The sequence below is a fragment of the Kitasatospora phosalacinea genome, from assembly GCF_000717185.1.
GTDB classification, from domain to species: Bacteria; Actinomycetota; Actinomycetes; order Streptomycetales; family Streptomycetaceae; genus Kitasatospora; species Kitasatospora phosalacinea_A.
This window is the reverse complement of the sequence record NZ_JNYE01000050.1, coordinates 56,862-110,759: the sequence shown is the minus strand read 5'-3', so window position 1 is coordinate 110,759 and position 53,898 is coordinate 56,862. Positions and strand designations below refer to the sequence as shown.

Sequence of the window (53,898 nt, the reverse complement as noted above, 5' to 3'; positions counted from 1 at the left end):
TACGCCCAGAAGAGCATCGACCTGTCGGCCTACGCGGGCCAGAGCGTCACGGTGAAGTTCAACGCGGTCGAGGACTCCTCGCTGCAGACCTCCTTCGTGGTCGACGACACCGCGCTCAGCGTGTCCTGACCCCGTGTCGACGCCGGTGCCGGGGGCCCTCCGCGGGTCTCCCGGCACCTGTGTGTCGGCAGTGTTGCCGGTTCGGTCCGCTTGCGAAATGCTTGTCGTGACCACTGTCATATGTCCTGATTAATGACGTAGCCTCTCAACCCTCATAGGGTTCCCACACGCTCGGCGGCGGACCACCGACGCACCGACCGAGCACCGTGGAGCCGGGGGTGATCCCGCCGAACCCGCCGGGTGGGGAAGGTGTCGCATGGGCTCGCAACAACCGCAGCAGGCCGGCCGGCTCCGACTGGTCGCCCAGCGCGACCACAGCGGTGAGCAGCCGCCACCGCCGACCGGCCCCCCGACGCCGCCGGGCGGCTTCGCCGAGGTGCTCAACGCCGCCATCGAGAGCAGCGGCCTGAGCCTGGACCGGATCCGCGCCGCGCTCGCCAAACAGGGCGTCAGGATCAGCGTCACCACCCTCAGTTACTGGCGGCGCGGCCGCAGCCAGCCCGAGCGCGCCACCTCGCTGCGCGCCGTCCACCTGCTGGAGGAGCTCCTCGGCCTGCGCCACACCTCGCTCACCGCCCTGCTCGGCCCGCCCCGCCCGCGCGGCCGCTGGGTCGCCCAGGGCCCGGCCCCCGACGGCCTGCGGCTGGAGCAGGTCTGGCCCGGCCAGGCCGAGCTGGTCGAGGTGTTCGCCGAACTGGACGCCCCGCCGGCCGGCCAGCTGGAGCGCCAGTCCATCCACGACGCCTACTACGTCGACGCCTCCCGCCGCGGCCACCTGCTGCGGATGCGCCAGGTGGTGCGCGCCACCGTCGACGGGGTCACCCGGCACGTGGTCGTCCACAAGGCCGACGAGGGCGTGGAGAGCTGTCCGGAGATCACCTCCGTCCGGCACGCCCGCCTCGGCCGGGTCCGCCGCCGCCCGCTCAGCGGACTGCTGGTCGCCGAGCTGCTGCTCGACCGGCCGCTGGCCCTCGGCGACTCCACCGTCCTGGAGTACGAGGTGCAGATCCCCGACTCCGGCCCGACCACCGACTACGGGCGGTTCTTCCCCGCACCGGTGCGCGAGTACGTGCTGCAGGTGCACTTCGACCCCGCCACCGTGCCGGTGCAGTGCGAGCGCTTCGACCGCACCCCCGGCACCGAGGTCGACCGCCACCGCGAACCGCTGTGGATCGGCGCCTCCGCCAGCGCCCACGTGCTCACCGCGGACCAGCAGCCCGGCCAGGTCGGCATCCGCTGGCAGTGGGAGTAGCTCCCCGCGCCTCCCGCCCTCCCCTTCCCTCCCGAATCTTCCCTATCCTTCCCTTTCCCTCCCATTCGTTCCTCTTTATCACCTTTTCTTCCATTTCGTGCACTTTCGCCCCTTTCACCCCTTTGGCCCCGTTTCGCCCCTCGCCACGCCCGACCCCGCGGTGCGCGCGTTCACCCGAACCGCCCTGTCCCACGCCCCATCAGGTGGTCCGCACCACCGCCCGCGGGGAACGTGAGTCCCACTCAGCGAGCTCACCGAGGAAAGGCGGGACCCCCGTGCTGATGGAGTTCAGCGATGTCGAGCCGGACGACTCCTGCACCTGCGGCGGCTGCACCGACCGCCGCCGGGCCCGGCTGCACGCCGTCCGCTCCCCCCGCCACCGCCCCCGCCGGGCCCGCCGGGCGGCCGTCCTGCTCGCCGTCGGCGGCGTGCTGGGCGGCCCCGCCGCCTCCCTCGCCGCGGCCGCGCCGCGCACCGACAGCAGCCCGCTGATACCCGACTCGCCGCAGGGCCAGGTCGCCGGCCCGTACGGCGCGGACACCCCGGCCCACCGCTCGATAGCCGCCCGGCCCGCCACCACGCGGGCGGAGATCCTGCGCCGGGCGCAGACCTGGGTCGACCAGAAGGTGCCGTACAGCATGGCCAAGTACTGGTCGGACGGCTACCGCCAGGACTGCTCGGGCTTCGTCTCGATGGCCTGGGGCCTGGGCAGCAGCCAGACCACCTGGACGCTGCCGGACTTCGCCGACCGGATCACCAAGGACGAGCTGCAGCCCGGCGACGCGCTGGTCTACAACAACCCCGAGGACCCCGAGGGCGGCTCGCACACCGTCCTGTTCGGCGGCTGGGTCGACGCGGCGCGCACCAAGTACACGGCCCTGGAGCAGACCCGCCCGGGCACCACCAAGCGCAGCACCCCGTACGCGTACTGGAGCAACGCGAGCGGCTACCTCCCGTACCGCTACAAGGGGCTGAGCCAGCCGATGCCCGCGCCGGACGACCCGGACGCCTTCCCCGGGGCGGACAAGTTCGGGCCGGGCAAGGTCAACGCGTACGTGACCAGGCTGGGGAAGATGCTGGTCGAGCGGGGCGGCGGGCGGTTCTACCGGGAGGGGCCCAGCCCGGACTGGGGCGAGGCGGACCGGAAGGCCACCGAGGCGTTCCAGCTGGCGCAGGGCTGGCGCGGCGCCGAGGCCGACGGCTACCCCGGCAAGGACACCTGGGACTACCTGGTGCACCACAAGGGCAAGGACATCCCGCCCGCGGCCGCCACCACCCCGCCGGCCCCGACCACACCGACCGCCCCGACCACGCCCGCCACCCCGGCCCCCGGCACCCCGAAGCCCCCGCCGCCCGCGCAGCCCCCGACTCCGGCCTTCCCCGGTGCCGACCGCTTCGGACCGGGCAAGGTCAACGACGACGTGCTGCGGCTCGGACGGCAGCTGGTCGCCAAGGGCTTCGGCGCCGCCTACCGGGAGGGCCCGAGCCGGGACTGGGGCGAGGCCGACCGCCTCAACGTGGCCGCCTTCCAGCGCGCCCGGGGCTGGAGCGGCGCCGAGGCCGACGGCTACCCCGGCCCGCACACCTGGAAGCTGCTGTTCTCCTGACGGACGGCGGTCGGCGGACGGCGGTCGGCGGTCGGCGGACGACGGCCCGCGGGAGCGCGCTCAGGACGCGGCGTGCTCCCGCACCCAGGCGTGCATGGCGATCGCGGCGGCCGCGCCCGCGTTGATCGAGCGGGTGGAGCCGAACTGGGCGATCGAGCAGACCGCCGCCGCGTGCTCCCACGCCTCCGCGGTCAGCCCCGGCCCCTCCTGCCCGAACAGCAGCACGCAGCGCTCCGGCAGCCGGAAGGTCTCCAGCGGCACCGCACCCGGCAGGTTGTCGATCCCGATCACCGGCAGCCCGCGCTCCGCCGCGTACGCGGCCAGCGAGGCCACCGAGCCGTGGTGGCGCACGTGCTGGTAGCGGTCGGTGACCATGGCGCCGCGCCGGTTCCAGCGCCGCCGCCCGACGATGTGCACCTCCTCGGCCAGGAAGGCGTTGGCGGTGCGCACCACCGAGCCGATGTTGAAGTCGTGCTGCCAGTTCTCCACCGCGACGTGGAAGCCGTGCCGCCGGGTGTCCAGGTCCGCGACGATCGCCTCGTGCCGCCAGTAGCGGTAGCCGTCGACCACGTTGCGGCGGTCCCCGGCGGCCAGCAGCTCCCGGTCCAGCCGGGGGTCGTCGGGCCACGGCTCGGGGTGCGGGCCGACGCCGATCTCCCGGTCGTCGCCAAGGTCGTCGTACTGCTCGCCCAGCTGGGGCACCGAGGTGTCGCTCACGCCCCCAACGGTACGGGCTCGGCCCGCACCGGCTGCGTCCGCGTCCGCACCGAGCGCTCCAGCTCGGTGAGGGCCTGCATGACCAGCCGGGCCCCGGCCCGGGTGACGTCGATCCGGTCGTCCCGGGGCAGGGCGGCCAGCTGGTGGTCCCAGGTGCGGTGGGCGTCGCGCAGCAGGGTGAAGTCGACGTCCTGGCCGAGCAGGACCGCGGCGGCGGCCAGCGCGGTGGCGTCCCGCAGCTCCTCGCCGAACGCGGCGGCGCCCGGCACCGGCGGGGCGTCCTCGCCCGGCAGGTGGGCCTCCAGCAGGACGGTCGAGCGGTCCAGCATGCCGACCGCGGAGCGGGCCTTGTCGAACTGCTTGCGGGTCAGCTCCCGCAGCACCTGCTCGTCGTGCCGCACCGGCTCCACCTCGGCCCGGTCCAGCGCCGCCAGCATCTCGCTGCGCGCCTCCCGCACGTCCAGCAGCGCGGGCCGCACGTCCTGCTCCGCGTGCCCGCCCGCCGGGTCCCCGTACGCGGTGAACACCGCCGCCGCGTACCGCCCCGCCGAGGCCAGCCACTCGGCCAGCCGCTCCGGCAGCCGGGCGGTCTGCCAGGTCGGGAACAGCGCGTACGCGGCGAGCGCGACGAACCCGCCCAGCAGCGTCATCGACACCCGGTCCACCGCCAGCTGCACCGGGTCGCCCGGCTGCAGGCCGAGCAGGAACACCACGTACGAGGAGATCGCCACCGTGGTCACCGCGTACCCGGTGCGCATCGTCAGGTACGCCAGCCCCATGCAGCACACCGCCAGCACCGCCAGCACCCGGTCCCCCGGGTCGAACAGCTGCACCACGGTGGTGGACAGCAGCACCCCGGCGGCGGTCCCGGCCACCCGGGCGACGCCGCGGCTGAAGGTCTGCGCGAAGTCCGGGCGCATCACCATCGCCGTGGTCATCGGCGCCCAGTAGCCGTGCTCGATCCGCAGCAGCCGGGACGCCAGGTAGGCGGAGGTGACCACGACCGCCATCCGCACCGCGTGGTGGAAGATCGCCGAGTGCCGGTGCAGCTGCCGCCCGACGGTGGCCAGCGCGGCGGGCGCGACCTTGGCCAGCGGCGGGCGGCGCAGGCCGGTGGCGGGCGCGGTGCGGGTCTGGACGGTGCTGCGGTCCTGCCGGTCGAGCCGGTCCGCGGCCCGGCCCAGCAGGCCGGAGAGCCGGCGGGCCGAGCGGCGGGCGCCGCCGCGCAGCAGGTCCTCGCCGCTGCCGCTGCCGGGGCGGGCCAGCGTCAGGCCCGGGGTGTCCTTGGGCAGCCGGAGCGGGTCGCCGCTGCGAATCGCCCGGGTCAGCGCGTCCAGCACCTCGGCGGCGGCGGCCAGCACCTCCCGGGCCCGGTCCCGCTCCGGGCCCTCCTCGGCGGCCCCGACCCGCGGATCGGCCAGCGCGGCCAGCGCGGGGCGGATCCGCTCGGCGATGGTGCGCAGCCCGCGCAGCTCGGGCGGGCGCCGCCGGGCCTGCCGGGCGGTCAGCCGGGCGGCCTGCCGGCCGACGATGAACGGCTCCGGGTCGACCTGCGCCACCGGGTCGTGCCGCAGGCGGCGGGCGTAGTCGCCGAGCCCGGCGTAGATGTCGGCGAGCGCGTCGCGCTGGGCCCGCCAGCTGTCGATCGGCCAGAGCGTGACCACCAGGGCCTGGACGGCACCGCCGACCGAGCAGAGCAGCCCGTGCTCGACCGCGGTGGGCACCGACACCGGTAGCTGCACCACCACCATCATCACGGCCAGCGTGTTCGCGGCCACCACGCCCGCGGTCGGCCCGATCGCCCAGGCCAGCCCGGCGCCGAACGCCCACAGCGCCAGCAGCACCGGGTACGCGCCCGGGATGCCGACCGCGACGTAGCCCAGGAAGGTCGACAGGCCCAGCCCGGCCGCCGCCACCAGCGCCAGCGAGGCGCGCGGGCGGAACGAGCGCTGGAAGGTCGCGGTGCCCGCGATGAACGCGCCCATCGCGGCCGAGGTGGCCTGCGCGGGCCCGAACAGCAGCAGCGTCGGGAAGACCACCAGCGCCGCGGCCACCGCCCCGCGCAGCGCCCGCCTGGGGTTGGTCAGCGAGCGGTCCACGGTCAGCCCGGCCTTCGCGGTGTCGCGCAGGGCCGTGAACCAGGACATACCGCGAGCTTATCGACTTTTCGCCCACCGGCCCGTCGGTCGTCCGGCCCGGGTCAGCCGTCCGCCCCGCCCACCGGCTCGCCCGCCGCCTCCACCGGCCCGCCCGCCACCGCCTCCACCGGCTCCCCCGCCGCCGCCCCGCCCGTCCGGCCGGACCGCCGGGCCACCCACCACCCCGCCGCCCGCCCCTGCACCGCCAGCAGGCCCCCCAACCTCAGCAAAAGGGCCGTCGGCAGGAACACCGCGTCCGCCGACACCATCGCCAGCGAGAAGAACGGCAGCCCGAGCAGCAGCGCGATCGCCAGGTGCTCGACCACCATCACCGCCAGCAGCACGTTCTTCAGCCGCCGGGCGGCCAGCGAGAACGGGAAGCCGACCTGCATGGCCACCGTGCCGTAGGTCAGCGCGAAGGTCACCAGCAGGCTGCCGCCGAGCAGCCCGGACAGCTCCGGCCAGGGCGTGAAGTAGTCCAGCTCCAGCGGGTAGAAGACCGCGGTGCCGTCCTGCCAGCGGGCGCCCTGCACCTTGTACCAGCCGGCCGTGGCGTACACCAGCACCACCTGGACGGCGATCACCAGCATCGCGCAGTTGTGCAGCATCGCGGCCAGCGCGTCGGCCAGCGCCCGCGGCTCGCCCCACTCGGCCGGGTCCCTGCCCGGCCGGCGGGCCCGGCGGCGGGCGTCCAGCGACCAGACCGCGCCGCAGCGGGTGAACACCAGGTAGATCGCCATCAGGTGGACCAGGTTGTCGCCGCCGTCGCCGAGGAACACGTTCCGGTTCTGCAGCGACAGCACCGTCAGCGCGAACAGCACCGTGGACGCCCGGGTGCGCCAGCCCAGCGCCACCGCCCCGGCCGAGAGCAGCGCCAGCAGGTACACCGCCTCGAACCACCAGCGGCCGTCGCTCCAGGACAGCGCGGTGAACGCGTGGGTGTCGGCCAGCAGCCGGTCGTTCAGCTCCGCCGACCAGGGCGAGCGGTCCCCGTACAGCACCCGCCGGTTGCCCCACTCGCGCAGCAGGTAGGCGCCCCACGTCCCGGCGGTGCCGATCCGCACCACGGCGGCCTGGTACGGGGCGAGGGTGGTCAGCAGGCGCGGCAGCGCGGCCCGGACGGCGGCGGGGGTCGTCACGACAGGCCCTCCCGGTCCGCGTCCTGGACGGGCCACCAGGGCAGCTCGCGCACGTGCGGGGCGGTGTCGACCTGCTCCCGGCTCCAGGCGGGCGGGGCGACGGCGGTGACGGTGGCCCGCAGCTGGACCTGGATCACCCGCCCCCCGCCGGTGCCGGTCCGCTGCAGGGCGATCCGCTCCAGGTACCGCTCGGCCAGCTGCCCGCGCGAGCCAGGCGCCGCCTGCGCGTCGCCCTCGCCGTGGGTGGACTCGTAGAAGTCCCAGGCCCGGCGCAGCAGGTTCTGGTCCAGGTGGCTGGGCGCCGGGTCGTGCCGGATCGCCGCCCAGTCCTCGGCGGACAGGCCGCGCCACTCGCCGGTGACGACCGTCCCGTCCGGGCCGACGGTCTGCACCCGGGCGTCCACCGCGACGTTGCGCTGCAGCGGGTCCGGCGCGAACAGCTTCCAGTTCTGCTCGAACTCCGGGTACACCACCCAGTCGACCTGGGCCCGGTACTGCTTCGACACCGAGTTCGCGGGCGCCACGTGCAGGAAGAGCGCGCCGAGGAACGCCAGGACGCAGGCCCCCAGGCCCACCCCGGCGACCACCAGCACCACCCGGGCGGGCTTGGACCAGACGCGCACGGCGGACATCCTGCCGCACCGCCCACGCGTTCGAACAGGGGCCGGAGCCCTTGCGGCCGCTACAGGACGAACGGCTCCCCGCCGGTGCCGCTCACCATCGGGCGGCCCGCGGCCTCCCAGGCGAACATCCCGCCGTGCACGTTGACCGCGTCCCGACCGCCCGCCACCAGGTACTGCACGACCTGCGCGGAGCGGCCGCCGACCCGGCACATCACGTACAGCCGGCCCTCGGGCAGCTCGTCCAGGCGGGCCACCACCTCGCCGATCGGGACGTGCAGCGCCCCCTCCACGTGCCCGGCGTCCCACTCGTCCTGCTCGCGGACGTCGAGCAGGACGGCGTCGTCGGGCACCGAGGCGGCGTCGGCGGTGGGCAGCTGAGCGAACATCGGGGGAGTCTCCTGGGGGGTGTCGGACGGTTCGTTCCCGCCATTGTCGGGCAGCAGCGCGGCCAGCCTCGCCTGCCGGTCGGCGGCGGTGGCCAGCAGCTGCTCGGCGAGGTCCTCCAGCAGCCGCTCCGGCTCCTCGGGGCGCAGCAGCAGCAGCTCGCCCATCGGGGTGCGCTCCAGCCGGACGCGCTCCACCGCCAGCGCGGTGATCCGGCCGGTCAGCCACTCCAGGCGCTGGCGCAGCCAGGCCAGCCGGTCCGGGGAGTCGGCGGCGGGCGCCGAGTCCGGGGAGGAGGACCACTCCTCGGCCAGCCGCTCCAGCCCTTCGGTGTCGGCCAGCGCGTACGCCTCGTTGACCCGGGCGATGAACGCCGAGCGGCGCTCCTGCTCGGCCGGGTCGGTGGTCAGGTCGGGGTGCGCCCGGCGGGCCAGCTCGCGGTAGGTGCGCTGGGCGTCCTTGTCGGGGCGCACCCGGCGGGCCTCCGGCTCGCCCTCGCGCGGGCCGCGCTCCTGCGGCGGCTCGACCCGCTCCCGGGCCTCCCTGGCCCGCCGCAGGTCCTCCGGGTCGCCGCTGAGCGCCGCCACCGACTCGGCGATCAGCGCGTCCAGCTCGTCCAGCTCGGCGTAGAGCGGGCCCAGCAGCTGGTGGTGGGCCAGCGCGAAGTTGTCGATCTCCACCCGCAGGGTGGCCACGTCCACGTCCAGGGTCAGCCAGGCCAGCTCGGCCGCCGCGACCCGCTCCTCCAGGTCCTGCCGCTCCGGGTCCGCCCACACCTCGACGCTCGGTACGCTCACCCTGGCCACCCTACCGGGGACCGCCGCGCACCCGATCGGGTGACGCCGTAGCACCCCGGGGGCGTACGGCGGGCGACACGCAACTGATACTGACGAATCTGCCCGATTAACTACCTCCCCCCGGCATCTCCGTGCTTCATTGGAGGGCGCGCGCAAGGACGCACGCATCCGGCCAGGAGGAGCAGCAAGCACAACAAAGGGGCAGACCGATACCCATGGTGGACCAGCCCGACTCCACACCCCCCTCCGGAGTGGTCGCCCTGCTCCGGGTCGCCGCCGTGCTGGTCGACCCGGACGGCCGGATCGCCCTGTGGAACCGCACCGCGGAGGAGCTGTTCGGCCACCGCGCCGAAGTCGCCCTCGGCCGCACCGCGCACGGCCTGCTGCCCGCCGTCGAGCCCCGCCCGGACGGCTCCGGCCCGGCCCAGCGCCACGACGCCCTCGACACCCTCGACGACCTCGTGCTGGACGGCCCGTGGGCCGGCCCGATGGCCGTGCACGACCGCGAGGAGCGGCTGCGCGACGTCCTGTGGTGGGCCTACCCGCTGGTCGAGCCGGTCGGCCGCTCGCTGCTCGCGCTGGCCGCCGACGCCCGCCCGCTGCGCACCGCCGGGCCGCGGATCGCCCTCGGCGAACGCCTCGTCCCGTACGCCGCCGCCCCCGCCGCGGCCCGCCCGCAGCAGGTCACCGCCGCGTTCGCCCCGCCCGGCCCGGGCGCCGCCGAGGCGCTCGCCGCGCTGCTCCCGTCGGGCTCCGAGGAGCGCCGCCGCCGCCTGCTGGACGCCCTCGCCCTGGCCGGCCCGCCCGCCCTGCGGGTGGACGGCGCGACCCGGCTGCCGGTGGTCCCCTACCAGTCCTCCCCCGAGGGCACCGGCACCGCCCGGGTCGCCGCCGGGATCGGCCGCCGCTACCCGACCCCGCAGCAGCGCGCCGCCGCCCGCCGCACCGACGCCCCCGCGCCGGGCCCGGGTGCCCAGGGCGGCTCCGGGGTACGGACAGCGCCTGCCGGGTCCGCCGCCGCCCCGCAGGGCGCGCCGCGGCCCGGCCGCGCCGTCCCCGGGCAGCGCGAAGCCGCCGCCCACCGCCCGCAGCCGGGAGGCCCCGCCATCGACCCCGCAGCCGCCGCCCCCGAACCGACCGCCGCCCCCGCCGCCGTCCCGCCCAGCCGGACGGCCGACCCCGGCACCGGCGTGGAGGTGGTCCGCGGGCTGCCCGACGACGGCGACCTCGCGCTGCTCGCCTCGGTCGGCAGCCAGGTCGGCACCACCCTCGACCTGGACACCACCGCCCGCGAGCTGTGCGAGGTGCTGGTCCCCCGGGTCGCCGACTTCGCCTGCGTCGACCTGCTCGACGGCCTGATCTCGGACGGCGAGCTGCCCGCCGCCTCCCCCGACGACGCGGCCGTGCTGCGCCGGGTCGCCCGCACCTTCAACCCGTCCTCGCAGCGCTGGAGCCACGTCCTGGACGAGGGCGCGCTGCTGACCATGCCGCGCTCCACCCCGCCCGGCCTGGCCCTGCAGGAGAACCAGCCGGTCCTGGTGCCGCTGATCTCGCCGGACGTCGCGGTCGACTACGCCGCCTCGCTCGGCGGCCCCGAGCTGGAGCCGACCGTGGTGGGCCGCTCGATGCTGGTGCTGCCGCTGTCCGCCCGCGGCGCCGTGCTGGGCATCCTCAAGCTGCTGCGGCTCTCCGACCGGGCCCCGTTCGGCCGCTCGGACGCCGACACCCTCAAGGAGATCGCCGCCCGCGCCGCGCTCTCGCTGGACAACGCCCGGCTGCACCGGGCCGAGTCCAAGGTCGCCACCACCCTGCAGCGCTCGATGATCCCGACCCGCCCGCCGAAGATCCCCGGCGTGCAGATCGCCCACCGCTACATGCCGGGCGACCGCAAGGCCGAGGTCGGCGGCGACTGGTTCGACGCCATCCAGCTGCCCGGCAGCCGGGTCGCCCTGGTGGTCGGCGACGTGATGGGCCACGGCCTGCACTCGGCCGCCGCGATGGGCCGCTTCCGCACCGCCATGCAGACCCTGGCCGCCCTCGACCTGCCGCCCGGCCAGCTGCTGCGCCACCTCGACAACCTGGCCCACAAGCTCGGCGACGACCACCTGGCGACCTGCCTGTACGCCGTCTACGACCCGATCAACCGCACCTGCGAACTCGCCTCCGCGGGCCACGTCCCGCCGGTCCTGGTGCACCCCGACGGCCGCGGCGAACTGCTGGAACTGCCCTCCGGCGCGCCGATCGGCGTCGGCGGGGTGCCGTTCCAGACCAAGAAGATCGACGTCTCGGACGGCTCGATGCTGGTGCTGTGCACCGACGGCCTGGTCGAGGTCCGGGGCGGCGACATAGGGGAGGGCCTGGCGGCGCTCTGCGGCAACCTGATCGACCCCAAGCAGACCCCCGACGAAGCCTGCGACACCGTCCTGAACACCCTGCACTCCGACGACCGGCAGGACGACATCGCCCTGCTGGTGGCCCGCTTCGACGGCGTCCCGCCGACCGAGGTCGCCACCTGGCAGCTCGGCGTCACCGAGCTGGAGGTCGGCCGGGCCCGCGGCCTGGTGCGCGACCAGCTCGCCGCCTGGCAGCTGGCCGCGCTCACCGAGACCGTCGAACTGCTGGTCTCCGAACTGGTCACCAACGCGGTGCGGGTGGCCCGGGCCGAGGTGCAGCTGCAGCTGATCCGGGTCGACAAGCTGCTGGTGGAGGTCAGCGACGACAACCACAACCTGCCGTCGCTGGAACCCGCCGAGTCGCTGTCCGAGCACGGCCGCGGCCTCAACCTGGTCAGCAAGCTGGCCGAGAAGTGGGGCACCTCCCGCAAGGCCGTCGGCAAGGTCGTCTACTTCGAGATGCCGCTGCCGCGCGGCAGCTGACCGCCCGGCCGGCGACCGCCCGGCCGACCGCCGGATCAGGGGGTGATGACCGCCCTGGTCCGGCGCTGCGCGGCCACCGACGCGGCCGCCCCGACCCCGGTCAGCACCCGCGGCCAGTAGTCGCCGAACACCTCGACCCACACCGCGATCAGCACCGCCGCGCTGATCGCCACCAGGTGCTCCAGGCCCGCCAGGTTCGGCAGCACCAGCGCCTCCAGCGCCATCGCCAGCACCACCGCCCCGCCCGTCCACCACGCCCGGCAGCGGAACGCCACCACCACGGCCAGCGCCACCACCGCCGCCGACGGCCCGGTGTCCCGCACGTGCGCCACCCAGCGCGGGAAGCCCAGCGCGTGCTGCGGGCCCAGCGCCACCCCGACCCGGGCGAACAGCGTGCCCGCCACCGTGCAGACGTACGCCACCACCAGGGTCAGCCGGCGGCCCAGCACGATCTCCGCCACGCCGAACACCAGGAACACCTGCGCCAGCGCCCCCCACACCGGCAGGTCCAGCGCCGGGACGTACAGCGACAGCGGCGTCCGCAGCAGCGACACGTCCAGCGGCAGCGCCGCCTTCACCACGCCGATGTCGGACACCAGCCGGTCCCCGCCCGGCAGGTGCTGCAGCACCGAGAAGAGCAGCACCAGCGCGGTCGCCGCGGTCGCCAGCGGAACGGCGGCGAATTTCCGCCGCACCAGCCTCTCCCGCACGGAAGCGAAGAGCTCCCCCCACTCCGCGACCGCGGCGCGGCGGAATACCGCCCACCACTCCGGTCGCCCGCCCCCCGCGCGGGTGATCACCTTCACGAGCCCTTTTCTCCCGTCCGCTTTCCGCGCCTGTCCGAGCCACCGCCCCTGCTGCGCCCCCCTACCGAGGCTACGCACCGGACCGACCGGCGGCATCAGCTTCGATGACCATTCCCCCCCTCCTTCCGGAGGGGTGCTCCCGGCCCGCTCCGCCCCCCGGCGGAGGGGCCGCCCCCCGTCCCGCGCCGTGCCCGGCCGGGAAGCTCCTCACCCGTGGCGGCGGCGGAACAGCACCGGCATGCTCGGCGCCGTGATGAAGCCCTCCGCGCGGGCCGAGGCGATGCCGATCCGGGGAATCTCGCCGCTCTTCTCGAAGAGCAGGTAACGCGGTTCCCAGATCGGCCGGTACTTCGCGTTCGCCCGGTACAGCGACTCGATCTGCCACCAGCGGGAGAAGAAACCCAGCACCGAGCGCCACAGCCGCAGCACCGGGCCCGCGCCCAACTTCGAACCGCGCTCGAAAACCGACCGGAACATCGCGAAATTCAGCGAGACGCGTTCCAGTTCGACCTCCCCGGCCCGCTGCAGGAGTTCGATCACCATGAACTCCATCAGGCCGTTCTCGCTGTCCCGGTCGCGCCGCATCAGGTCCAGCGACAGGCCGTGCCCGCCCCACGGGACGAAGCTCAGCAGCGCCCGCAGTTCGCCGTCCCCGTCGAAGCACTCCAGCATCACGCAGCGCCCGTCGCCCGCGTCCCCGAGCCGGCCCAGCGCCATCGAGAAGCCGCGCTCGGTCGCGCCGTCCCGCCAGTGGTCGGCCCTGGCCACCAGCTCGGCCATCTCGCACTCGGGGATGTCGCCGTGGCGGCGGATCCGCACCGTGTACCCGGCCCGCTTGACCCGGTTGTACGCCTGCCGGACCACCCGCATCGCCCGGCCGTCCAGCGAGAACTCGTCCAGCTCGACGATCGCCTCGTCACCCAGCTCCAGCGCGTCCATCCCGTGCCGGGCGTAGATCACCCCGGCCTCCTCGGAGGCGCCCATCACGGCCGGCACCCAGGCGTGCTCCCGGGCCTCCGCCAGCCAGGCGTCGATCGCCCCCGGCCAGGCCTCCGGGTCGCCGATCGGGTCGCCGGAGGCCAGCGTGACGCCGCCGACCACCCGGTAGGCGATCGCCGCCTTCCCGGACGGCGAGAACACCACCGCCTTGTCCCGGCGCAGCGCGAAGTAGCCCAGCGAGTCCCGCTCGCCCTGCTTCTCCAGCAGCTCGCGCAGCCGGCTCTGGTCCTCGTCGCTCTGCAGCTCCTCGCCGCGCGGCGAGCGGAACGCCACCCACAGCACGAACAGGAACAGCACCGCGCTCATCGCGTTGATCGCCGCGTTCACCCAGGTCGGCACCGAGACCACGTCCTGGACCCGCTCCGACGGGGTCAGCGTGATCATGCGGTGCACCGCGTAGCTGAAGCGCATGCCGAAGCCGGCGCCGGAGGCCTCGTTGGTCAGCTGCACCAGCACCGAACCGACCAGCCCCCCGACCACCAGCCCGCCCACCGCGGCGGCCGCCGCGGTCTTCGGGTTGGAGCGGTCGCCCTTGGAGGTGAACTCCCGGCGGGAGGCCAGCAGCGCCACCAGGAACAGGCCGGTCAGCACGATCGAGAAGTAGTTCCAGACGTGGTCCCGGTACCGGTCGCCCCAGGCCAGCAGCGCCAGGAACCCGAAGAACGTCAGCCCGGCCAAGCCGGTGTTGAAGATCCAGGCCGCCCGCTTGCGGCGGCGCATCGCCACCGCGAGGAACAGCGCCAGCAGCATCGAGGTCAGGCCGGCGGTCATCAGGTAGGGGGTGAAGTACTCCCCCTCGTTGTGGCGCTGGACCTCGTCCCGGAACGGCACCGACAGCACCGCCACCAGGTTCAGCAGGGCCATCAGGCGCAGGTACCAGACGGTCGACGCGGCGGCCCGCGGCCGCCACCGTGCCAGCGGACCGGGGCCCTCGCCGTTCGTGGGGGACACGGCCGGGGAAGCCGTCTTCACAGTGGACACAGCAACCATTCCAGACGATCGATCAACGGGGCGCATCCGCTCGCGGTTCCGCGCACTCCACCCCGATTTCCATGGTTGCCCGGCGGAGATGAGAATTGCGTGAATCCGGTAGCGGATTCCCACCCCCGCCGATCGGCGGGGGTGCCGGAGCGCCGCCGGGACCGAACCCGCCCCCACCAGGGAGAGACATGCCGCCGACCCGGGTCCTGATCGTGGACGACGAGGTGCTGGTCCGCTCCGGGCTCGGCCTGATCGTCGGCACCGCACCCGACCTGGAGGTGGTCGGCGGCTGCTCCGGCGGCCAGGCCGAGCAGCTCGTCCGCGAACTCGCCCCGCAGGTCGTCCTGCTCGACGTCCGGATGCCCGACCTGGACGGGATCAGCGTGCTGCGCCGACTGCGCGCCCTGCCCGAGCCGCCCGCCGTCGCGATGCTCACCACCTTCGACACCGAGGAGCACATCGGCACCGCGCTGCGGGCCGGGGCCGCCGGGTTCCTGCTCAAGGACACCGCCCCCGAGCAGCTGGTGCACGCCGTCCGGGTGCTCGCGGCCGGCGGCAGCGTGCTCTCCCCGACCGTGGCCAGCACCGTGATCAGCGGCTACGTCGAGGGCGGCGCCACCGACACCGCCGCCGCCTCGCTCACCGGCCGGCTCACCGGCCGCGAGCTCGACGTCCTGGCGCTGCTCGGCGAGGGCCTGTCCAACGCCGAGATAGCCGACCGGCTGTTCCTCGGCACCGGCACCGTCAAGGACCACATCAGCGCCATCCTGTCCAAGCTCGGCGCCGCCAACCGCGTCCAGGCCGCCGTCCTCGCCCACCGCGCCGGGCTGGTCCGCGACCGGCGGGACGGCGCGTGACCCCCGAGGAGCCCGCCGCCCCGCGCCGCCGGGCCCCGGCCTGGCTGCGCTCCCCGCGCACCGCCCTGCTGGTGCCGGTGCTGCTCGCCGCGATGGACTCCGCCCTGGTCGCCAAGGACTCCGCGCCCTGGCAGCTGGCCCTGTCCGCGCTCTCCGTCCCCGTCCTGCTGTGGCGCCGCCGCCACCCCCTGCCGGTGGCCCTGCTCACCCTGCCCGGCGCGTTCTTCAACGAGATCTGGCTCTCCCCCATCACCGGCGTCTACTCGGTCGCCGCCGCCTGGCCCCGGCCCCGCGTCCCGGTCGCCTGCGCCACCGCCTTCGCCCTGGTCGAGTTCTTCCACTGGCCGCTGGACCCCGGCCTGTTCGAACTCAGCCGGGACAACGCCCTGTACGCCATCCAGTCGGTGATGCTCGGCGCCGGACCGGCCGCCCTCGGCATGCTCGCCCGCACCCGCGGCGAACTCGCCGAACGGGTCACCGAGCTCACCGCGGGACGGCAGCGCGAGAGCCGGCTGCTCGCCGAGAAGGTGCTGGCCGCCGAACGGGCCCGGCTAGCCCGCGAGATGCACGACGTGGTCTCGCACCAGGTCAGCCTGATCTCGATCCAGGCCGGGGCCGTGCAGGTCTCCAGCACCGACCCCGCCGCCCGCGAGGGCGCCCGCACCATCCGCGAGCTCTCCGTCCGCACCCTGGACGAACTCCGGCAGATGGTCGGCGTGCTGCGCGCCGCGGGCGTCCCCGGCACCCCGCTCACCCCCCAGCCCACCCTCGCCGACCTGCCCCGGCTGATCGACGGCAGCGGCCTGGCCGTCACCAGCCGCCTCGACCCCGGCCGCCGCCCCTGGCCCGAGGCGGTCGAACGGGCCGCCTACCGCACCGTCCAGGAGGGCCTGACCAACATCAGCAAGCACGCCCCCGGCGCCCCCGTCGCCGTCCGGGTCACCGCCCGCGGCGGCAAGCTGCACGTCGAGGTCCGCAACGGCCCCCCGCCGGCCCGCACCCCGCACCCCGACCGGGACGACGCCCCCCTCCCCGGCGGCGGCCACGGCCTGATCGGCCTGCGCGAACGCGCCGCCCTCCTCGGCGGCACCTTCACCGCCCGCCCCGCCCCCGACGGCGGCTTCGTCCTGCACGCGGTGCTGCCCGCCGCCTGAAACGGCCGTCCGCGGTGAACTCGACCTCCGCGCCGGAGGACTCCAGCACCCTCCCCCCGTACGGGAACCACGCCTCGTAGACGCTCTGCTTGGCGCTGAACAGCAGTCGGCCCCACGGCACCCCGCACGGGAAGCTCGACCGCACCGCGCTCGCCTCCCGGGAGGGGACAAAACAACGAGGCCGACCAGTTCGACTTTCGTCGACCTGATCGGCCTCGTAAGGTCTTGCGACCTTGGTGCGCGAGGGGGGAGTTGAACCCCCACGCCCTTTCGGGCACTGGAACCTGAATCCAGCGCGTCTGCCTATTCCGCCACCCGCGCATGGGTGTTGTCTTCAGTTGCTTACCGCTTCTTCCGACCTGTCGAGAAGCTTACCGCATCTCTCGGGGTCTTCCGTTCGGCTCCCTCTCGGGCGCCCCTTCCGACATGGAAAACATTAGCACGCCCCGAGCCGCACCTGCGAATCCATTCCCCGCGGCCCCCCTGCACGGCCTCCGGCGGCCCGCAACCGGAGGCCGGGCGAACGAGTGAGCGGGCCGCCCGGCGGGTACCCCTCCGGGCGCGACCTAGGCGGGGAACCGTACGGAAGGGCCGGGCGTGGATACGATCAGTACGGAAGTACCGCTTTCCAGCCGACGAGCCGGCCCGTCCGACGCCCTGAGAGGGGGTGCCCCGTGGGAGTCCTGAAGAAGTTCGAGCAGCGACTCGAAGGTCTCGTGAACGGCACCTTCGCGAAGGTGTTCAAGTCCGAGGTCCAACCGGTGGAGATCGCCGGCGCCCTGCAGCGCGAGTGCGACAACAACGCCACCATCTGGAACCGGGACCGCACGGTCGTCCCGAACGACTTCATCGTCGAGCTCAGCCCGCACGACCACGAGCGGCTCAGCCCCTACGCCACCCAGCTCGGCAACGAGCTCGCCGGCATGGTCCGCGAGTACGCGGAGGCGCAGCGGTACAGCTTCATGGGCCCGCTGCAGGTCGCCCTGGAGAAGGCCGACGACCTGGACACCGGCCTGTACCGGGTGCGCAGCCGCACGCTGGCCGCCGAGGACCCGCAGCGGGCCCAGGCCGCCCAGCCGCCCGCCGCGCAGCCCGGGTACGGGCGCCCGCCGACGCCCCCCGCGCCCGGCGCGCCCTGGCACCAGGGGGCGGCCGCCGCCCCGTACGGCGCCCCGCCGCCGCCCGCCGCCCCGCCCGCGATGCCGTCCGCCCCGCCGCCGGGCAACGTCCGGCCCTTCCCCGGCGCGGGCCACGGCGGCGCCGGCACCCGGCGCTGGGTCGAGGTGAACGGCGCCCGGCACCAGATCAGCCAGAACGCGGTGGTGCTGGGCCGCTCCACCGAGGCGGACATCCGGATCGACGACCCCGGGGTGTCCCGCAAGCACGCGGAGATCCGCCCCGGTACGCCCGCGATGGTCCTGGACCTCGGCTCCACCAACGGCATCGTGGTGGACGGGCAGCACACCCAGCGCGCTACGCTCCGCGACGGCTCCCGGATCGTCCTGGGGTCGACCACCATCGTCTACCGACAGGTCGAAGGGTAGAAGCGGGCCGGTATGTCTGATCTGACCCTGACGGTCATGCGGCTGGGCTTCCTGGCCGTCCTCTGGCTGTTCGTCATCGTCGCGGTGCAGGTGATCCGCAGCGACCTGTTCAACACCAAGGGCGCGGCGCGCACCGCCCCGCGGTCCACCGCCCCCGCCCCGGCCGGGGCGGGCCGTCCGCCGCAGGGCCAGGGCGCCCCCGCGGCGGCCGCCCAGCAGGCCCAGGCCCGGCAGCGCCGCGGCCAGCCCACCCACCTGGTGGTGACCCAGGGCTCGCTGGCGGGAACCACCGTCGCGCTGCAGGGCCAGACCATCACACTGGGCCGGGCGCACGACTCCACGATCGTGCTGGACGACGACTACGCGTCCTCGCGTCATGCCAGGATCTACCCCGATCAGGCTGGGCAGTGGACGGTGGAGGATCTAGGCTCCACCAACGGCACCTATCTCGACCGGCAGCGGCTCACCTCGCCGATGCCGCTCCAGACCGGCGTGCCGATCCGAATCGGCAGGACCGTCATCGAGCTGCGGAAGTAGTCAGCGCATGAGGACCAGCTCCACCCGAAGGAGGGCCCGGACAGCATGAGTCTCGTGCTGCGCTTCGCCGCCGGCTCGCACAAGGGCCTGATCCGCGAGGGGAACGAGGACTCCGGCTACGCCGGGCCCCGGCTGCTCGCGGTGGCCGACGGCATGGGCGGGGCGGCGGCCGGTGAGGTCGCCTCCTCCGAGGTCCTCGGATCGATCGTCCGGCTCGACGAGCCGCACCCCGGCGCCGACCTGCTGAGCCTGCTCAACGAGGCGGTGCAGACCGCCAACGAGCGGCTGCGGCAGATGGTCGAGCAGGACCCGCAGCTGGAGGGCATGGGCTGCACCCTGACCGCGCTGCTCTGGGACGGCCAGCGGATGGGCCAGGTGCACATCGGCGACTCCCGGGCGTACCTGCTGCGCGACGGGCGGCTCGACCAGATCACCCAGGACCACACCTGGGTGCAGCGGCTGGTCGACGAGGGCCGGATCACCGCCGAGGAGGCCGAGACCCACCCGCAGCGCTCGCTGCTGATGCGCGCCCTGGACGGCCGCGGCCAGGTCGAGCCCGACCTGTCGATCCGCGAGGTCCGGGCCGGTGACCGCTACCTGATCTGCTCCGACGGCCTGTCCGGCCCGGTCAGCCACCAGACCCTGGAGGAGACGCTCGGCAGCTACTACGCGCCCGAGCAGACCGTCCAGGAGCTGATCCAGCTGGCGCTGCGCGGCGGCGGCCCGGACAACATCACCTGCATCGTCGCCGACGTGATCGACGTCGGCGCCACCGACCCGCTCAGCGGCCAGGCCGCCGAGGCGCCGGTCGTGGTCGGCGCGGTCGCCGACAGCCAGCCGCTCCCCTTCCACGACCCGCAGCTGCTGGACACCCCGGCCGGCCGGGCCGCCGGGCTCGGCCGCGGCCCGGCGCCGCAGGCCCCGCAGGGCGCCTTCGGGCCCGCCCGGGGCTACGAGGACGGCTACGAGCAGCAGCCCGGCTACGGCGCCCCCGGGGGCGGCTTCGGCCCGGCCGAGGGCTACGGCGCCCCCGCCGGCGACTTCGGCCCCGCCGAGGGCGGCTACGGCGGCGAGGCGGAGTACGGCGCGCCCGGCGAGGAGTTCGACCCGGACGCCCCGGTCGACCGCCGGAAGAAGAAGCGCGGCCTGAAGCTGACCCTGATCGGGGTACTGGTGCTCGCGGTGCTCGGCGGCGCCGGGTTCTTCGCCTGGCAGTGGAACCAGGACCAGTACTACGTCGGCTCCGAAGGCGGCCACGTCGCGGTCTACCGCGGCCTGGACCAGAACCTGGTCGGCATCGAGCTGAGCTCGGTCTACCAGCAGTTCTCCGACGTCGAACTCAAGTACCTGCCCGCCTACCAGCAGGACCAGGTCGCCAAGAAGATCCAGGCGAACGGCCTGGCCGACGCGCGCAAGCAGGTCGACACCCTGCGCGCGCAGGCCGCCGTCTGCAAGAAGGTCGAAGAGTCCAAGAACGCCCCGGCCACCGGCGAGGGCACCCAGCCGTCCGCGCCGCCGCTGACCGAGCAGGAGCAGCAGCTCGCCGCCGCCTGCCCGGCCCAGTAGGACCGCGGTCGAACCCGGGGGGTTTCACACAGGCATGAGCACCTTCGACGTGAGCGGCGGCCGCCCGCCCGCCGCCGGGCGCCGCCGCGCCACCGGGCGCAGCGCCGCGGAGGCCGTCCCGAACCGGCGCAACACCGAGCTGCTGATGCTGCTCTTCGCGGTGGCCGTCCCGATCCTCGGGTACGCCAACGTGGGCCTGGCGATCGACGGCACGCTGCCCGCCAACATCCTGTCGTACGGCCTGGGCCTGGGCGTGCTGGCGGGCGTCGCGCACCTGGCGGTGCGCCGCTTCGCCCCGTACGCCGACCCGCTGCTGCTGCCGCTGGCGACGCTGCTGAACGGGCTCGGCCTGGTGATGATCTGGCGGCTCGACAAGGCCGGCCCGCTGCTGCGCAAGAACTTCCCGGCGACCACCAACCAGCTGATGTGGTCGGGCCTGGGCATCGCGCTGTTCATCGGCGTGATGTGGCTGCTCAAGGACCACCGGATCCTGCAGCGCTACACCTACATCTCGATGGTGGTCGCGCTGGTGCTGCTGGCCGCCCCGGCCTTCTTCCCGTCCCAGGACGAGAACTTCGGCGCGAAGATCTGGATCCGCTTCGGGGCCTTCTCGATCCAGCCCGGCGAGTTCGCCAAGATCATCCTGACCGTCTTCTTCGCCGGGTTCCTGATGGTGAAGAAGGACGCCCTGGCGCTGGCCAGCCGCAAGTTCATGGGCCTGTACCTGCCGCGCGGGCGCGACCTCGGCCCGATCGTGGTGGTCTGGCTGCTGTCGATCCTGATCCTGGTGTTCGAGACCGACCTCGGCTCGTCCTTCCTGTTCTTCGGCCTGTTCGTGGTGATGCTGTACGTGGCCACCGAGCGGACCAGCTGGATCGTCTTCGGTCTGCTGATGTCCTTCGGCGGCGCCGCGGTGGTGGCCACCAGCGAGCCGCACGTGAAGACCCGGATCAACGCCTGGCTGGACCCGATGGCCGCGTTCGGGCCGAACCCGCCCAAGCAGTCGTCGGAGCAGATCGGCCAGACCCTGATGTCGCTGGGCTCCGGCGGCACCGTCGGCACCGGGCTGGGGCAGGGCCGCAGCTGGCTGATCCAGTTCGCGGCGAAGAGCGACTTCATCCTCGGCTCGTTCGGCGAGGAGCTGGGCCTGACCGGGCTGATGGCGATCTTCCTGGTCTACGGCCTGGTGGTGCAGCGCGGCCTGCGCACCGCGCTGGCGGCCCGCGACCCGTTCGGCAAGCTGCTGGCAGTCGGCCTGAGTTCGGCGTTCGCGCTGCAGGTCTTCGTGGTCGCGGGCGGCGTCACCGGCCTGATCCCGCTGACCGGCATGACGATGCCGTTCCTGGCCCAGGGCGGTTCCTCGGTGGTCGCCAACTGGGCGCTGATCGCCGTCCTGATGAAGATCAGCGACACCGCCCGCCGCCCGGCCGCCGAACCGGCCGCCGAACCCGCCCCGGCCATCCCGGAGCCCGCCGGTCCCGACCGGTTCGGGCCGCCCGGGTACGGCACGCCGGGCCAGAGCAGGGGAGCGTCCTCGTGAACAAGCCGATCCGCCGGGTGTCGATCTTCTGCCTGGTGCTGATCCTGGCGCTGCTGGTCCGGGTGAACTGGGTGCAGGGCGTGCAGGCCTCGGCCTGGGCGAACAACAAGGAGAACGAGCGGACGAAGTACGACCGCTACGCCTACCCGCGCGGCAACATCATCGTCGGCGGGCAGCCGGTCACGAAGTCCGACTTCGTCAACGGCCTGCGCTACAAGTACAAGCGCGCCTGGGTCGACGGTCCGATGTACGCCCCGGTCACCGGCTACTCCTCGCAGATCTACGACGCCAGCCAGCTGGAGAAGCTGGAGGACGGCGTGCTGTCCGGCACCGACTCCCGGCTGTTCTTCCGCAACACCCTGGACATGCTGACCGGCAAGCCCAAGCAGGGCGGCGACGTGGTCACCACCATCGACCCCAAGGTGCAGAAGGCCGGCTTCGAGGGCCTCGGCAACCGCAAGGGCGCCGCGGTGGCGATCGACCCGAACACCGGGGCGATCCTGGCGCTGGTCTCCACCCCGTCCTACGACCCGGGCACCTTCGCGGGCGGCACCGACGCCGACTCCGCCGCGTACAACGCGCTGAAGGCCGACCCGAACCAGCCGATGCTGAACCGGGCGCTGCGCCAGACCTACCCGCCCGGCTCGACCTTCAAGCTGGTCACCGCGGCCACCGCGTTCGAGACCGGCAAGTACAAGGACCCGGGGGACGCCACCGAGACCCCGGAGACGTACATCCTGCCCGGCACCAGCACCCCGCTGATCAACGACAGCCCGGACGAGGACTGCGAGAACGCCACCCTGACCTCGGCGCTGGCCATCTCCTGCAACACGGTGTTCGGCAAGCTCGGCGCCGAGCTCGGCGGGGACGCGCTGCGCGCGCAGGCCGAGAAGTTCGGCTTCAACGACGACAAGGTGGACATCCCGGTCCGGGCCGCCGCCAGCTACTACCCCAGCGGCTCCTCCCCCGACGGCACCGCGATGGACGCCATCGGCCAGCACGACACCCGGGCCACCCCGCTGCAGATGGCCATGGTGGCGGCGGCCATCGCCAACAACGGCTCGCTGATGCAGCCGTACCTGGTCTCCCAGGAGGGCGCGCCCGGCCACGCCATCTCCACCCACTCCGAGCACCAGATGAGCCAGGCCGTCTCGCCCGCCACCGCGCAGAAGCTGCAGCAGATGATGGAAGAGGTGGTGAAGAGCGGCACCGGCAAGCGGGCGAAGATCCCGGGCGTGACGGTCGGCGGCAAGACCGGCACCGCGCAGCACGGCCAGGACAACTCGGGCAAGCCGTTCGCCTGGTTCGTCTCCTACGCCAAGGACTCCGGCGGCAAGCAGGTCGCGGTCGCGGTGGTGGTCGAGGACGGCGCCGCGCAGAGCGCCGAGATCTCCGGCGGCTCGCTCGCCGCACCGATCGCCAAGGCGATGATGCAGGCGGCGTTGGGCAAGTAGGGCCGGTCGCATGCGTCACATTCCGGCCGCCGGTGCTCGATCGGCGGCCGGAATTGTCACAATGGGACGGTCCCGGTCGGTACCGGTCTGGTCTCAGCTGGCGGCCTGTTCGGGTCCGCTCAGGTTCGCCCGGTAGCGTATCCGCCAGCAGCGGGTGTACCCGCGGCCGGAGATCGTGGCCCCGACCGTGAAACCGCGGCGGCGGCCGACGCGTCCGAAGAGAGCGTGCGGGGACACCTACGTCACATCCTCACCGACCGGTGGGGGAGAGGGTCGGAGATATGGAAGAGCCTCGTCGCCTAGGCGGCAGGTACGAGCTCGGCGGCGTCCTCGGGCGCGGTGGCATGGCCGAGGTGTACCTCGGCCACGACACCCGGCTCGGTCGCACCGTCGCCGTGAAGACCCTCCGCACCGACATGGCCCGCGACCCGTCCTTCCAGGCCAGGTTCCGGCGCGAGGCGCAGTCCGCGGCCTCGCTCAACCACCCGGCCATCGTCGCGGTCTACGACACCGGCGAGGACTACATCGACGGGATCTCCATCCCGTACATCGTGATGGAGTACGTCGAGGGCTCCACCCTGCGCGAGCTGCTGCACACCGGGCGGCGGCTGCTGCCCGAGCGGGCGCTGGAGATGACCATCGGCATCCTGCAGGCGCTGGAGTACTCGCACCGGGCCGGCATCGTGCACCGCGACATCAAGCCCGCCAACGTGATGCTGACCCGGCAGGGCAACGTCAAGGTGATGGACTTCGGCATCGCCCGCGCCATGGGCGACGCCGGCATGACGATGACCCAGACCTCCGCGGTCATCGGCACCGCCCAGTACCTCTCCCCCGAGCAGGCCAAGGGCGAGACCGTCGACGCCCGCTCCGACCTGTACTCCACCGGCTGCCTGCTGTACGAACTGCTGACCGTCCGGCCGCCGTTCGTCGGCGACTCCCCGGTCGCGGTGGCCTACCAGCACGTCCGCGAGGAGCCCGCGCCGCCGTCCTCGTACGACCCCGAGGTGCGCCCCGAGATCGACGCGATCGTGCTCAAGGCGCTCGCCAAGGAGCGGGACTACCGCTACCAGTCCGCCGACGAGATGCGCGACGACATCGAGCGCTTCCTCGACGGCCTGCCGGTCAACGCCGCCCAGCAGGCGGCCTACGGCATGGGCGCCGCCGGGTACGGCTACGACCAGGGCGGCAACCAGTACGACCCGTACGGCCAGACCAACGTGCTGCCCCAGCAGGGCGGCGGCCCGACCACCGTGCTGCCGCCGGTCGGCAACCAGCAGCCCGCCCCCTACGGCGGCGGCTACCAGGACAACGGCTACGGCGGCAACGGCGGGGACGGCTACGACAACGGCTACGAGGGCCGCGGCAGCCGTCGGCGCGAGGAGCAGCCGAAGAAGAGCAACACCTCCTGGATCGTGCTCGCCGTCGCGGCGGTGCTGGTCCTGGTCGGCGCATTCTTCGTGGTGCAGTCGATGGTGAAGACCGGCGGCACCAACGCCGGGAAGACCAGCGTCCCGAACCTGTCCGCGCTGAGCCTGGCCGACGCCGAGAACGCGGCGAAGGCGCAGAGCGCCACCCTCAAGGTCGTCGCCGGGACCCCGGCCGCCACCTGCGCCGACACCAAGGTCCAGAAGGACCAGGTCTGCACCCAGGAGCCGGCCGTCGGCGGCACGATGGCCGCCGACGGCACGATCACCGTGCACCTGGCCGCCGCCGCGGCCCAGGTCGACGTCCCGGACGTCTCCGGCCAGGCCAAGGACGCCGCGACCAAGGCGCTCAAGGACAAGGGCTTCGACGTCAAGGTCACCTACGCCAACGACGACAAGATCGACCAGGACAAGGTCATCTCGCAGGACGTCAAGGACAAGGCCGCACCGGGCACCACGATCACCCTGACGGTCTCCTCCGGCCAGCAGAAGGTCGCCGTGCCGAACGTGACCGGCAAGGCCGTGGACGAGGCCACCCAGACCCTCTCCGACGCCGGGTTCAGCGTCGTGGTGAACAACAAGTCGGTCACCGACCCCACCCAGGCCGGCCAGGTCCTCGACCAGAGCATCAAGAACACCCAGGCCAAGCAGGGCACCTCGATCACCCTCACGGTCGGCAAGCTCGCCGACAAGGTGAGCATGCCGCCGCTGCAGAACGTCAAGGTCAGCCAGGCCATCAAGCAGCTGTCCGAGCTGAAGATCGGCTACCGGATCACCGGCCCGCAGGACCCGAACGCCACCGTGACGGCCACCAGCGTCCCGGCGGGCACCCAGCTCACCCCCGGCGCCGACGAGGTCGTCCTGATGACGCAGTCGGCGACCAAGACCGACGAGCCGAAGCCGTAGCCGCCGTCGGAGCCGCGGCAGCCGCAACGGCCGAGGGGCCGCACCGTTCACTGCGAACGGTGCGGCCCCTCGGCCGTTGCGGCGCCCGGTCAGCGCAGTTCGGGCGGCGGGGTGCGCCTCGCGTCCACCGGGTCGACCCGGACCAGCTGCGCCCAGACCGCCATCCGGTAGCGGGAGGTGTACACCGGCGTGCAGGTGGTCAGCGTCAGGTAACGGCCCGGGCCGGTGAACGGCGAGCCCTCGGGGACGGGCGCCACCACGCCCACGTCGTACTTGGAGGTCTGCGGCAGCGTCCCGGCGACCCGGTAGACGTACCAGGCGTCCTTGGTCTCCACCACCACCGGGTCGCCCACCGCCAGCTTGTCCAGGTCGTGGAACTTCGCGCCGTGCCCGTCGCGGTGCGCCGCCAGCGCGAAGTTGCCCTCCGCGTCCCAGGGCATCGCCGAGCGGTACGGCTCCTCGTAGACGCCCGCCACGCCCTCGTCGAGCACCTCCGCGGTGGTGCCCATCCGGATCAGCGTCTGGTCGCCCGCGCCGAAGGCGGGCACGTGCAGGAAGCCCAGCCCGTCGCCCGCCGCGTACTGCGGCACCGGGGCGGCGGTGGTGTCCCCCGGCGGCGCCGCCGGGGCGGACCAGGTCTGCCGCAGCCGGTCCCCCGCCCGCCCGGCGGCCCGGTCGGCCACCACGTCCGTCCACCACAGCGAGTACCCGACGAACAGCGCCAGCACCAGCCCCAGGGTGATCAGCAGCTCCCCCAGCAGCCCCAGCACCGCCCCCAGCCGTCCGCGCCGCCGCCCGCCCCGAATGGCTGTGCCCATGGTGCCGTGCCTCGCTGCTCAGTGTTGCCCGGTCAGCACCTCCGGCTGCCCCTGGCTCCTCGGCCGTTCCTCGACCATCTTGCCAAACACGATCAGCCTTCCCCGGGCACTGAACTCCGGCGTGCATGTCGTCATGGTCAGGTAGCGGCCCGGCGCGGTGAACGGCGAACCCTTCGGGACCTTCTGCAGCACCGTCACGTTGCTCGGCGGGGTCTCCGGGATGCCGCCCGCCACCTCGTACGTGTAGTACGCCGTCGCGGTCTCCACCACGATCCTGTCGCCCGGCACCAGCTGGCCGATCTTCCGGAACGGCTGCCCGTGCGTGGTGCGGTGCGCGGCGACCGCGAAGTTGCCGTCCGGGTCGGACGGCATCGCGGTGCCCGCGTAGTGGCCCACCAGGCCGTGGTCGAGCACCTTCTGCTTGTCGGTGCCCTCGGCGACCGGGTAGTCCAGGCCCAGCTTCGGGATGTGGATGATGGCGAAGCCCTGCCCGGGCTCGAACTTGGTCTGCGGGACCGGGGTCGTCCCGCCGGACGGCACGGGCTGTTGCTGCTGCTGGGCCCACTGCTGCTCCAGCTTGTCGCTGGCGGCGCCCGCGTCCCGGTCGGCCAGCACGTTGGTCCACCACAGCTGGTACGAGACGAACAGCAGCATCACCGCGCCGAGGGTGATGAACAGCTCCCCCAGCAGCCGGGCCAGCACCACCCGCCTGCGCTCCTTGGGGCGCGGCGGCCGCGGCCCGGTGCGCTTGCCGGTGGCCCGGCGGCGGCCGGTGCCCGCCCCCCGGCGGCGGTCCGCCCGCCCGCCCCCCGACGGCGGCCCGGACGGCCCGGGTATCGCCCCGGCGCCCGCGGTGTCGGACAGCCGCAGCTTCAGGGTCTGCTCGGCCGGGGCCTCGTAGACGCCCCACCCCTCCGGCTCCCCCAACTCCTCGGGAGCGCCCCCTTCCGGGCGCACGGCGGTCACCCGTCAGCCCCGACCGATGACCGGGGCGAGGCCGGCCGAGCGGCCCACCGCCTCCGGGAAGCCGCACTCGGCGAGCCAGTTGGCCAGCATCCGGTGGCCGCCCTCGGTGAGCACCGACTCCGGGTGGAACTGGACGCCCTCGATGAGGAGTTCGCGGTGCCGCAGCCCCATGATCACGCCGCTGTCGGTGCGCGAGGTCACCACCAGCTCGGCGGGCACCGTCCCCGGGTCGACCGCCAGCGAGTGGTAGCGGGTCGCGGTCAGCGGCGAGGGCAGGCCCGCGAAGACGCCGCCGTCCTCGTGCAGCACCGGCGAGGTCTTGCCGTGCAGCAGCTCGGGCGCCCGCCCGACCACCGCGCCGTGCGCCACCGCGATCGACTGCAGGCCCAGGCACACCCCGAACAGCGGCAGCCCGGTGCGCGCGCAGTGGTGCACCATCTCCACGCACACCCCCGCCTCCTCGGGCGTGCCGGGCCCGGGGGAGAGCAGCACCCCGTCGTAGCCCTCCTCGCCCGCCCGCGGCCGGGCGTCGGCCACGGTCAGCTCGTCGTTGCGGACCACCTCGCAGACCGCACCCAGCTGGTACAGGTACTGGACGATGTTGAAGACGAAGCTGTCGTAGTTGTCGACCACGAGGATCCGGGGCGCTCTGCCGGCGGAGGTCATCGCTACTCCTGGGGTACGGGTGCGTCGGGGGACGGACTGGCTCGCAACGGCGCCGGGATCAGCCGCCGTTGCCCTGGTCCACCGTCACGTTCCCGAAGGGGAGCAGCGGCTCGGCCCACGGGAAGACGTACTGGAACAGGACGTAGACCACCCCGAGGACGAGCAGCAGGGCGATCAGCGCGCGCACCGGCGCGGGGCCCGGGAGATGCCGCCAGATCCAGCCGTACATGGTGCTCCTCGGTGATTCGGGTCTGCACAAGCGTAGACGCACCACCGCCCGGCCCAGGAGGGTATCCGGGCAACGGGGACCGCCCGCGGCCCGTCCAGGGGGCCCGGGGGCGCCTCGGGGTGCTCCAGGGGTGCTTCAGGGGTGCCCTTGGGCGCCCGGGGGCGCTCAGGGGGCGGTGGCGGCCCGCAGGTCGGCGGAGCCGGTGTAGCCGGGCAGGGTCAGCTCGTCGCTCTCCTGGACCTTCCAGCCCAGCCCGTACGCGGCCACGTAGCCCAGGTAGTTGCGGATCGTCGGGTCGGCGTCCACCGCGGAGCGCAGCGCCTCGCTCTTCCCGACCGCCCGGATCACGTACGGCGGCGAGTAGACCCGGCCCTGCAGCAGCAGGGTGTTGCCGACGCAGCGCACCGCGCTGGTGGAGATCAGCCGCTGGTCCATCACCTGGATCCCCTCGGCGCCGCCCCGCCACAGGGCGTTCACCACGGCCTGGATGTCCTGCTGGTGGATCACCAGGTCGTTGACGTCGGGCTCGGGGACGCCGGGGATCCGGGCCGTGGCGTCCGGCGGGGCGTCGTCCAGGGTGACGGTCAGCCCGGGCCCGCGCAGCGCCTCCAGCCCGGCGGCCCGCTGCAGTTCGGCCAGTTTCGCGGCGTCGTCCGGGCTCTGCCCCTGCTGCCGGGCCAGCCGGTCGGCCCGGTCCCGGTCCTCGGAGACCTGCTCGGAGAGCTGCTGGTTCTGGGTGGAGCGCTGCTGTATGACGTCGCTGAGCTTGAGCAGCGAGTTGTCGGTGCGCAGGTCGGTGCCGTGCGCGGTCTGGGCGCTGACGTAGAACAGCAGTCCCGCGAGGGCGAAGACGGTGCAGGTCAGGGCACGTCCGACAATTCGCCCCCGTCGGGGGCGCGGAGCCGGGGACGGCGAAGAAATCGTGGAATCAGGCACCGTACCCTTATCTCCTTATGACCCGGCGAGCCACTACGCTAACGGACGCCGGTGGCATGTGCGGAGGACCAACCGTACGGACCGGCCCGCCATTTGCCGCCCGCCCACGCTGACCCACCCGCGCGGTCACAGCGCATCGACAGGAGAACCCCTCGTGCCGAAGTCTCGACTCCGCAAGAAGGCCGACTACACGCCGCCCCCGAGCACCGCGACGGCCGTGAAGATCAGTTCCGGCCGGAGCTGGGTGGCACCACTGATGCTGGTGTTCTTCCTGGTCGGCCTGGTCTGGATCGTCACCTACTACGTGACCAGCGGCGACTGGCCGGTGGGCGCCTGGGGCAACTGGAACATCCTGGCCGGCTTCGGCTTCATCGCGGCGGGCTTCGGCGTCTCCACGCAGTGGAAGTGACGCCGACTCCGCCCGCCCGGCGGACCGGCTGACCGCAGCACCCCCGCGACACCCCGCACCGCTCCGGACGCACGCTCCGGGGCGGTGCGGGTGCTGCCCCGGCGGGGGCCGTGACGCAGCGTCCGAACGTTTATCCACAGGGTTGTCCACAGTGGGGAAAACTCTCCCGCTCCTGTGGATAACTCGCAACGCAGCAGCATAACGCGCGTAGAGCCGAGAAATCGAATCGGTGGGCGCGTCCCGACTGTGGACAGACCTCAGCCGGGCAGCCGCGCCGTCCCGACCAGCAGCATCAGCAGGACCGCGGCCAGCCCCCCGGCCACCGCCAGCCCCTGCACCAGGTTCCGGCGCTCCCGCGGGGCGTACATCATCCCGGCGGCGACAGCCGCGCCCACCACCAGGCCGCCGACGTGCGCGCGCCAGTCGAGGATGTCGTGCAGTGAGAAGCTCAGCACCAGGTTGACCACCAGCAGCGCGATCACCGGCTGCATCGGCGTCCTGGTCACCCGGAACAGCACCGCGGTGGCGCCCAGCAGGCCGAAGATCGCACCGGAGGCACCGACCGAGTTCAGCCACTGGTTCGACGGGGTCAACAGGTAGGCGAACGCGTTGCCCGCCAGCCCGGACACCACGTACAGGGCCAGGAACCGGAGCCGGCCGAGCACCCGTTCCAGCTGCGGCCCGAGCACCCAGAGCGAGAACATGTTCATCGCGACGTGCAGCAGGCCGCCGTGCACGAACATCGCGGTCCCCAGCCGGTACCACTGCTCCGGCCCCTCCGCGACCCCGATCCGCACCCAGGGCACCGGGGCGAGGCTGCGCAGGGCGAGGTCGTCGAAGAGCGCGGGCGCCAGGTACTGGGTGAGCAGGAAGACCAGCAGGTTGATCCCGATCAGCACCTTGGTGACCAGCGCCCCGTCGCCGAGCGCCAGCAGCGCCCCGGCCGAGGTCCTGGGCTGCTGGCGGGCCCGCTCCTCGCGGGCGGCGGCGCCGTGCACGCAGTCCGGGCACTGGAAGCCCACCGCGGCGGGCACCATGCACTCCGGGCAGACCGGGTGCCCGCACCTGGTGCAGCGCACCCCGGTCTCCCGCTCGGGGTGCCGGTAGCACCCGGGCAGCCCGCTCCCCGCGCCCTGTCCGTCCGCCGGCGTCGGTCGCACGGGCTCCTCCGGATGCATCGCCGCTGTTCCTCCCTCAACGAAGACGGTCCCGGCGCCGCCACCGCCGAGAACGGGGCACCACCGGGACCGCCCAGGCTACTGCGCGCCGCCCGCGCGGGGCGGCCGGGCGCGCGACCCGGGTCAGCCGCGCGAGACGACGACCTGCTGGATCACCACGTCTTGGTGAAGGCGAGGTCCGGGTGGAACTCGTCGGCGAACTTGTAGCCCGGGCCGCCGGTGCCGTTGCCCAGCGGGTCGCCGCCCTGGATCATGAAGCCGCTGATCACCCGGTGGAAGACCGTGCCGTCGTACAGCGGCTTGGCGGCCAGCTCGCCGGTCTTCGGGTCCTTCCACTCGCGGGTGCCCTCGGCCAGCTCGACGAAGTTGGCCACGGTCTTCGGAGCGTGGTTCGGGAAGAGCCGGACCACGATGTCACCGTGGTTGGTCTTCAGGGTGGCGGTGAGTTCCTCGGCCACGACAGCACCTTCCTCAAAAACTTTTACCTGACTATCCGGGGAATCATCCCACGTGGCTCGCGGACGGCTCAGCCGAAGGTGCCCGGCAGCCGGACGGCATGCATGATCTCCTATCAGGTGGAAAGGTGCAGACCGGACAACGCCGGACACCCGCCGAGAAGGAGAAGCCCGTGAGCCGTACGGACACCGCGCGCGAGACCGCCGGACGGGCGAAGGACGCCGTCGCGCCCTACGCCGCCTCCGCCAAGGAGACCGCCCTGCACTACGCCGAGGAGGCCAAGCAGGTGCTCGGCCCCAAGCTGGAGGCGCTCGGCCCGAAGGCCGCGGCCGCCGGGGCGCAGGCCAAGGCCGGGGCGGGCCACGCCGCGGCCGCCGCCCGGGTGCAGTACGTCAAGCACCTCGCCCCGCACCTGGAGAGCGCCTTCACCAGCCTCCCCCCGGAGACCCAGAAGGCCGCGCTCCGCGCCGTCCACCGGGCCCAGGAGGCCGCGCTCGCCGCCAAGCTGTCGGCCGGGCACGCCGCCGGGCACGCCAGGGCCACCGTGGTGCCCAAGGTCACCGAGACCTTCCAGGCGGCCGTGGAGAGCGTCACTCCGATCGCCCAGGAGGCCCAGACCCGCGGCGCCGCCGCGGTCACCGCGCTGCACGGCAACGTCAGCGCCGCCGAGATCAGCGCACTGGCCGCGAAGAACGCCAAGAAGCAGCACCGCAACGGCTGGGCCACCGGCCTCGCGGTGGCCGGGACGCTGGCGGTCGGCACCGGCGTGCTGGCCTGGCAGTGGTACCGCAAGCAGAACAACCCCGAGTGGCTGACCGAGCCCCCGGCCCCGGTCACCCCGCCGGACAGCGCCCCGGCCGGGGCCTCGCCCGCCGCCACCACCACGCCCTCCTCGACGGCGCCCGGCAGCGCCGCGGGCGGCCCGGTCGGCGGCGCCGTGCTCAACGGCTCCGTCCCGCACGAGGAGCCCGGCCCGGCCGACGCTTCGGAGCCCGGCGCCAAGCCCGCCGACGACGACCGCCCCAAGCCGCACGACCCGCGCAAGCCGCACTGAGCCCGCCCCCGACCCGCGCGAACACTCCAGCGGTCCCCGCCCCCCGGGCCTCCCCCGGCGGCGGGGACCGTTCCACGTCCGGGCACCGCTCAGCGGCGGACCAGCACACCTCCTCCACGGCCGCCAGCACGCCCCGCAACAGTTCGTTCAGCGCCCGGGCCGCCCCCCTCCGGCATCCGCGGCCACGATCCCCGCGTGCGCCGCGGTCACCGCCCGCACGGCCGCCTCCGCGGCCCGCACCCCCTCCGGGGTCAGCCGCACCCAGGAGCTGCACCCGTCCCCCGCGTCCGCCTCCCGCGACGCCAGGCCCGCGGCACCCAGCCGCTTGAGCACGTTGCCCGTCCCGCCGGAGGACAGCAGCAGGGCGCTGGTCAGCCCGGTCGGCTTCAGCCGGTACGGCTCCCCCACCCGGCGCAGCACGGCCAGCACCCCGTACTCGGCCGCGGTCAGCCCGAGTCGCTCCAGTTCGCGCGCCGCGACCTCGTCGAACACCTCGGTCAACAGGGCGTTGCGCTTGGCCAGTTCGAGCGGGAGGCCGGTGATCTCGGGCAGCTCGGAGTGCCAGGCGGTGATGATCCCGTCGACGTGGTCGAGCTCGGCCGGATCCGCCCCGCCCCCGGCGCGGTCGGGCCACCCTCACCCGCGAGGCCGTCACCGTCTGAGACCGGGGCCGGAGGGTCCGGAGGGGACGGCACGGACCGCACGGGCGGCACGGTTCGGCGGAACCGTGCGGCCCGGTGGTGGAACCCGCACCGGAAGGCTCCGGGCACGCAAACGGCCCCCGACCTGTTTCCCCAGGTCGGGGGCCGTTCGACGACTGTGGAGCCTAGGGGAGTCGAACCCCTGACATCTGCCATGCAAAGACAGCGCTCTACCAACTGAGCTAAGGCCCCGAGCAACGGGGGATAGCCTACCCGCTCCCGGGCAGCCGCCCACGCGGGTTTCGGACCGGCCGCGGCCCGTGCTCCGCGGGCCGGCCCGAGAAGACTTCGTCAGTCGGCGCTCAGCGGCCGGCGGGGACCGGGTCGGTGGCCTCGGTCCACAGGTCCTGCTCGGCGCGGTCCGCCTGGACCTGACGGTAGACAAAGAAGCCGCCGAGGGCGACCAGGGCGACCAGGAGGAGCTTCTTCACCGCGGGACCTCGTCCTTCTTGCTTGCTTGGATGGGGGAGCACGAACCAGCGGTCAGGGTGCAGACCGCCCTGGGGCCGATGATACACACCGGTAACCCGTTCAAGAGCGGCCCCCGCCACCGCCAACCGACCGATCCGCCACCGGCTTTGACGCCCCACCATCAGTGCGATCTTCGGACCGCGGATTCGCCGCCCGGATCACCGCCACCCCGCCGTCCAGGTCGACCGTCGAGCGCGGCGGGGCGGCGTCGCCCTCCTCGTCCCGGAGCATCAGGGTGGTCCTCCGCTGCTCCAGCTCGGCCTGCTTCCCGGCCGCGAACTGGGCGTGCAACTGCTCGAACCCGGTCGCCGAGACCTGGCCCTCCCGGCCCGTCCCGCGCCAGGGCACCCAGCGGCTGCGACTGGCCCGCAGCGCGACCTGGTCCACGAACGCCAGCACGACCAGCACGCAGACCAGCCCCGGCAGGCTCATCGCCCAGAACAGCCCCATGCACCCGACAACGCACCCGGGCGCGCCGCCGTTCCCGCCCGACGACGCGCCCGCGCGCACCACTGACCGCTACCGGCTACCGGCTACCCCCGGCGCCGCCGCAGCCGGGCCAGGTCGCGCCGGATCGCCCGCACGTCCTCCGAGAGCACGTCCCACCGGGCGTCCATCACCTCCTGCCGGGCGTCCAGGCCTTCCAGCCGCGCCTCCTGCCGGGAGATCCGCTCACCGATCGCGGTGACCAGCACCCCCTGCGCCTCCAGCCGCCGCTCGAGCGACCCGACCGACCCCACCAGCCCCGAGACCAGCGCGGGCAGGTCCTCCGCCGTGAACACGAACCCCGGCTCCTCCGCGTACGGCGGCACCACCGGCCCGTCCTCCCCGGGCAGGTGCGCCCCGAACGGCTCCAGCCCGTCGATCCGCCGCCGCCAGGCCGCCACCGCCGGGTCCCGCCGCCCCGCCTCGTGCTCGTCCCACCGCAGCTCGCTCCACCGCCGCCACGGCCGCGCCCGGAACGCGTGCACCACCGGCGGCTCCACCACCGGCCGGGCCGCCGCCTCCACCGCGTCCAGCAGCCGCCCGCGCACCCGCCGGGCCACCTCGCTGTCGCGCAGCAGCATCGCGACGTTCAGCACGGCCCGCCGCGAGTAGAGCGCCACGCCGTTGCCGCCGCCCTGCGGACGGCCGTAGGAGTTTTCCACAGGCTGTGCGGGGCCGGAGGGGGTCCCGACACCTCCTTCGGTACCGCTGACCTGCCAGAAGGACTTCTTGTCCCTCTGGTTCTCGTTGTCCACAGGGTGTACCGACCACTCGGCCCCGTCGGGCCGCCGGTCACCCCCCTGCGGGGCGCTGACCTGCCAGCCGTTCGTTTTGACCGGCTGGTTCTCGGGGTTATCCACAGGCCTGAGGACGGTGAACCCGTTGCTCTCCAGCTCCTGCCGGTGGCGGCGGACCACCTTACGGATGACGTGCTCGCTGACCTCGAAGTAGTCCGCCACCATCCGCGTGGTGACGTACAGCCCGTCGGGCAGCAGGACGAGGGCCTTGACCTCGTCGAGGACTTCGGTGCGCTCGCACAGGCCGCTTCGGAGCGTCCTGGATTCGAGCAGCGCGGCTTCCATGGACATGGGTTGCCTCACAGGGTGAATGAAGACATGACGTGGGAACCGCCCGGGAGCCCGGGGCGGGCGGGGCCGGATCATCCGCCGACCGGAGCAGAGGTCGCGCTACGTCCCACGTCACCCAATGGCCGGTTCTGTCGCCCGGCCATCCCCGACTTCACATCAGTTTCGAGTCAGCTCACCCTGTGTTGCCTCTGCGCACCGGGCCCAACGAGCGGGCGGGGGCGGGGTTACGGGTGCAACACGTCGAAGGCCCCGATCACCAGGTGATCGGGGCCTTCGCGCCGGTGGGCCTAACAGGACTTGAACCTGTGGCCTCTTCCTTATCAGGGAAGCGCTCTAACCGTCTGAGCTATAGGCCCTTGCCGCACTGAAAGATTAGCGGACCGACGGCCGATCTCCCAAATCCGTATCCCGGGCGTCCCCCGGACGGTGCTGCTCAGCGGCCCCGGCGAGCCACTGGGGGCGGGTCGGGGGCAGGCCGGAGGCGCCCGCGGGGGTGGGGCGGACGGCGAGGACCTGGTTGATGCCGATGTGGTTCTGCTCGAAGGAGACGGCGGAGGCGGCCATGTAGAGGCGCCAGACCCGGGCCCGGCCGCGGCCGGCCAGGGCGACGGCCTCGGGCCAGTGCGCCTCCAGGTTGGCGACCCACTCGCGCAGGGTGCGGCCGTAGTGCTCGCGCAGGGCCTCGACGTCGCGGACCTCGAAGCCGGCCTCCTCCAGCCGGGAGACCGTGGTGCCGACGGGGGAGAGCTCGCCGTCGGGGAAGACGTACCGGTCGATGAAGGGGGAGAGCCGGTACGCCTCGCCGGGGGGCAGCGGGCGGCGGGCGATCTGGTGGTTGAGCAGGCGGCCGCCGGGGGCGAGCAGGTCGTGGAGGTGGCGGGCGTAGACCAGGTACTGGGCGGAGCCGACGTGCTCGGCCATGCCGACGCTGGAGACGGCGTCGAAGGGGCCGTCGGGGACCTCCCGGTAGTCCTGGAGCCGGATCTCGATCCGGTCGGCGAGGCCCGCCTCGGCGACCCGCTGCCGGGCCAGCGCGACCTGCTCGGTGGAGATGGAGACGCCGACCGCGCGGACGCCGTGGTGGCGGGCGGCGTGCAGGACCAGGGAGCCCCAGCCGCAGCCGACGTCCAGCAGGCGCATGCCGGGGCGCAGGCCGAGCTTGCGGCAGATCAGGTCGAGCTTGGCGGCCTGGGCGTCCTCCAGGCTCTTGGCGGCGGGCTCCCAGTAGGCGCAGGAGTACACCATGCTGGAGCCGAGGACGAGCCGGTAGAAGTCGTTGCCGACGTCGTAGTGGTGGCTGATCGCGGCACGGTCGCGGCGGCGGCTGTGGGCCCGGCCGCGGCGGCGGTGCACCTCCTCGGCCGGGGGAGCGGGGTTCGGGCCGACGGCGCCCAGCCGCAGGGCGGCGGCGAGCAGGCGGCGGCCGGGGGCGCCCAGGTAGTCGCGGGGGCCGATCCGCGGCCGGGGGGCGGCCCGGTCCTCGGCGAAGGCGGTGACGGCGGCCAGCACCTCGTACAGGTCGGTGTCGGGGGCGACTTCGAGGTCGCCGGAGACGTAGGCGCGGGCCAGGCCGAGCTCGCCGGGGGCCCAGAGCAGGCGGCGCAGGGCGCGGCGGTTGCGCAGGACGACGGTGGGGGCGCCGGCCGGGCCGGCCTGGGAGCCGTCCCAGGCGCGCACCCGCAGGGGGACCGGACGGCCCAGCAGTTCCTCCACCGCGCCGACCAGTTGCTGTGCGTGCTGCCCCATGACGGACCTTCCGACCAGTCGTACCCGTCGGGTCGCCCGGTGACCGCCGGAAGCGGCCGGGCGGCCCGCTGGACCGTTCCCGTTCTTCCATCTGTGCTCGGCGGGCCGCGGTGCCAATCCCGGTGCACCGGGCGGTCACCCGATTGCCCCGGGGACGGCGAAGGGCCCCAAAAGCGTCAACGGCCTCCGGGGCCCGGGGAATTCCGCCGGTCCGACGCGGGGTCAGTCCTCCTCGGCGAGGGTCAGCTCGATGCCGCCGGTGAAGCCCGCCGCGGAGTTGTAGATGAAGGCGGCGAGGGTGGCCAGGGCGGTCATCAGGACGATGTCGACCAGGGCGATCAGGGTGGTGAAGAGCATCACCTTGCCGAACCCGATGTAGTCCATCAGGTCGAAGGCGCCGGAGCTGTCGCTGCCGCTGCCGGTGACGTCCTTCAGGGTGCCGCTCAGCGAGGAGAAGACGCCGAGGCCGTCGAGGGTCATCCAGAGCACCGCGGCGGCCACGATGATGATCACGCCGAGGGCCAGCGAGAGCAGGAAGCTGACCTTCATCACCGACCACGGGTCGGCCTTGGTGACCCGCAGCCGGGCCTTGCGGGTCCGGCCGGTGCCGCCGCCGGAGGGCGGCGGGCCGGGACGGCGGGACTGGCCGCCGCCCTGGCCGGGAGCGCCGGGAGCGCCGGGAGTGCCCGGGGCGCCGGGGACGCGGGTGCCGCGCGGCGGGGTGGGCTGGCCCTTGGCGTACGTGGTGGGCTGGGAGAAGCCGCCCGCGGGCGGGGCGCTCGGCGGGGGCGGCGGGGTCTGACCTCCGTAGGGCTGCTGGGCGGTTCCGCCCGGCCCGCCCGCCAGGCCGCCCGTGGCACCTCCAGCACCCGTGGCTCCGCTCACCGTGGTCCTCCCGAACCGTCCGCCAGGCCGGTGGCACACCGTCCTGGTCCGTTTTGTGCTCCTGCGCCGCGTGCCCCGGTGGCCCGCGGTCGCGCGTCCGGGCGTCAGCCCTGCTCGGGCGTGCCGTCCGCGTCCTGCTCGGCGGGGGCCGCGGCGTCCGTCTCGTCGACGGCGTCGTCCGCGCCCTCCTCCTCGTCGGCCTCCGCGTTGCGGGCCATGCCCACCACCGCGTCGCGCTTCCCGAGGTTGATCAGTTGGACGCCCATGGTGTCACGTCCGGTTTCACGCACTTCGGAAACCCTGGTCCGAATCACGCCGCCGGACAGCGTGATGGCCATGATCTCGTCGCTCTCCTCGACCACCAGGGCGCCGACCAGCGAGCCCCGGCCCTCGACGATCTTCGCCGCCTTGATACCGAAACCACCGCGTCCCTGGACACGGTACTCGTCAACCGAGGTCCGCTTGGCGTACCCGCCGTCGGTGGCGGTGAAGACGTAGGTGCCGGGCCGCACCACGTTCATCGAGAGCAGTTCGTCGTCCTCGCGGAAGGCCATGCCCTTCACCCCGGAGGTGGCCCGGCTCATCGGGCGCAGCGCCTCGTCGGTGGCCTTGAAGCGGATCGACTGGGCCTTCCGGGAGATCAGCAGCAGGTCGTCGTCGGCGGAGACCAGCTCGGCGCCGATCAGCTCGTCGTCCCGGCCCTCCTCGTCCTGGCGGAGGTTGATCGCGATCAGGCCGCCGGAGCGCGGGGAGTCGTAGTCCTTGAGCAGGGACTTCTTGACCAGGCCGCCGCGGGTGGCGAGGACCAGGTACGGCTTGTCCTCGTAGGTGCGCACGGCCATCACCTGGGTGATGTGCTCCTCCGGCTGGAAGGCCAGCAGGTTGGCGACGTGCTGGCCGCGGGCGTCGCGGCCCGCGTCGGGCAGCTCGTAGCCCTTGGCGCGGTAGACCCGGCCCTTGTTGGTGAAGAACAGGATCCAGTTGTGGGTGGTGGTCACGAAGAAGTGGTCGACGATGTCGTCCTGCTTCAGCTGCGCGCCGCGCACGCCCTTGCCGCCGCGCTTCTGCGAACGGTAGAGGTCGGAGCGGGTGCGCTTGACGTAGCCGCCGCGGGTGATGGTGACGACGATGTCCTCCTCGGCGATGAGGTCCTCGATGGAGAGGTCGCCGTCGGAGGGGATCAGGGTGGAGCGCCGCTCGTCGCCGTACTTCTCGACGATCGCGGTGAGCTCCTCGGAGACGATCTCGCGCTGCCGGGAGGGCGAGGCGAGGATCGCGTTGTACTCGTTGATCTTGGCCTGGAGCTCGTCGTGCTCGCTGAGGATGCGGGCGCTCTCCAGGGCGGCCAGGCGGCGCAGCTGCATCTCGAGGATGGCGTTGGCCTGCAGCTCGTCGATGGCGAGCAGCTGCATCAGGCCGGTGCGGGCGGCGTCCGCGCTCTCCGAGGCGCGGATCAGGGCGATCACGGCGTCGATCTGGTCGAGCGCCTTGAGCAGGGCGCGCAGGATGTGCGCGCGCTCCTCGGCCTTGCGCAGCCGGAAGGTGGTCCGGCGGACGATGACCTCGATCTGGTGGGCGACCCAGTGCCGGATGAAGGCGTCCAGCGAGAGGGTGCGCGGCACGCCGTCGACCAGGGCGAGCATGTTGGCGCCGAAGTTGGTCTGCAGGTCGGTGTGCTTGTAGAGGTTGTTGAGCACGACCTTGGCGACCGCGTCCCGCTTGAGCACGATGACCAGGCGCTGGCCGGTGCGCGAGGAGGACTCGTCGCGGACGTCGGCGATGCCGGCGATCCGGCCGTCCTTGACCAGGTCGGCGATCTTGAGGGCGAGGTTGTCCGGGTTGACCTGGTACGGCAGCTCGGTGATCACCAGGCACTGGCGGCCCTGGATCTCCTCGACCTCGACCACGGCGCGCATGGTGATCGAGCCGCGGCCGGTGCGGTAGGCGTCCTCGATGCCGCGGCGGCCGACGATCAGCGCGCCGGTCGGGAAGTCGGGGGCCTTGATCCGCTCGATCAGGGCCTCCAGCAGCTCCTCGTTGGAGGCCTCGGGGTGCTCCAGCGCCCAGAGCGCGCCGGAGGCGACCTCGCGCAGGTTGTGCGGCGGGATGTTGGTGGCCATGCCGACCGCGATGCCGGTGGCGCCGTTGATCAGCAGGTTGGGGATGCGCGCGGGCAGGACGGTCGGCTCCTGCTGCCGGCCGTCGTAGTTGGCGGCGAAGTCGACGGTCTCCTCGTCGATGTCGCGCATCATCTCCATCGCCAGCGGCATCATCTTGCACTCGGTGTAGCGCATCGCCGCGGCCGGGTCGTTGCCCGGGGAGCCGAAGTTGCCGTTGCCGTCGACCAGCGGCATCCGCATCGACCAGGTCTGCGCCAGGCGGACCAGGGTGTCGTAGATCGAGGTGTCGCCGTGCGGGTGGTAGTTGCCCATCACGTCGCCGACCACGCGGGCGCACTTGTAGTAGCCCTTCTCGGGCCGGTAGCCGCCGTCGTACATCGCGTAGAGCACGCGCCGGTGCACCGGCTTGAGGCCGTCGCGGACCTCGGGCAGGGCGCGCGAGACGATGACGCTCATCGCGTAGTCGAGGTAGGAGCGCTGCATCTCGGTCTCGAGCTCGATGAGCTCGACCCGGTTGCCGGTCTGGGCGGGGATGGTGCTGTCCTCGGGCTGCTCGCCGCCGTCCGGACGGTTGTCGTCGACCACTGGTGGTCAGTTTCCTTTCAACGATCCTGGGCGGACGTCAGACGTCCAGGAAGCGGACGTCCTTGGCGTTGCGCTGGATGAAGGAGCGGCGGGCCTCGACGTCCTCGCCCATCAGGACGGAGAACAGGTCGTCGGCGCGGGCGGCGTCCTCCAGGGTGACCTGGAGGAGCAGGCGGTGCGCCGCGTCCATGGTGGTGACGCGCAGCTCCTCGGCGTTCATCTCGCCGAGGCCCTTGAAGCGCTGGATCGCGTCGTCCTTCGGGAGCCGCCGGCCCGCCTCGACGCCGGCCGCGATCAGCGCGTCGCGCTCGCGGTCGGAGTAGGCGTACTCGAACTCGTCCCGGCCCCACTTGATCTTGTACAGCGGGGGCATCGCCAGGTAGACGTACCCGGCCTCGACCAGCGGGCGCATGAAGCGGAAGAGCAGGGTCAGCAGCAGCGTCCGGATGTGCTGTCCGTCGACGTCGGCGTCGGCCATCAGCACGATCTTGTGGTACCGGAGCTTGTCGGCGTCGTAGTCCTCCTGGATGCCGCAGCCGAAGGCCGAGATCAGCGCCTGGACCTCGGTGTTCTGCAGCACCTTGTCGATCCGGGCCTTCTCGACGTTCAGGATCTTGCCGCGGATCGGGAGGATCGCCTGGGTGCGCGGGTCGCGGCCCTGCTTGGCGGAGCCGCCGGCCGAGTCGCCCTCGACGATGAAGATCTCGCACTCGGCCGGGTCCTTGGACTGGCAGTCCGAGAGCTTGCCGGGCAGCGAGGCCGACTCCAGCAGGCCCTTGCGCCGGGTCAGGTCGCGGGCCTTGCGGGCGGCGACCCGGGCGCTGGCGGCCTGGATGGACTTGCGGACGATGTCCGCGGCCTCGTTGGGGTTGCGGTCCAGCCAGTCGGCCAGGTGCTCGTTGACCACCTTCTGCACGAAGGTCTTGGCCTCGGTGTTGCCGAGCTTGTCCTTGGTCTGGCCCTCGAACTGCGGCTCGCCGAGCTTGACCGAGATGATCGCGGTCAGGCCCTCGCGGATGTCCTCGCCGGAGAGGTTGTCGTCCTTCTCGCGGAGCAGCTTCTTGTCGCGCGCGTAGCGGTTCATCAGACCCGTGAGCGCGGCCCGGAAGCCCTCCTCGTGGGTGCCGCCGCCGTGGGTGTGGATGGTGTTGGCGAAGGAGTACACGCCCTCGGTGTAGGACGAGTTCCACTGCATGGCGATCTCGGCGGAGATCGTCCTGTCCTTGTCCTCGGCCTCGAAGTCGATCACCGAGGGGTGGACCGGCTCGCCCTTGCGGGAGTTGAGGTGGGCCACGAAGTCCGCGATGCCGCCGTCGTACCGGTAGGTGACGGAGAGCGGCCGGCCCTCCTCGTCCAGGTGCTCGGGGCGCTCGTCGGTCAGCGCGATGGTCAGGCCCTTGTTGAGGAAGGCCATCTCCTGGAAGCGCCGGGAGAGCGTCTCGAACGAGTAGACGGTGGTCTCGAAGATGTCCGGGTCGGCCCAGAAGGTGACCGTGGTGCCGGTCTCCTCGGTCTCCTCGTGCCGCACCAGCGGGGCGGTCGGGGCACCGGACTTGTACTCCTGCGTCCAGCGGGCGCCGTCGGTGCTGATGTCCACCGCGAGGCGGGTGGAGAGCGCGTTCACCACCGAGATGCCGACGCCGTGCAGACCGCCGGAGACCGCGTAGCCGCCGCCGCCGAACTTTCCGCCCGCGTGCAGCACGGTCAGCACGACCTCGACGGCGGGCTTGTCCTGGCCCGGCATGATGCCGACCGGGATGCCTCGGCCGTTGTCCACCACCCGCACGCCGCCGTCGGCCAGGATCGTGACGCCGATGGTGTCGGCGTGCCCCGCCAGCGCCTCGTCGACCGAGTTGTCGACGATCTCGTAGACGAGGTGGTGCAGGCCGCGCTCACCGGTCGAGCCGATGTACATGCCCGGGCGCTTGCGGACGGCGTCGAGGCCCTCGAGCACCTGGATCGCGCTGGCGTCGTAGGCCTTCTGGTCGGACGGGTCTGGGGTCTGGCTGGGGTTGCCGGAATCGGCCACGAAGCGCCCTCTCTGGCACAGCGCGGGCCGCGCTCCTCCCCGCTTGCCCGGGGAGGTGTGCGACCACGGCGTTTCGACTCTGTTGCTCCACGCAACGTTGTTTGCGCTTCAGTCTACCGGTACGACCGACAGAGAGGGGCGTTTGGCAGCCTCTGAGGGCAGATGTGCCGCCCTGAATCCCCTCAGGACGTGTCCCGATACTCGCCAGGGGGGCTCAGAGCGCCTGGCAGGGCCGCCAGCGATTCCGGAAGATCCCAGTCCGCTCCACCCGGCTCATCCCCAGGTGTCGCCCGGCCCCTTGCTCCCGGGCGCCCGCAGCCGCCCGTAGCCGCGCACCGGCGCGTCCGGCCCCAGCACCTTGATCACCCGGACCGTCCCGTGCCCCAGCTCGTGGTTCAACCGGGCCACCAACTGCCGTGCCAGCAAGCGGAGTTGAGTCGCCCAGGCGGTGGAGTCGCACTGCACGGTGAGCACCGCCTCGTCCTCCGCGTACGACTTCGGCTCGCAGTGCGCCGCGATGTCCGGACCGACGATCTGCGACCAGCGGCCCATCACCCCGCCGACCGCGGCCGGGGCCTCCCAGCCCCGCTCGGTGATCAGCCGGTTCAGCGCGGCCCCCAGCGGCACCGGGTCGCGCCCGTCCGCCCGGGCGCCGCTGCGCAGGCCGGTCCGCTTGGCCTCCCGCCGCTCGCGCACCTGCTCGCCGCGCTGCCTGGCCTGCTCCTTGGCGGCGCGCAGCGCCACCCGGGCCAGGTCCACGCCCGAAAGCTCCGGACCCTCCGCCATCACGCTCCATCCCCAGGCTGTGGACAACTGTCCCGACGAGCCGCCCAGGCTACGTGGTTCCCGGGGCTCACGGGGTCAGCCGGTCCACCGAGCCGCCCGAGACGCCGTACCGGGCGCCGTGCAGCGCCTTCGGCACGTCCTCGGCCACCGCGGCGGTGACCAGCACCTGCTCGCCCCCGGCCACCAGCTCGGCCAGCCGGTCCCGGCGGCGGGCGTCCAGCTCGGCGAAGACGTCGTCCAGCACCAGCACCGGCTCCCCGCCCTCGGCCCGCAGCAGCTCGTACGAGGCCAGCCGCAGCGCCAGCGCGTAGGACCAGGACTCGCCGTGGCTGGCGTAGCCCTTGGCGGGCAGCGGGCCCAGCCGCAGCAGCAGCTCGTCGCGGTGCGGGCCGACCAGGGTCAGGCCGCGGACGACCTCCTGCGTGCGGGCGTCCCGCAGGGCCGCCAGCAGCTGCTGCTCGGCCTGCTCGCGGCTGGTGGGCAGCTCGCCCTCGAAGGAGGAGCGGTACTCCAGGACGGTGTCGCCGCCGCCGGGGGCGAGCTGCCGGTAGGCCTCGGCGACCAGCGGCTGGAGGGCGGACACCAGCTGGATCCGGAAGGCGGTCAGCTCGGCGCCGGCCCGGGCCAGGTGGCCGTCCCAGACCTCCAGGGTGGCCAGGTCGGCGGACTTGCCGCCGCCCGCCCGGCGGGCCGTCGCCGCGGTCCGCAGCAGGGCGTTGCGCTGCTTGAGCACCCGCTCGTAGTCGGAGCGCACCCCGGCCAGCCGGGGCGCCCGGGCGGTCAGCAGCTCGTCCAGGAAGCGGCGGCGCTCACCCGGGTCGCCCTTCACCAGGGCGAGGTCCTCGGGGGCGAACAGCACGGTGCGCAGCACGCCCAGCACGTCGCGCGGGCGGACGTTGTCGGAGCGGTTCAGCCGGGCCCGGTTGGCCTTGCCGGGGGTCAGCTCCAGCTCGACCAGGGTGGTGCGGCCGCCCTGGGAGACCACGCTGGCCCGGATCACCGCCCGCTCGGCGCCGAGCCGGACCAGCGGGGCGTCGGTGGCCACCCGGTGGCTGCCCAGGGTGGCGACGTAGCCGATCGCCTCGACCAGGTTGGTCTTGCCCTGGCCGTTCGGGCCGACGAACGCGGTGACGCCCGGGTCGAGCGGAACCTCGACCCGGGCGTAGGAACGGAAGTCGGCGAGCGACAGGTGCGCGACGTGCATGACGGTGGACTGCGCTCGCCTTCTGTCCGGGGCTGCTTACTTGGACTCGACCGCGTGGCCGCCGAACTGGTTGCGCAGCGCGGCGATCATCTTCATCTGCGGGGAGTCCTCCTGGCGGGAGGCGAAGCGGGCGAACAGCGAGGCGGTGATCGCGGGCAGCGGCACCGCGTGGTCGATCGCGGCCTCGACCGTCCAGCGGCCCTCGCCGGAGTCGGCGGCCCAGCCCTTGAGCTTGGCCAGGTGCTCGTCGTCGTCGAGCGCCCGGACGGCGAGGTCGAGCAGCCAGGAGCGGATGACGGTGCCCTCCTGCCAGCTGCGGAAGACCTCGCGCACGTCGGTGACCTCGGGGGCCGCCTCCAGCAGCTCCCAGCCCTCGGCGAAGGCCTGCATCATCGCGTACTCGATGCCGTTGTGGACCATCTTCGCGAAGTGGCCGGCGCCGACCTTGCCCGCGTGCACCGAGCCGAAGTCGCCCTCGGGCTTGAGCGCGTCGAAGACCGGCTGCACCTTGGCGACGTCGGCCGCCTCGCCGCCGTACATCAGCGCGTAGCCGTTCTCCAGGCCCCAGACGCCGCCGGAGACGCCGCAGTCGACGAAGCCGATGCCCTTCTCGGCGAGCAGCTCGGCGTGCTTGACGTCGTCCGTCCAGCGCGAGTTGCCGCCGTCGACCACCACGTCGCCGGGGGAGAGCAGCTCGGCCAGGTGCTCGACGGTCTCCTGGGTCGGGCCGCCGGCCGGGACCATCACCCACACCACGCGGGGGGCCTCCAGCTTGGCGACCAGCTGCTCGATGCTGTCGACGTCGGCGAGGTCCGGGTTGCGGTCGTAGCCGATGACGGTGTGGCCGGCGCGGCGGATGCGCTCGCGCATGTTGCCGCCCATCTTGCCGAGACCGATGAGGCCGAGCTCCATGACAAGTCCTTCACTGTGGTGTCGTGCCTGATGGCGGCGCCGTTGCCGCACCCACTGAGCCTACGCCGACGCCGAGGGCGCGCCGGGCAGCCACAGGGGCGCGGAGGCTGCCCGCCCCTCGCGCCCCTGGTGGTGACGAACGGTCAGCCGGAGAGGCGGACCGGCATGATCAGGTACTGGTAGGCCTCGTCCGGCTCCGCGTCGACCGCGGGCTTGCCGGTGAGCAGGGCCGGCTTGGTCGGGGTGGTGAAGCTCAGCTGCGCGTAGCCGGCGTCGATCGCCTTGAGCCCCTCCTCCAGGTAACCGGGGTTGAAGGCGATCGAGATGTCGTCGCCCTCGAGGTCGGCGTCGATCCGCTCGGTGGCCTGCGCGTCGTCGCCCGAGCCGGCCTCCAGGGTGAGCACGCCCTGCTCGAAGTTCAGCCGGACCGGGGTGTTGCGCTCGGCCACCAGCGAGACGCGCTTGAGCGCCTCCAGGAAGGGCTGGGTCTGCACCGCGGCGACCGCCGAGAACTCGGTCGGGAAGATCGACCGGAACTTGGGGAACTCGCCCTCCAGCAGGCGGGTGGTCGTCCGCCGCCCGGCGCCCTCGAAGCCGATCAGGCCCTCGCCCGCGCCGCCGGTGGACAGCGCGATGGTGACCTGGTCGCCGCTGCCCAGCGACTTGGCGATGTCCTGCAGGGTCTTGGCCGGGACGAGCGCGACCGCGTTGATGTCGTCCTGCTCGGGCTTCCAGAGCAGCTCGCGGACGGCGAAGCGGTACCGGTCGGTGGCGGCCAGGGTGATCCCGCTGCCGTTGATCTCGACCCGGACGCCGGTGAGCACCGGCAGGGTGTCGTCGCGGCCGGCGGCGACCGCGGCCTGGCTGACCGCCGAGGCGAACACGTCGCCCGGGACGGTGCCGGTGGCGGTCGGCATCTGCGGCAGGGCCGGGTACTCGTCGACCGGGAGGGTCGGCAGGGTGAAGCGGGAGGTGCCGCAGACCACGCTGACCCGGGCGCCGTCGGTGGAGATCTCCACCGGGCGGTTCGGCAGGTTGCGCGAGATGTCGTTGAGCAGGCGGCCGGAGACCAGGACGGTGCCGGCCTCCTCCACGTCCGCCTCCAGCTCGACCCGGGCCGAGACCTCGTAGTCGAACCCGGACAGCGCCAGGGCGCCCTCCTGGGCGGTCAGCAGCAGGCCGGCCAGCACCGGCACCGGCGGCCGCGCGGGGAGGCTGCGGGCAGCCCAGGCCACCGCCTCCGCGAGGACATCACGCTCCACCCGGAACTTCACCGGTAACCGCCTCCTGGCTGCTGTTGCCGCACGGCGGCTCGGTACCGCCCACCGTGCTGTTGATCGTCTGATCCTCTTGCGGCCCCCGGGAGGCACCGGGCGGATCCGCTCCGCCCCGTCCTGCTTCCGGTTGCCGAAGGACAGTCTGACGTACTCGGCTGACAGCCGGGGCAGATGGGCACAAGCGGGCCGAACAAATGTCGGGGCCCGGTTGTCCACAGATTCGGGCCACCCCCACTGTTGATCAAGCTCTGAGCTCTCTATGTGTAGCAGTAGTAGTAGGGCCTGTGGATACCGTGGATAACCCCGTTTTCGCAGCTCAGAGGCCGGATTTTGTCCACAGGACCTGTGGACGGCGGCTGTGGACAACCAGGCCCTGCTGTGGACAACCGAGAGTAATCCACAGGGCACGCTGAGTATCCACAGGTTATCCACAGCTGTGTCCACAGAAATCGCCCGAGTTATCCACCGCTCCCGATCAACATCACGTGACGCCTTTCACACCCAGGGCTGACAAGGGAGTTGATGTTGCCGAACTGTGGACGCAGCTGTGGAAAACCTGGGGATAACTCACCCGTTCCTGTGGACAGCCGGTGGATAACCCTGTGGACCGGCTGACGGGGCCTCAGTTCTCCACAGGCTGTGGATAACCGTTGTGCACAAGTCCACAGGTGGTTGACCTGCGCCGAAGAGCGTAGCGGCGATCCACCTGTGGAGGAACCTCTGGATAACTCGGCCCCGCGCACCCTGTGGACGGGGAGAACCCACCCGTTCCTGTGGAAAACCGGGGTGCGCACCCGAAACGTTCGATTGGCTGCGCAGACGTTCGGTGCGGCGGCGGGCCCGGGGAACGGGCCGGCACCCGGATTCCTGCCCCGCCGCAGGCCCTTCCACACCCCCGGCCCGACCCGGCCGGCCCCGATCGGCGCGATCCGGCCACCGCCGGAACCCTCGCCGCGTTCGATCGGCCGCCCCCTACTACGCGGCGGCCGCCGCGGTCCGCGGAAGGGGCCGCCGTGCACTCGGACGAGTGCTTCCGGCCGCGGGCCCACCACTCGTCCGAGTCACGTCCCGAGCATGCGGAAGGGGAGCCGGGCCGCCCTGGCCCGACTCCCCTACGAGGCGTCAACTACCCTTGTGCTGAAGGCTTTTGGACATCCCGTGCGGTGCCGTTCCGGCCGCTCCGCACGGTGTCCGACTTTTGTTAGCTAGCTCTTGATGCGGTTGGTCAACTCGGTGACCTGGTTGTAGATGGACCGGCGCTCGGCCATCAGCGAGCGGATCTTGCGGTCCGCGTGCATCACCGTGGTGTGGTCCCGGCCGCCGAACTGGGCGCCGATCTTCGGCAGCGACAGGTCGGTCAGCTCCCGGCACAGGTACATGGCGATCTGACGGGCCGTCACCAGCACCCGGCTGCGCGAGGAGCCGCACAGGTCCTCGACGCCCAGGCCGAAGTACGCGGCGGTCTGCTGCATGATCACCTGCGCGGTGATCTCCAGCCCGGCGTCCTCGTCCCCGCCCGGGATCAGGTCCTTCAGGACGATCCCGGCCAGCTCCAGGTCGACCGGGGCCCGGTTCAGGTTGGCGAACGCGGTGACCCGGATCAGCGCGCCCTCCAGCTCCCGGATGTTGCGGGTGATCCGGGAGGCGATGAACTCCAGCACGTCGGCCGGGGCGTTCAGCTGCTCCTGGATCGCCTTCTTGCGCAGGATCGCGATCCGGGTCTCCAGCTCCGGCGGGGTGACGTCGGTGATCAGCCCCCACTCGAAGCGGTTGCGCAGCCGGTCCTCCAGGGTGATCAGCTGCTTGGGCGGCCGGTCCGACGAGAGGACGATCTGCTTGTTCGCGTTGTGCAGGGTGTTGAAGGTGTGGAAGAACTCCTCCTGCGTCGACTCCTTGCTGGCCAGGAACTGGATGTCGTCGACCAGCAGGATGTCGATGTCCCGGTAGCGCTTGCGGAACGCGTCCGCCTTGCCGTCCCGGATCGAGTTGATGAACTCGTTGGTGAACTCCTCCGAGCTCACGTACCGCACCCGGGTGCCCGGGAACAGGCTGCGCGAGTAGTGCCCGATGGCGTGCAGCAGGTGGGTCTTGCCGAGGCCGGACTCGCCGTAGACGAAGAGCGGGTTGTACGCCTTCGCGGGCGCCTCGGCGACCGCCACCGCCGCGGCGTGCGCGAAGCGGTTGGAGGCGCCGATCACGAAGGTGTCGAACAGGTACTTGGGGTTCAGCCGGGCGTTCGGCTCGTCCTTGCGCGGGCCGCCCGCCGGGGGGGCGCCGGGCGGGGCCGGGACGCCGGGGGGGCGCTCGACCTGGCCGTGCTGCGGCTGGGCGGCGGGCCGGGCGCCGCGGCGGGCGCCGCCCTGGCGCGGCCGGTCCTCGTCCGGGGAGCCGAGCGCCCCGCCGAACAGGTCGCCCTGCGCCGAGTCCGGGCCCGGGCGGTGCGAGCGCCGCGGCGCCGGGTCCGGACGCCGCTCGGGCACCGGGGCCGACTCGCCCCAGCCGCCGGCCTCGGCGCCGGGCTGGTGGTCGCGGTACGGCCCCTGGGCGGGCGCGCGGTAGGGCTCGGCCGCCGGGTACCCCGGGGACTGGTACGGCGGGCGCTGGTAGTCGTCCCCGCCCCGGCCCGGCCAGGCCCCGGGCGGCGGCCCCTGCTGCTGGTAGCCCCCCGGCCCGGCCGGGTAGGGCTGCTCGGCCCGGGTGGGGTACGGCTGCTCGACGCGCGCCGGGTAGGACTGCTCGGGACGCGGGTGCGGCCACTCCGGCACCGGCTCCGGGTCGAGCTCCGGGTCCTGCTCCGGCTCGCCGGCCGGGGCGGCGTTGGCGTCCACCATCACCGCGATCCGGACCTGCCGCCCGAACTCCTGCGAGATGGCGTCGGTCAGCTGCGGCAGCAGCCGGCCCTCCAGCACCTGCTTGGCGAACTCGTTGGGCGCCGCGAGCAGGGCGGTGTCGTGCATCATCCACATCGGCTGGGTGCGGCGCACCCAGTTCTTGTCCTTCTCCACGACATCGCTGTCGCTGACCAGTCGCTCGACGACCCTCGACCACATCAGGACGAGATCGCTGTTGACATCAGCCACTGGTACACGCTTTCTCGTTCCCCGAGCAGGGGGAGCCAGGCAAGGTCCGGGAAGGGGGAGGGGAGGGGTTCGGGTGGCGCGGCGCCGTTGCGGCCGCGAGCACAGAACAAAAGAGACAAGTCCTGCAACGGTAGTCAGCGCGCAGAGCTGATTCAAGTTGCTTGTCCACAGGCTGTGGGCAACGGCGCGGCGGCCACCTGGTTTGACCCTCGGACCCGCTCCCGCGTACCGTAACCAGGTCGAGTTGTCGATGGCCGCTGCCGCATGTCCGCGGGTCCGCCCGCTTCCATGACGCGCGCAGCACGGGCGCCGTGGTGTTCCTCAGCCCAGCAGATCTGGGCCCGGAGCCGGATTTCCCAGTGCAAGGGGAGATCGCGCGGACGCACGGTGACGGCCAAGCGACTCCCCGTCATCCTACGATTCACCCCAGGAGCCCCCGAGTGAGCAAGCGCACCTTCCAGCCGAACAACCGTCGTCGCGCCAAGACCCACGGCTTCCGGCTGCGCATGCGTACCCGTGCCGGCCGCGCCATCCTGGCGAACCGCCGCGCCAAGGGCCGCAGCGCCCTGTCCGCCTGATCCGCGCAGAGGGTCTGCAGTGCTGCCCACCGAGAATCGGCTGCGGCGGCGCCAGGACTTCGCGACCGCGGTGAAACGCGGTCGCCGCGCAGGTCGGCCCCTGCTGGTGGTCCACCTCCACAGAGAGGTGGACCCCGACACGGGCGCCGACCGGAACAGCGACTCACACCCGCACGTCGCCGAGGGGCTTCCTCCGGCGCGTGCGGGTTTCGTCGTGAGCAAGGCAGTGGGGCCGGCAGTGGTCCGCAACGCGGTGAAGCGTCGGCTGCGTCACCTGGTCCGCGAGCGTCTGTCCCGGTTGCCCACAGGTAGCCTGATAGTGGTACGGGCGCTGCCGGCTGCGGCGACGGCCTCGTACCCGGACCTCGAGCACGACCTGGACGCGGCCCTGCGCCGCCTGCTCAGGTCGGAGCCGACCGGCGGTGCCCCGACGGGAACAGGGCGATGAAGTACCTGCTGATGGGCCTGATCAGGCTCTACCAGTGGACCATTAGTCCGCTGCTCGGTCCGGTGTGCCGTTATTACCCCTCGTGCTCGCGCTACGGGTACGAGGCGGTTCGCGTCCACGGCGCGATCAAGGGCGGTTGGCTGACCGGCTGGCGCATCCTGCGCTGCAACCCTTGGTCTCCCGGTGGGGTTGACCACGTTCCGCCGCGAAAGCACCCGGTGTGGCACCGCCGGCTGCGCAATCTGCTGAACCCCACGAGCGGGACCGCCGAGCCGGAGCCGGTGGCGAAGCCCGATGCCCAAGGAGTCTGACCGGTGACCTTCGGTTTTCTGAGTCCCCTCTACACAGCGGTGTCCTGGATCATCGTCCAGTTCCACTCGCTGTTCAGCCACGTCTTCGACCCCGACGGCGGCCTGGCGTGGGGGCTGTCCATCGTGATGATGGTGGTCGTCATCCGGATCTGCCTGATCCCGCTCTTCGTGAAGCAGATCAAGGCGACCCGGGCCATGCAGGCGATCCAGCCGAAGATGAAGGCCATCCAGGAGCGCTACAAGAACGACAAGCAGCGCCAGTCCGAAGAGATGATGAAGCTGTACAAGGAGGCGGGCACCAACCCGTTCTCCTCGTGCCTTCCGATCCTCGTGCAGGCGCCGTTCTTCACCGCCCTCTACGGCGTGCTGGCCTCGATCGCCAACGACAAGACGATCGGCGTGATCGACCAGCCGCTGCTGGAGAGCGCCAAGCAGGCGCACATCTTCGGCGCACCGCTGTCGGCCAAGTTCGTCGGTGCGGACAGCGTCCACATCCAGATCGTCTGCGCGGTCATGATCGTGCTGATGTCGCTGTCGCAGTTCGTCACCCAGCGCCAGCTGATGACCAAGAACGTCGACCTCTCGGTCAAGACGCCGTTCATGCAGCAGCAGAAGATGCTGATGTACGTCTTCCCGGTCATGTTCGCCGTGATGGGCATCAACTTCCCGGTCGGTGTGCTGGTCTACTGGCTCACCACCAACGTCTGGTCGATGGGCCAGCAGCTGGTCGTCATCCGCAACAACCCGACGCCGGGCAGCCGGGCGTGGGACGAGCGCCAGGCGCGGCTGAAGAAGGCCGGCCGGATCAACCCGGACGGCTCGATCCAGAAGGTCGGCCTGGTGGCGATGCTCACCGGCTCCAAGAACCCCAAGGGCGCGGAGGCCGCCGCCCAGGCCGCGGTCGCGGAGAGCGTGCAGGTGCGCCGCCAGCAGCCGCGCAAGCAGAGCAAGGCCCAGCGCCAGGCGTCGGCCGCCCACCAGCCGCACACCGGGGAGCAGGCGGACGCGCAGGACGCGGCGGACGCGACCGCGGCGGACGGGGCGGAGGCCGGGCCGGTCGAGGCCAAGCCGTCCGAGGCCGCGTCGGCCGGGGCCGGGAAGTCCGGTGCGAAGGCGGGCGGGTCGAAGCCGGGGGCCCAGCCGGGCCAGGGGCAGCGCCAGCAGCCGCGGCGCGGTGGCCAGGCCGGCCAGCGGCCGAAGAAGAAGTAGTCCCCACCCTCGTTCTCGGCCCCACCCGAGGGCCTCGTTTCCGAAGGAGTCCACCTGTGACGGATGGCACCACCTCCGCCGTCGACACCGCCCCGGCCGGTGAGAGCGCCCTCTCGCGTCTGGAGCACGAGGGTGACATCGCCGCCGACTACCTGGAGGGTCTGCTGGACATCGCGGACCTGGACGGCGACATCGACATGGACGTCGAGGGGGACCGGGCGCTGGTCTCCATCGTCAGCGAGGGCGACGACCGGACGCTGCAGCGGCTGGTGGGCCAGGACGGCGAGGTGCTGGAGGCGCTCCAGGAGCTGACCCGGCTGGCCGTGCACCGGGAGACCGGTGAGCGCAGCCGCCTGATGCTGGACGTCGCGGGCTTCCGGGCGCGCAAGCGGGCCGAGCTGGCGGAGCTGGGCGCGGAGGCCTCCGAGCGGGTCAAGAGCACCGGCGAGCAGGTCAAGCTGCGGCCGATGACCCCGTTCGAGCGCAAGGTGGTGCACGACGCGGTGGCCGCCGCGGGGCTGCGCAGCGAGTCGGAGGGCGAGGAGCCCCAGCGCTGCGTGGTCGTGCTGCCGGCTTGATGCCGGTGGTGCTGCCGTTCCGGCGTCCGACCCCGCCCGCCTCGCGCGGGCGGGGTCGTCGGCTCTGCGGCGGAGTGGTGTTTCACGTGGAACAGTGCTGGTACGGCGGGTGGATTCGACGGTGAGCGGAGAAGCAGAGATGGACAGGGACGGCACGGAGGCCGAGGCGCCGCTGGAGGGGCCGGGCGAGACTCCGGAGGCGGCGGGACGGATCTTCGGCGATCGGCTGCCGCAGGCCGTGCGCTACACCGAGCTGCTGGCGACCGCCGGGGTGCAGCGCGGGCTGATCGGCCCGCGCGAGGTGCCCCGGCTGTGGGACCGGCACGTGCTCAACTGCGCGGTGCTGGCCGAACTGCTGCCCGCCGAGGTCTCGCTGTGCGACGTCGGTTCGGGCGCCGGCCTGCCGGGCATCCCGGTGGCGCTGGCCCGCCCCGACGTGTCGGTCACCCTGCTGGAGCCGCTGCTGCGGCGCACCACCTTCCTGGAGGAGGTGGTCCGCGAGCTCGGCCTGGAGAACGTCACGGTGCTGCGCGGCCGGGCCGAGGAGACGGTCGGCAAGCTGGCGGTGGACGTGGTGACCGCCCGCGCGGTGGCGCCGCTGGACCGGCTGGCCGGCTGGGGCATGCCGCTGCTGCGCCCGTACGGGCAGATGCTGGCGCTGAAGGGCGACACCGCCGAGCAGGAGCTGGCGGAGTCGCGGGCGGCGCTGACCCGGCTCGGTGCGGTGAAGTGGTCGGTGATCGGCGTCGGGGAGGGCCTGCTGGTGACCCCGACCCGGGTGGTGCGGGTGGAGGCGGGGGAGAGCCCCGGCGGCGTGAAGGCGGCCACCCGGCGAGCCAAGGCGGCCCGGGCGGGGCGCGGCGGCAAGGGCAGCGAGGGCGCGGCGCGGCGCGGCGGCGGTCGCGGGCGGCGCTGAGCGGCCTGGTACTGGTGTTCGGGGCGGGTGGCCGGTGGGCCGCCCGCCCCGTTTCCGTTGGGGTGCCGGTGGGGTCGGGCTCGGAGTGTCGTACCGGTTGATCCCGACAATCCGGGCATCGTGTTCCACGTGAAACGTCGCTTCCTGCTCTCCGGCGTACTTGATCAAGACCGCACCCGGGCCCGGGACCGTCACCCGGAGGTGACTGTCGCGGGCCAGGTTTCACGTGAAACACTGACCCCCATGCAGGAGTCGGAGATCGTCGATCAGGTGGATGACACCCCCGTCGCCCGGGCTGCGCAGACCGCCGCGCCGGCCGTCGGGCACACCGGGGAAGCGCTGCCCCGGCCCG

The 53,898-nt window shown here is 72.9% G+C and carries 46 protein-coding genes, 3 tRNA genes and 2 pseudogenes (1 of these 51 cut by a window edge); 21 read left to right on the top strand and 30 right to left on the bottom strand.

Annotated elements, in window-relative coordinates; translation table 11 throughout:
• The 3 genes and pseudogenes from OO57_RS21540 to OO57_RS21530 all read left to right on the top strand — a co-directional run.
• Nucleotides 1–129, top strand: a pseudogene (locus OO57_RS21540) (neutral zinc metalloprotease); the annotation flags it as partial.
• A gap of 247 nt (nucleotides 130–376) precedes the next feature.
• Nucleotides 377–1,372 carry a hypothetical protein gene (locus OO57_RS21535; protein ID WP_081973852.1) on the top strand — a complete coding sequence of 332 codons (996 nt, stop codon included), beginning with the start codon at nucleotides 377–379 and terminating at the stop codon, nucleotides 1,370–1,372.
• Between the two features lie 281 nt (nucleotides 1,373–1,653).
• A complete protein-coding gene (locus OO57_RS21530; protein WP_033254222.1) occupies nucleotides 1,654–2,979 on the top strand; it encodes a peptidoglycan-binding protein in 1,326 nt (441 codons plus the stop codon).
• Between the two features lie 60 nt (nucleotides 2,980–3,039).
• Here OO57_RS21530 and OO57_RS21525 read toward each other — a convergent pair whose 3' ends face one another.
• From OO57_RS21525 to OO57_RS21505, 5 genes are read right to left on the bottom strand one after another with little or no spacing between them, the layout of a single operon-like run.
• A complete protein-coding gene (locus OO57_RS21525; RefSeq protein WP_033254189.1) occupies nucleotides 3,040–3,696 on the bottom strand; it encodes a TrmH family RNA methyltransferase in 657 nt (218 codons plus the stop codon).
• Nucleotides 3,693–5,843 carry an FUSC family protein gene (locus OO57_RS21520; protein ID WP_033254188.1) on the bottom strand — a complete coding sequence of 717 codons (2,151 nt, stop codon included), beginning with the start codon at nucleotides 5,841–5,843 and terminating at the stop codon, nucleotides 3,693–3,695. Before OO57_RS21520 ends, OO57_RS21525 begins: the two co-directional genes overlap by 4 nt.
• Nucleotides 5,844–5,896: 53 nt before the next feature.
• Nucleotides 5,897–6,973, bottom strand: a complete 1,077-nt coding sequence (locus OO57_RS21515) for an HTTM domain-containing protein (protein ID WP_234337442.1) — start codon at nucleotides 6,971–6,973, stop codon at nucleotides 5,897–5,899.
• A complete protein-coding gene (locus tag OO57_RS43990; RefSeq protein ID WP_158715185.1) occupies nucleotides 6,970–7,596 on the bottom strand; it encodes a DUF5819 family protein in 627 nt (208 codons plus the stop codon). The genes OO57_RS21515 and OO57_RS43990 overlap by 4 nt, the downstream gene beginning before the upstream one ends.
• 59 nt (nucleotides 7,597–7,655) lie before the next feature.
• Complete coding sequence (locus OO57_RS21505) at nucleotides 7,656–8,777, bottom strand: rhodanese-like domain-containing protein (RefSeq protein WP_158715184.1); 1,122 nt, start codon at nucleotides 8,775–8,777, stop codon at nucleotides 7,656–7,658.
• Nucleotides 8,778–8,992: 215 nt separating this feature from the next.
• On the opposite strand from OO57_RS21505, the gene OO57_RS46860 reads away from it, so the two are divergent.
• Nucleotides 8,993–11,653, top strand: coding sequence for an ATP-binding SpoIIE family protein phosphatase (locus OO57_RS46860; RefSeq protein ID WP_033254186.1), 2,661 nt, complete (start codon nucleotides 8,993–8,995; stop codon nucleotides 11,651–11,653).
• A gap of 35 nt (nucleotides 11,654–11,688) precedes the next feature.
• Here the strand turns inward: OO57_RS46860 and OO57_RS43985 are convergent, their stop codons facing one another.
• Together OO57_RS43985 and OO57_RS21490 are read right to left on the bottom strand one after the other, a co-directional pair.
• Nucleotides 11,689–12,348, bottom strand: a complete 660-nt coding sequence (locus tag OO57_RS43985) for a hypothetical protein (protein ID WP_158715183.1) — start codon at nucleotides 12,346–12,348, stop codon at nucleotides 11,689–11,691.
• Nucleotides 12,349–12,666: 318 nt separating this feature from the next.
• Nucleotides 12,667–14,409: a phosphatidylglycerol lysyltransferase domain-containing protein gene (locus OO57_RS21490; RefSeq protein WP_051778048.1), complete on the bottom strand. Its 1,743-nt coding sequence runs from the start codon at nucleotides 14,407–14,409 to the stop codon at nucleotides 12,667–12,669.
• A gap of 218 nt (nucleotides 14,410–14,627) precedes the next feature.
• On the opposite strand from OO57_RS21490, the gene OO57_RS21485 reads away from it, so the two are divergent.
• Together OO57_RS21485 and OO57_RS21480 are read left to right on the top strand one after the other, a co-directional pair.
• Complete coding sequence (locus tag OO57_RS21485) at nucleotides 14,628–15,296, top strand: response regulator (RefSeq protein WP_033254185.1); 669 nt, start codon at nucleotides 14,628–14,630, stop codon at nucleotides 15,294–15,296.
• Nucleotides 15,293–16,450: a sensor histidine kinase gene (locus tag OO57_RS21480; RefSeq protein ID WP_234337441.1), complete on the top strand. Its 1,158-nt coding sequence runs from the start codon at nucleotides 15,293–15,295 to the stop codon at nucleotides 16,448–16,450. Before OO57_RS21485 ends, OO57_RS21480 begins: the two co-directional genes overlap by 4 nt.
• A gap of 234 nt (nucleotides 16,451–16,684) precedes the next feature.
• Here the strand turns inward: OO57_RS21480 and OO57_RS21475 are convergent.
• Nucleotides 16,685–16,771, bottom strand: a tRNA-Leu gene (locus OO57_RS21475).
• A 353-nt stretch (nucleotides 16,772–17,124) separates the two neighbouring features.
• Here OO57_RS21475 and OO57_RS21470 point away from each other — a divergent pair.
• The 6 genes from OO57_RS21470 (at nucleotide 17,125) to pknB (ending at nucleotide 25,424) form a co-directional block, all read left to right on the top strand.
• On the top strand, nucleotides 17,125–17,994 hold the full coding sequence (locus OO57_RS21470) for an FhaA domain-containing protein (protein WP_033254184.1): 870 nt from the start codon (nucleotides 17,125–17,127) through the stop codon (nucleotides 17,992–17,994).
• Between the two features lie 12 nt (nucleotides 17,995–18,006).
• Entirely contained in the window at nucleotides 18,007–18,531 is a 525-nt protein-coding gene (locus tag OO57_RS21465; RefSeq protein WP_033254183.1) for an FHA domain-containing protein FhaB/FipA, read from the top strand.
• A 45-nt stretch (nucleotides 18,532–18,576) separates the two neighbouring features.
• Nucleotides 18,577–20,097, top strand: a complete 1,521-nt coding sequence (locus OO57_RS21460; RefSeq protein WP_033254182.1) for a PP2C family protein-serine/threonine phosphatase — start codon at nucleotides 18,577–18,579, stop codon at nucleotides 20,095–20,097.
• A 34-nt stretch (nucleotides 20,098–20,131) separates the two neighbouring features.
• A complete protein-coding gene (locus tag OO57_RS21455) occupies nucleotides 20,132–21,637 on the top strand; it encodes an FtsW/RodA/SpoVE family cell cycle protein (RefSeq protein ID WP_033254181.1) in 1,506 nt (501 codons plus the stop codon).
• Nucleotides 21,634–23,091: a peptidoglycan D,D-transpeptidase FtsI family protein gene (locus OO57_RS21450; protein ID WP_033254180.1), complete on the top strand. Its 1,458-nt coding sequence runs from the start codon at nucleotides 21,634–21,636 to the stop codon at nucleotides 23,089–23,091. Before OO57_RS21455 ends, OO57_RS21450 begins: the two co-directional genes overlap by 4 nt.
• A 281-nt stretch (nucleotides 23,092–23,372) precedes the next feature.
• Nucleotides 23,373–25,424: a Stk1 family PASTA domain-containing Ser/Thr kinase gene (pknB, locus tag OO57_RS21445; protein ID WP_051778047.1), complete on the top strand. Its 2,052-nt coding sequence runs from the start codon at nucleotides 23,373–23,375 to the stop codon at nucleotides 25,422–25,424.
• An 89-nt stretch (nucleotides 25,425–25,513) separates the two neighbouring features.
• Here the strand turns inward: pknB and OO57_RS21440 are convergent, their stop codons facing one another.
• The 5 genes from OO57_RS21440 to OO57_RS21420 form a co-directional block, all read right to left on the bottom strand.
• Nucleotides 25,514–26,242 (bottom strand): class E sortase, encoded by a 729-nt coding sequence (locus tag OO57_RS21440; protein ID WP_033254179.1) that lies wholly within the window; start codon nucleotides 26,240–26,242, stop codon nucleotides 25,514–25,516.
• Between the two features lie 18 nt (nucleotides 26,243–26,260).
• Nucleotides 26,261–27,199 carry a class E sortase gene (locus OO57_RS38555; protein WP_324606793.1) on the bottom strand — a complete coding sequence of 313 codons (939 nt, stop codon included), beginning with the start codon at nucleotides 27,197–27,199 and terminating at the stop codon, nucleotides 26,261–26,263.
• 12 nt (nucleotides 27,200–27,211) lie between these two features.
• Nucleotides 27,212–27,874, bottom strand: a complete 663-nt coding sequence (locus OO57_RS21430; protein ID WP_033254178.1) for an aminodeoxychorismate/anthranilate synthase component II — start codon at nucleotides 27,872–27,874, stop codon at nucleotides 27,212–27,214.
• A gap of 58 nt (nucleotides 27,875–27,932) precedes the next feature.
• On the bottom strand, nucleotides 27,933–28,103 hold the full coding sequence (locus OO57_RS44835) for a hypothetical protein (protein WP_033254177.1): 171 nt from the start codon (nucleotides 28,101–28,103) through the stop codon (nucleotides 27,933–27,935).
• Between the two features lie 165 nt (nucleotides 28,104–28,268).
• Nucleotides 28,269–29,039 carry a DUF881 domain-containing protein gene (locus OO57_RS21420; RefSeq protein WP_063737614.1) on the bottom strand — a complete coding sequence of 257 codons (771 nt, stop codon included), beginning with the start codon at nucleotides 29,037–29,039 and terminating at the stop codon, nucleotides 28,269–28,271.
• Between the two features lie 154 nt (nucleotides 29,040–29,193).
• On the opposite strand from OO57_RS21420, the gene crgA reads away from it, so the two are divergent.
• The gene (crgA, locus tag OO57_RS21415) at nucleotides 29,194–29,448 is read left to right on the top strand and encodes a cell division protein CrgA (RefSeq protein ID WP_033254176.1); all 255 of its coding nucleotides are present in this window, start codon (nucleotides 29,194–29,196) and stop codon (nucleotides 29,446–29,448) included.
• A gap of 257 nt (nucleotides 29,449–29,705) precedes the next feature.
• On the opposite strand, the gene OO57_RS21410 is transcribed toward crgA, so the two are convergent.
• Both OO57_RS21410 and OO57_RS21405 read right to left on the bottom strand, forming a co-directional pair.
• Nucleotides 29,706–30,608, bottom strand: coding sequence for a rhomboid family intramembrane serine protease (locus OO57_RS21410; RefSeq protein WP_234337440.1), 903 nt, complete (start codon nucleotides 30,606–30,608; stop codon nucleotides 29,706–29,708).
• Between the two features lie 173 nt (nucleotides 30,609–30,781).
• Nucleotides 30,782–31,084 (bottom strand): annotated as a pseudogene (locus tag OO57_RS21405) (peptidylprolyl isomerase); the annotation flags it as partial.
• Nucleotides 31,085–31,254: 170 nt separating this feature from the next.
• On the opposite strand from OO57_RS21405, the gene OO57_RS21400 reads away from it, so the two are divergent.
• Nucleotides 31,255–32,136, top strand: a complete 882-nt coding sequence (locus OO57_RS21400; protein ID WP_051778044.1) for a DUF5324 family protein — start codon at nucleotides 31,255–31,257, stop codon at nucleotides 32,134–32,136.
• Nucleotides 32,137–32,283: 147 nt separating this feature from the next.
• Here OO57_RS21400 and OO57_RS46855 read toward each other — a convergent pair whose 3' ends face one another.
• The 15 genes from OO57_RS46855 to dnaA all read right to left on the bottom strand — a co-directional run bounded on the left by OO57_RS46855 (nucleotide 32,284) and on the right by dnaA (nucleotide 49,506).
• A complete protein-coding gene (locus tag OO57_RS46855; RefSeq protein ID WP_267884976.1) occupies nucleotides 32,284–32,628 on the bottom strand; it encodes a MarR family transcriptional regulator in 345 nt (114 codons plus the stop codon).
• 328 nt (nucleotides 32,629–32,956) lie between these two features.
• Nucleotides 32,957–33,029, bottom strand: a tRNA-Ala gene (locus OO57_RS21390).
• Nucleotides 33,030–33,139: 110 nt separating this feature from the next.
• A complete protein-coding gene (locus OO57_RS45800) occupies nucleotides 33,140–33,268 on the bottom strand; it encodes a DLW-39 family protein (RefSeq protein WP_014137031.1) in 129 nt (42 codons plus the stop codon).
• 100 nt (nucleotides 33,269–33,368) lie between these two features.
• Entirely contained in the window at nucleotides 33,369–33,758 is a 390-nt protein-coding gene (locus OO57_RS21385; protein ID WP_324606792.1) for a DUF6191 domain-containing protein, read from the bottom strand.
• Between the two features lie 83 nt (nucleotides 33,759–33,841).
• Nucleotides 33,842–34,882, bottom strand: a complete 1,041-nt coding sequence (locus OO57_RS45795) for an endonuclease/exonuclease/phosphatase family protein (RefSeq protein WP_051778042.1) — start codon at nucleotides 34,880–34,882, stop codon at nucleotides 33,842–33,844.
• Between the two features lie 282 nt (nucleotides 34,883–35,164).
• Nucleotides 35,165–35,238: transfer RNA gene (locus OO57_RS21375), tRNA-Ile, on the bottom strand.
• Between the two features lie 16 nt (nucleotides 35,239–35,254).
• Nucleotides 35,255–36,628: an SAM-dependent methyltransferase gene (locus OO57_RS21370; RefSeq protein WP_033254175.1), complete on the bottom strand. Its 1,374-nt coding sequence runs from the start codon at nucleotides 36,626–36,628 to the stop codon at nucleotides 35,255–35,257.
• A gap of 222 nt (nucleotides 36,629–36,850) precedes the next feature.
• Nucleotides 36,851–37,513, bottom strand: a complete 663-nt coding sequence (locus OO57_RS21365) for a DUF3566 domain-containing protein (protein WP_033254174.1) — start codon at nucleotides 37,511–37,513, stop codon at nucleotides 36,851–36,853.
• 104 nt (nucleotides 37,514–37,617) lie between these two features.
• Complete coding sequence (gene gyrA, locus OO57_RS21360; RefSeq protein WP_033254173.1) at nucleotides 37,618–40,218, bottom strand: DNA gyrase subunit A; 2,601 nt, start codon at nucleotides 40,216–40,218, stop codon at nucleotides 37,618–37,620.
• A gap of 37 nt (nucleotides 40,219–40,255) precedes the next feature.
• A complete protein-coding gene (gene gyrB, locus OO57_RS21355) occupies nucleotides 40,256–42,247 on the bottom strand; it encodes a DNA topoisomerase (ATP-hydrolyzing) subunit B (protein ID WP_234337439.1) in 1,992 nt (663 codons plus the stop codon).
• A 273-nt stretch (nucleotides 42,248–42,520) separates the two neighbouring features.
• Nucleotides 42,521–43,033: a DUF721 domain-containing protein gene (locus OO57_RS21350; RefSeq protein ID WP_033254171.1), complete on the bottom strand. Its 513-nt coding sequence runs from the start codon at nucleotides 43,031–43,033 to the stop codon at nucleotides 42,521–42,523.
• 67 nt (nucleotides 43,034–43,100) lie between these two features.
• A complete protein-coding gene (gene recF / locus OO57_RS21345) occupies nucleotides 43,101–44,237 on the bottom strand; it encodes a DNA replication/repair protein RecF (RefSeq protein WP_033254170.1) in 1,137 nt (378 codons plus the stop codon).
• A gap of 36 nt (nucleotides 44,238–44,273) precedes the next feature.
• Complete coding sequence (gene gnd / locus OO57_RS21340) at nucleotides 44,274–45,149, bottom strand: phosphogluconate dehydrogenase (NAD(+)-dependent, decarboxylating) (protein ID WP_033254169.1); 876 nt, start codon at nucleotides 45,147–45,149, stop codon at nucleotides 44,274–44,276.
• 143 nt (nucleotides 45,150–45,292) lie between these two features.
• Nucleotides 45,293–46,423, bottom strand: a complete 1,131-nt coding sequence (gene dnaN, locus OO57_RS21335; RefSeq protein ID WP_033254168.1) for a DNA polymerase III subunit beta — start codon at nucleotides 46,421–46,423, stop codon at nucleotides 45,293–45,295.
• 1,208 nt (nucleotides 46,424–47,631) lie between these two features.
• On the bottom strand, nucleotides 47,632–49,506 hold the full coding sequence (gene dnaA, locus OO57_RS21330) for a chromosomal replication initiator protein DnaA (RefSeq protein WP_033254167.1): 1,875 nt from the start codon (nucleotides 49,504–49,506) through the stop codon (nucleotides 47,632–47,634).
• 440 nt (nucleotides 49,507–49,946) lie between these two features.
• Here dnaA and rpmH point away from each other — a divergent pair, with 440 nt between their 5' ends.
• The 7 genes from rpmH to OO57_RS21300 all read left to right on the top strand — a co-directional run.
• Nucleotides 49,947–50,084 (top strand): 50S ribosomal protein L34, encoded by a 138-nt coding sequence (rpmH, locus tag OO57_RS21325; protein WP_030457638.1) that lies wholly within the window; start codon nucleotides 49,947–49,949, stop codon nucleotides 50,082–50,084.
• 19 nt (nucleotides 50,085–50,103) lie between these two features.
• Complete coding sequence (gene rnpA / locus OO57_RS41305; protein WP_081973848.1) at nucleotides 50,104–50,532, top strand: ribonuclease P protein component; 429 nt, start codon at nucleotides 50,104–50,106, stop codon at nucleotides 50,530–50,532.
• Nucleotides 50,529–50,843: a membrane protein insertion efficiency factor YidD gene (gene yidD, locus OO57_RS21320; RefSeq protein WP_033214182.1), complete on the top strand. Its 315-nt coding sequence runs from the start codon at nucleotides 50,529–50,531 to the stop codon at nucleotides 50,841–50,843. Before rnpA ends, yidD begins: the two co-directional genes overlap by 4 nt.
• Before the next feature lie 3 nt (nucleotides 50,844–50,846).
• Complete coding sequence (yidC, locus tag OO57_RS21315) at nucleotides 50,847–52,052, top strand: membrane protein insertase YidC (RefSeq protein WP_051778041.1); 1,206 nt, start codon at nucleotides 50,847–50,849, stop codon at nucleotides 52,050–52,052.
• 56 nt (nucleotides 52,053–52,108) lie between these two features.
• Nucleotides 52,109–52,630, top strand: a complete 522-nt coding sequence (locus tag OO57_RS21310) for a protein jag (RefSeq protein WP_033254166.1) — start codon at nucleotides 52,109–52,111, stop codon at nucleotides 52,628–52,630.
• Nucleotides 52,631–52,769: 139 nt separating this feature from the next.
• Entirely contained in the window at nucleotides 52,770–53,546 is a 777-nt protein-coding gene (gene rsmG, locus OO57_RS21305) for a 16S rRNA (guanine(527)-N(7))-methyltransferase RsmG (RefSeq protein WP_033254165.1), read from the top strand.
• A 243-nt stretch (nucleotides 53,547–53,789) separates the two neighbouring features.
• Nucleotides 53,790–53,898 carry the beginning of a ParA family protein gene (locus tag OO57_RS21300; protein WP_051778040.1) on the top strand. 887 nt of this gene lie beyond the right edge of the window, so only the first 109 of its 996 coding nucleotides appear in the window; the start codon lies at nucleotides 53,790–53,792; its stop codon lies off the right edge, out of view.

Coding starts and splice junctions, on each gene's coding strand:
- OO57_RS46860 (WP_033254186.1), top strand. CDS start 8,993: ATGGTGGACCAGCCCGACTCCACACCCCCCTCCGGAGTGGTCGCCCTG.
- yidD (WP_033214182.1), top strand. CDS start 50,529: ATGAAGTACCTGCTGATGGGCCTGATCAGGCTCTACCAGTGGACCATT.
- OO57_RS21535 (WP_081973852.1), top strand. CDS start 377: ATGGGCTCGCAACAACCGCAGCAGGCCGGCCGGCTCCGACTGGTCGCC.
- OO57_RS21530 (WP_033254222.1), top strand. CDS start 1,654: ATGGAGTTCAGCGATGTCGAGCCGGACGACTCCTGCACCTGCGGCGGC.
- OO57_RS21370 (WP_033254175.1), bottom strand. CDS start 36,628: ATGGGGCAGCACGCACAGCAACTGGTCGGCGCGGTGGAGGAACTGCTG.
- OO57_RS21520 (WP_033254188.1), bottom strand. CDS start 5,843: ATGTCCTGGTTCACGGCCCTGCGCGACACCGCGAAGGCCGGGCTGACC.
- gnd (WP_033254169.1), bottom strand. CDS start 45,149: ATGGAGCTCGGCCTCATCGGTCTCGGCAAGATGGGCGGCAACATGCGC.
- OO57_RS21350 (WP_033254171.1), bottom strand. CDS start 43,033: ATGGCGGAGGGTCCGGAGCTTTCGGGCGTGGACCTGGCCCGGGTGGCG.
- OO57_RS21465 (WP_033254183.1), top strand. CDS start 18,007: ATGTCTGATCTGACCCTGACGGTCATGCGGCTGGGCTTCCTGGCCGTC.
- OO57_RS44835 (WP_033254177.1), bottom strand. CDS start 28,103: ATGTACGGCTGGATCTGGCGGCATCTCCCGGGCCCCGCGCCGGTGCGC.
- rsmG (WP_033254165.1), top strand. CDS start 52,770: ATGGACAGGGACGGCACGGAGGCCGAGGCGCCGCTGGAGGGGCCGGGC.
- recF (WP_033254170.1), bottom strand. CDS start 44,237: ATGCACGTCGCGCACCTGTCGCTCGCCGACTTCCGTTCCTACGCCCGG.
- OO57_RS21460 (WP_033254182.1), top strand. CDS start 18,577: ATGAGTCTCGTGCTGCGCTTCGCCGCCGGCTCGCACAAGGGCCTGATC.
- OO57_RS45795 (WP_051778042.1), bottom strand. CDS start 34,882: ATGTCCATGGAAGCCGCGCTGCTCGAATCCAGGACGCTCCGAAGCGGC.
- OO57_RS21440 (WP_033254179.1), bottom strand. CDS start 26,242: ATGGGCACAGCCATTCGGGGCGGGCGGCGGCGCGGACGGCTGGGGGCG.
- OO57_RS21485 (WP_033254185.1), top strand. CDS start 14,628: ATGCCGCCGACCCGGGTCCTGATCGTGGACGACGAGGTGCTGGTCCGC.
- OO57_RS21430 (WP_033254178.1), bottom strand. CDS start 27,874: ATGACCTCCGCCGGCAGAGCGCCCCGGATCCTCGTGGTCGACAACTAC.
- pknB (WP_051778047.1), top strand. CDS start 23,373: ATGGAAGAGCCTCGTCGCCTAGGCGGCAGGTACGAGCTCGGCGGCGTC.
- OO57_RS21385 (WP_324606792.1), bottom strand. CDS start 33,758: ATGGGGCTGTTCTGGGCGATGAGCCTGCCGGGGCTGGTCTGCGTGCTG.
- OO57_RS21455 (WP_033254181.1), top strand. CDS start 20,132: ATGAGCACCTTCGACGTGAGCGGCGGCCGCCCGCCCGCCGCCGGGCGC.